This window comes from Actinoplanes sp. NPDC049599 (assembly GCF_044465625.1).
Lineage (GTDB): Bacteria > Actinomycetota > Actinomycetes > Mycobacteriales > Micromonosporaceae > Actinoplanes.
In genome coordinates, this window is record NZ_JBITLX010000008.1 from 113033 (window position 1) to 169964 (window position 56932).

The 56932-nt window shown below is 72.2% G+C and carries 49 protein-coding genes (2 of these 49 cut by a window edge); 18 read left to right on the top strand and 31 right to left on the bottom strand.

Annotated elements, in window-relative coordinates; all coding sequences use genetic code 11:
- The 4 genes from ACIBQZ_RS17165 to ACIBQZ_RS17180 all read right to left on the bottom strand — a co-directional run.
- Window positions 1-473, bottom strand: the 5' portion of a protein-coding gene (locus ACIBQZ_RS17165) for a hypothetical protein (protein WP_396089609.1). 1048 nt of this gene lie to the left of the window's left edge; the window shows 473 of its 1521 coding nt (coding positions 1-473); the start codon lies at window positions 471-473; its stop codon lies beyond the left edge, outside the window.
- Between the two features lie 99 nt (window positions 474-572).
- The gene (locus ACIBQZ_RS17170) at window positions 573-1571 is read right to left on the bottom strand and encodes a glycine betaine ABC transporter substrate-binding protein (protein ID WP_396089610.1); all 999 of its coding nucleotides are present in this window, start codon (window positions 1569-1571) and stop codon (window positions 573-575) included.
- A gap of 175 nt (window positions 1572-1746) precedes the next feature.
- Window positions 1747-2463: an ABC transporter permease gene (locus tag ACIBQZ_RS17175; RefSeq protein ID WP_396089611.1), complete on the bottom strand. Its 717-nt coding sequence runs from the start codon at window positions 2461-2463 to the stop codon at window positions 1747-1749.
- Window positions 2460-3182 carry an ABC transporter permease gene (locus ACIBQZ_RS17180; RefSeq protein WP_396089612.1) on the bottom strand — a complete coding sequence of 241 codons (723 nt, stop codon included), beginning with the start codon at window positions 3180-3182 and terminating at the stop codon, window positions 2460-2462. Before ACIBQZ_RS17180 ends, ACIBQZ_RS17175 begins: the two co-directional genes overlap by 4 nt.
- A 2-nt stretch (window positions 3183-3184) precedes the next feature.
- Between ACIBQZ_RS17180 and ACIBQZ_RS17185 the strand changes: the two genes are divergently transcribed.
- Window positions 3185-4198 (top strand): ABC transporter ATP-binding protein, encoded by a 1014-nt coding sequence (locus ACIBQZ_RS17185; protein ID WP_396089613.1) that lies wholly within the window; start codon window positions 3185-3187, stop codon window positions 4196-4198.
- Between the two features lie 114 nt (window positions 4199-4312).
- Here the strand turns inward: ACIBQZ_RS17185 and ACIBQZ_RS17190 are convergent, their stop codons facing one another.
- The 7 genes from ACIBQZ_RS17190 to folP all read right to left on the bottom strand — a co-directional run bounded on the left by ACIBQZ_RS17190 (window position 4313) and on the right by folP (window position 8766).
- Window positions 4313-4804 carry a hypothetical protein gene (locus ACIBQZ_RS17190; RefSeq protein ID WP_396089614.1) on the bottom strand — a complete coding sequence of 164 codons (492 nt, stop codon included), beginning with the start codon at window positions 4802-4804 and terminating at the stop codon, window positions 4313-4315.
- A 79-nt stretch (window positions 4805-4883) separates the two neighbouring features.
- Window positions 4884-5168, bottom strand: coding sequence for a hypothetical protein (locus ACIBQZ_RS17195; RefSeq protein ID WP_396089615.1), 285 nt, complete (start codon window positions 5166-5168; stop codon window positions 4884-4886).
- A gap of 29 nt (window positions 5169-5197) precedes the next feature.
- Complete coding sequence (locus tag ACIBQZ_RS17200; RefSeq protein ID WP_396089616.1) at window positions 5198-6466, bottom strand: ABC transporter permease; 1269 nt, start codon at window positions 6464-6466, stop codon at window positions 5198-5200.
- Window positions 6467-6543: 77 nt separating this feature from the next.
- Window positions 6544-7023, bottom strand: a complete 480-nt coding sequence (locus tag ACIBQZ_RS17205) for a DUF3180 domain-containing protein (RefSeq protein WP_396089813.1) — start codon at window positions 7021-7023, stop codon at window positions 6544-6546.
- 35 nt (window positions 7024-7058) lie between these two features.
- Window positions 7059-7586 carry a 2-amino-4-hydroxy-6-hydroxymethyldihydropteridine diphosphokinase gene (gene folK, locus ACIBQZ_RS17210; protein WP_396089617.1) on the bottom strand — a complete coding sequence of 176 codons (528 nt, stop codon included), beginning with the start codon at window positions 7584-7586 and terminating at the stop codon, window positions 7059-7061.
- The gene (gene folB / locus ACIBQZ_RS17215) at window positions 7583-7942 is read right to left on the bottom strand and encodes a dihydroneopterin aldolase (RefSeq protein ID WP_396089618.1); all 360 of its coding nucleotides are present in this window, start codon (window positions 7940-7942) and stop codon (window positions 7583-7585) included. Before folB ends, folK begins: the two co-directional genes overlap by 4 nt.
- Window positions 7939-8766 (bottom strand): dihydropteroate synthase, encoded by an 828-nt coding sequence (gene folP / locus ACIBQZ_RS17220; RefSeq protein WP_396089814.1) that lies wholly within the window; start codon window positions 8764-8766, stop codon window positions 7939-7941. The genes folB and folP overlap by 4 nt, the downstream gene beginning before the upstream one ends.
- A gap of 390 nt (window positions 8767-9156) precedes the next feature.
- Between folP and ACIBQZ_RS17225 the strand changes: the two genes are divergently transcribed.
- Genes ACIBQZ_RS17225 through ACIBQZ_RS17255 form a run of 7 tightly spaced genes read left to right on the top strand, consistent with a single transcriptional unit; the run spans window position 9157 to window position 17578 of the window.
- Entirely contained in the window at window positions 9157-9450 is a 294-nt protein-coding gene (locus tag ACIBQZ_RS17225) for a hypothetical protein (protein ID WP_396089619.1), read from the top strand.
- A 16-nt stretch (window positions 9451-9466) separates the two neighbouring features.
- Window positions 9467-9829, top strand: coding sequence for a hypothetical protein (locus ACIBQZ_RS17230; RefSeq protein ID WP_396089620.1), 363 nt, complete (start codon window positions 9467-9469; stop codon window positions 9827-9829).
- Between the two features lie 43 nt (window positions 9830-9872).
- The gene (locus tag ACIBQZ_RS17235; RefSeq protein ID WP_396089621.1) at window positions 9873-13310 is read left to right on the top strand and encodes an ATP-binding protein; all 3438 of its coding nucleotides are present in this window, start codon (window positions 9873-9875) and stop codon (window positions 13308-13310) included.
- 1 nt (window position 13311) lies between these two features.
- Complete coding sequence (locus ACIBQZ_RS17240; RefSeq protein ID WP_396089622.1) at window positions 13312-15276, top strand: MFS transporter; 1965 nt, start codon at window positions 13312-13314, stop codon at window positions 15274-15276.
- Window positions 15277-15282: 6 nt separating this feature from the next.
- Window positions 15283-15834, top strand: coding sequence for a hypothetical protein (locus tag ACIBQZ_RS17245; RefSeq protein ID WP_396089624.1), 552 nt, complete (start codon window positions 15283-15285; stop codon window positions 15832-15834).
- On the top strand, window positions 15831-16979 hold the full coding sequence (locus ACIBQZ_RS17250) for a M23 family metallopeptidase (RefSeq protein WP_396089626.1): 1149 nt from the start codon (window positions 15831-15833) through the stop codon (window positions 16977-16979). Before ACIBQZ_RS17245 ends, ACIBQZ_RS17250 begins: the two co-directional genes overlap by 4 nt.
- A gap of 11 nt (window positions 16980-16990) precedes the next feature.
- Complete coding sequence (locus ACIBQZ_RS17255; protein WP_396089627.1) at window positions 16991-17578, top strand: hypothetical protein; 588 nt, start codon at window positions 16991-16993, stop codon at window positions 17576-17578.
- A gap of 4 nt (window positions 17579-17582) precedes the next feature.
- Here the strand turns inward: ACIBQZ_RS17255 and ACIBQZ_RS17260 are convergent, their stop codons facing one another.
- Entirely contained in the window at window positions 17583-18002 is a 420-nt protein-coding gene (locus ACIBQZ_RS17260) for a hypothetical protein (protein WP_396089628.1), read from the bottom strand.
- Window positions 18003-18274: 272 nt separating this feature from the next.
- Here ACIBQZ_RS17260 and ACIBQZ_RS17265 point away from each other — a divergent pair, with 272 nt between their 5' ends.
- From ACIBQZ_RS17265 to ACIBQZ_RS17275, 3 genes are read left to right on the top strand one after another with little or no spacing between them, the layout of a single operon-like run.
- Window positions 18275-20860 (top strand): FtsK/SpoIIIE domain-containing protein, encoded by a 2586-nt coding sequence (locus ACIBQZ_RS17265; protein WP_396089629.1) that lies wholly within the window; start codon window positions 18275-18277, stop codon window positions 20858-20860.
- Entirely contained in the window at window positions 20857-21510 is a 654-nt protein-coding gene (locus ACIBQZ_RS17270) for a hypothetical protein (protein WP_396089630.1), read from the top strand. Before ACIBQZ_RS17265 ends, ACIBQZ_RS17270 begins: the two co-directional genes overlap by 4 nt.
- 11 nt (window positions 21511-21521) lie before the next feature.
- Window positions 21522-21782, top strand: coding sequence for a hypothetical protein (locus tag ACIBQZ_RS17275; RefSeq protein ID WP_396089631.1), 261 nt, complete (start codon window positions 21522-21524; stop codon window positions 21780-21782).
- A 36-nt stretch (window positions 21783-21818) separates the two neighbouring features.
- Here ACIBQZ_RS17275 and ACIBQZ_RS17280 read toward each other — a convergent pair whose 3' ends face one another.
- From ACIBQZ_RS17280 to dacB, 7 genes are all read right to left on the bottom strand, one after another.
- Window positions 21819-22220: a RidA family protein gene (locus ACIBQZ_RS17280; protein WP_396089632.1), complete on the bottom strand. Its 402-nt coding sequence runs from the start codon at window positions 22218-22220 to the stop codon at window positions 21819-21821.
- A gap of 5 nt (window positions 22221-22225) precedes the next feature.
- Complete coding sequence (gene folE, locus ACIBQZ_RS17285; RefSeq protein ID WP_396089816.1) at window positions 22226-22897, bottom strand: GTP cyclohydrolase I FolE; 672 nt, start codon at window positions 22895-22897, stop codon at window positions 22226-22228.
- Complete coding sequence (ftsH, locus tag ACIBQZ_RS17290; protein ID WP_396089633.1) at window positions 22894-24912, bottom strand: ATP-dependent zinc metalloprotease FtsH; 2019 nt, start codon at window positions 24910-24912, stop codon at window positions 22894-22896. The genes folE and ftsH overlap by 4 nt, the downstream gene beginning before the upstream one ends.
- 381 nt (window positions 24913-25293) lie before the next feature.
- Entirely contained in the window at window positions 25294-25869 is a 576-nt protein-coding gene (gene hpt, locus ACIBQZ_RS17295; protein WP_396089634.1) for a hypoxanthine phosphoribosyltransferase, read from the bottom strand.
- Between the two features lie 127 nt (window positions 25870-25996).
- Window positions 25997-26935: a tRNA lysidine(34) synthetase TilS gene (gene tilS / locus ACIBQZ_RS17300; protein ID WP_396089817.1), complete on the bottom strand. Its 939-nt coding sequence runs from the start codon at window positions 26933-26935 to the stop codon at window positions 25997-25999.
- Between the two features lie 170 nt (window positions 26936-27105).
- Window positions 27106-28164: a zinc-dependent metalloprotease gene (locus ACIBQZ_RS17305; RefSeq protein WP_396089635.1), complete on the bottom strand. Its 1059-nt coding sequence runs from the start codon at window positions 28162-28164 to the stop codon at window positions 27106-27108.
- Window positions 28165-28213: 49 nt separating this feature from the next.
- Window positions 28214-29989, bottom strand: coding sequence for a D-alanyl-D-alanine carboxypeptidase/D-alanyl-D-alanine-endopeptidase (gene dacB / locus ACIBQZ_RS17310; RefSeq protein WP_396089636.1), 1776 nt, complete (start codon window positions 29987-29989; stop codon window positions 28214-28216).
- 152 nt (window positions 29990-30141) lie between these two features.
- On the opposite strand from dacB, the gene ACIBQZ_RS17315 reads away from it, so the two are divergent.
- A complete protein-coding gene (locus ACIBQZ_RS17315; RefSeq protein ID WP_396089637.1) occupies window positions 30142-30645 on the top strand; it encodes an inorganic diphosphatase in 504 nt (167 codons plus the stop codon).
- Between the two features lie 2092 nt (window positions 30646-32737).
- Here ACIBQZ_RS17315 and eccD read toward each other — a convergent pair.
- Window positions 32738-34174, bottom strand: coding sequence for a type VII secretion integral membrane protein EccD (eccD, locus tag ACIBQZ_RS17320; RefSeq protein ID WP_396089638.1), 1437 nt, complete (start codon window positions 34172-34174; stop codon window positions 32738-32740).
- 235 nt (window positions 34175-34409) lie between these two features.
- Between eccD and eccCa the strand changes: the two genes are divergently transcribed.
- Both eccCa and mycP read left to right on the top strand, forming a co-directional pair.
- A complete protein-coding gene (gene eccCa / locus ACIBQZ_RS17325) occupies window positions 34410-38390 on the top strand; it encodes a type VII secretion protein EccCa (RefSeq protein WP_396089639.1) in 3981 nt (1326 codons plus the stop codon).
- 226 nt (window positions 38391-38616) lie between these two features.
- Window positions 38617-39924, top strand: a complete 1308-nt coding sequence (gene mycP, locus ACIBQZ_RS17330) for a type VII secretion-associated serine protease mycosin (protein ID WP_396089640.1) — start codon at window positions 38617-38619, stop codon at window positions 39922-39924.
- Window positions 39925-39949: 25 nt separating this feature from the next.
- On the opposite strand, the gene ACIBQZ_RS17335 is transcribed toward mycP, so the two are convergent.
- From ACIBQZ_RS17335 to ACIBQZ_RS17360, 6 genes are all read right to left on the bottom strand, one after another.
- A complete protein-coding gene (locus tag ACIBQZ_RS17335) occupies window positions 39950-40309 on the bottom strand; it encodes a hypothetical protein (RefSeq protein WP_396089641.1) in 360 nt (119 codons plus the stop codon).
- Between the two features lie 16 nt (window positions 40310-40325).
- On the bottom strand, window positions 40326-41504 hold the full coding sequence (locus ACIBQZ_RS17340) for a MarP family serine protease (RefSeq protein ID WP_396089642.1): 1179 nt from the start codon (window positions 41502-41504) through the stop codon (window positions 40326-40328).
- Between the two features lie 22 nt (window positions 41505-41526).
- On the bottom strand, window positions 41527-42210 hold the full coding sequence (locus ACIBQZ_RS17345) for an NUDIX hydrolase (protein WP_396089643.1): 684 nt from the start codon (window positions 42208-42210) through the stop codon (window positions 41527-41529).
- On the bottom strand, window positions 42207-42968 hold the full coding sequence (locus tag ACIBQZ_RS17350; RefSeq protein WP_396089644.1) for a TlpA family protein disulfide reductase: 762 nt from the start codon (window positions 42966-42968) through the stop codon (window positions 42207-42209). Before ACIBQZ_RS17350 ends, ACIBQZ_RS17345 begins: the two co-directional genes overlap by 4 nt.
- Window positions 42965-43762 carry an endonuclease III gene (nth, locus tag ACIBQZ_RS17355; RefSeq protein ID WP_396089818.1) on the bottom strand — a complete coding sequence of 266 codons (798 nt, stop codon included), beginning with the start codon at window positions 43760-43762 and terminating at the stop codon, window positions 42965-42967. Before nth ends, ACIBQZ_RS17350 begins: the two co-directional genes overlap by 4 nt.
- 87 nt (window positions 43763-43849) lie before the next feature.
- Entirely contained in the window at window positions 43850-45043 is a 1194-nt protein-coding gene (locus tag ACIBQZ_RS17360) for a CapA family protein (RefSeq protein WP_396089645.1), read from the bottom strand.
- A gap of 203 nt (window positions 45044-45246) precedes the next feature.
- Between ACIBQZ_RS17360 and ACIBQZ_RS17365 the strand changes: the two genes are divergently transcribed.
- The 3 genes from ACIBQZ_RS17365 (at window position 45247) to ACIBQZ_RS17375 (ending at window position 49629) form a co-directional block, all read left to right on the top strand.
- Window positions 45247-45924, top strand: coding sequence for a Crp/Fnr family transcriptional regulator (locus tag ACIBQZ_RS17365; protein ID WP_023562908.1), 678 nt, complete (start codon window positions 45247-45249; stop codon window positions 45922-45924).
- Window positions 45925-46150: 226 nt separating this feature from the next.
- On the top strand, window positions 46151-47602 hold the full coding sequence (locus ACIBQZ_RS17370) for a carboxyl transferase domain-containing protein (RefSeq protein ID WP_396089646.1): 1452 nt from the start codon (window positions 46151-46153) through the stop codon (window positions 47600-47602).
- A gap of 20 nt (window positions 47603-47622) precedes the next feature.
- A complete protein-coding gene (locus ACIBQZ_RS17375; RefSeq protein ID WP_396089647.1) occupies window positions 47623-49629 on the top strand; it encodes a biotin carboxylase N-terminal domain-containing protein in 2007 nt (668 codons plus the stop codon).
- Window positions 49630-49632: 3 nt separating this feature from the next.
- Here ACIBQZ_RS17375 and ACIBQZ_RS17380 read toward each other — a convergent pair whose 3' ends face one another.
- From ACIBQZ_RS17380 to ACIBQZ_RS17400, 5 genes are all read right to left on the bottom strand, one after another.
- Window positions 49633-51099 (bottom strand): serine/threonine-protein kinase, encoded by a 1467-nt coding sequence (locus tag ACIBQZ_RS17380; RefSeq protein ID WP_396089648.1) that lies wholly within the window; start codon window positions 51097-51099, stop codon window positions 49633-49635.
- A gap of 79 nt (window positions 51100-51178) precedes the next feature.
- Window positions 51179-54823, bottom strand: a complete 3645-nt coding sequence (locus ACIBQZ_RS17385) for an adenylate/guanylate cyclase domain-containing protein (RefSeq protein WP_396089650.1) — start codon at window positions 54821-54823, stop codon at window positions 51179-51181.
- On the bottom strand, window positions 54820-55611 hold the full coding sequence (locus tag ACIBQZ_RS17390) for an MBL fold metallo-hydrolase (protein WP_396089651.1): 792 nt from the start codon (window positions 55609-55611) through the stop codon (window positions 54820-54822). The genes ACIBQZ_RS17385 and ACIBQZ_RS17390 overlap by 4 nt, the downstream gene beginning before the upstream one ends.
- Before the next feature lie 105 nt (window positions 55612-55716).
- The gene (locus ACIBQZ_RS17395) at window positions 55717-56202 is read right to left on the bottom strand and encodes a RidA family protein (protein WP_396089652.1); all 486 of its coding nucleotides are present in this window, start codon (window positions 56200-56202) and stop codon (window positions 55717-55719) included.
- Window positions 56199-56354 (bottom strand): DUF4177 domain-containing protein, encoded by a 156-nt coding sequence (locus tag ACIBQZ_RS17400; RefSeq protein ID WP_396089653.1) that lies wholly within the window; start codon window positions 56352-56354, stop codon window positions 56199-56201. Before ACIBQZ_RS17400 ends, ACIBQZ_RS17395 begins: the two co-directional genes overlap by 4 nt.
- A gap of 167 nt (window positions 56355-56521) precedes the next feature.
- Between ACIBQZ_RS17400 and ACIBQZ_RS17405 the strand changes: the two genes are divergently transcribed.
- Window positions 56522-56932, top strand: partial view of a hypothetical protein gene (locus tag ACIBQZ_RS17405; RefSeq protein ID WP_396089654.1) — the start only. The gene runs 531 nt beyond the window's last position; 411 of the gene's 942 nt are visible here — the first part of the coding sequence; its start codon is at window positions 56522-56524; its stop codon lies beyond the right edge, outside the window.

The window sequence follows — 56932 nt, forward strand, 5'->3', positions numbered from 1 at the left end:
CGCACACCTGCCGAAGCCCGGCCGCCGGTCAGGTGTCCGGGCTCGTTCATCACCGGCGCGGCCACCCCCGCGCGGCCACCCACCGGGGGTGCACCCACCGGAGCCGCCGCCCGGGCCCCAGCCGGCGGGAGTCCCATCGCCGGGGAGCCCGCCGCCCGCATCCGGGTCATCTCGTCCTGCAGCGCCCGGACCCGGTTCCCGGTGGCGTGGGCGCTCGCCGTGACCTCCTCGCGCAGCGCCTCGAGCTGGTTCTCGACCTCCATGCTGAGCAGCACCGGGTCGTGGCGGACCAGCAGCGCCGCGCCGATCAGGACCACGCTGACCGCGATGAGCAGCACCGCGAAGCGGATGGAGCTGTCGCTGCCGCCGAGCAGCACGACGAGCGCGGCCACCGGGGCCAGGCCGACTCCGGCCCAGATGAGCGCGGTGAGGAGGCGGGCGTTGTGCGGCGCCTCGGGGTCCCGGTCAGGCATGGTCGCAGATGCTACCGAGAGTGGTGGCCGTCACGAAACGGCCGGACGCCGGGTACCACTCGTGCGGCACCCGGCGTCCGGGACGGATCAACGGCTGGGTCAGCCGGCGGCGAGCGCACCGTCCGAGCTGAAGACCAGGCCGACGCTGATCGTGCCCTGCTTGAGGCCCGTCTTGGTCAGCGGGCCGCCGGCGTCGAGCGAGCTGAACTTGCCCGCCTGGAAGCTGTAGGTCTCGACCAGGCCCTGCTGGCACTTGGGCCGCTGCGGGCACTCCGGCGGACCACCCAGGACGGTGGCGGCACCCGAGCACTTGGCGGCCAGCTCGGACAGCGTCTTGACGCCGTACTTGGTGGCGAAGGCCTCCGTGGTGGCGAAGGCGTTCTGGTCCTGTGCCGTGGACGGCTTGCCGAAGACCAGGCCGGTCTTCGCACCGAGGGCGGTCAGGTTGGTCATCGTGGTGTCGAGCTCCGGCGAGGACGGGTCCTTGGCGTCCTTGCCGTCGACCTTGCCCGCGAGGAACGTCGCCAGCGTGGCGGCATACTCCGGGACCACGTCGATGTCGCCCTTCTCCAGGGCGGGCTCGTACAGCTCGCGGTTGCCGATCTGCTGGACCTTGACCTGGTAACCGGCGGCCGTCAGGGCGATGTTGTAGAGCTCGCCCAGGGTCGCGTTCTCGCTGAAGTTCGCGGCGCCGACGGTCAGGTTGCCGCCGGGGCCCTTGGCGATGCCCGCGGTGAGGTTGTTCGCCGTGGCGAACTCCTCGGCCGCGGCCTTCGACGACTTGCGGTCGATGTCGACGGCCTTGTTCAGCTCGATCAGCTTGGCCGTGTCGAGCGCCGCGGAGACCTTGTCGAGCGCCGCGATGAGCTGCGGCGACGAGGCCTTCTTGTTGATCGCCGGGACGATGTTGTCGGTGTTCTGCAGGTTTTTGTCATCGGTGAGCACGACGAGGGTGTCGCCGGCCACCGGGGCGCAGCCGTTGCCGGCGGCGGAGCTCGCGGGGGCCTCCGTGCCGGAGGATCCGGACTCACCGCAGCCGGCGAGAATGACGGCGGCGGTCATGAGGGTGCCAGCCGTCAGGAGCAGGTGTCGACGCATACTGCCGCCTTCTGTGTCCCGGCGCGGCCAGTGGCCGCGCCGCGTGTCCGACGGGCAGTCGGTGTTCGATGCCCGTGTGATGTCCGTGTGATGTCCGTGGGTCAGCCGCGGGGTCGGCGGCTCACCCACATTCCTACCCGCAGGGTGTGACAAGTTTCGTAACGATGCGAGACCATTACCCGGCCGGGGCTGCCGCGGTCGGCCGGCGGCGCCGGTCCGTCCGCAGCGCGGCCGGTGTCACCCAACGTTGTACGCCCGCGAGCAGCCCTTCCACCAGCAATGCGAGCAGCGCCACAACGATGCCGCCGGCCACGATCTGCCCGCCGCCGCCGGCGCTCATGCCGATCCCGAAGCCCGCCGAGATGATCTCGCCCAGCCCGCCGCCGTTGACGAACGCGGCCAGCGCGGCCGTCGCCACCACCTGCACCGCCGCGGTCCGCAGCCCCGCCGCCAGGTACGGCACCGACAGCGGCAACTCGACCTGCCGGAGCAGCTGCCCGCCGGAGAGCCCCATGCCACGCGCCGCGTCCCGGGTCTCCGGATCGATCTGCCGCAGCCCGGTGTACGCGTTCGCCAGCAGCGGCGGCACCGCGAAGACCGCCAGCGCCACCACCACCGGCGGCTGGCCGAACCCGAGCGGGGTCAGCGGCAGGATGGTGAGCAGGGCCAGCGTGGGGATGGCCAGGGTGAGGTTGGCGATGGTGACCACCACGCCGCCGCCCCGCCCCCGGTGCCCGAGCCAGATGCCGAGCGGCCAGCCGATGACACAGCCCAGCAGCACCGCCCACAGGCTGATCAGCAAGTGCTCCTCCAGCCGGTCCAGCAGCCCGCCGGGGTTGGTCCAGTTCAGCGGGTCGTTGAGCCAGACGACGCCCTCTTGGAAGTAGTTCACGAGCTGCGCTCCCTCGCCCAGGGGGTGAGCAGCCGGCCGAGCCCGGCCAGCACCAGGTCGAGCACCAGCGCCAGGGCGACGCAGAGGATCGTCCCGGTCATGATCTCGGCCTTGTAGAAGTTGTTCCGGAAGCCGCCGAGGATCATCTCGCCGAGGCCGCCCTTGCCGATCAGCGAGCCGACCGTGACCAGCGCGACCGTCGAGACGGTGGCCAGCCGCAGCCCGGTCAGGATGCCGGGCAGAGCCAGCGGCAGCTCGATGCGCCACAGCCGGCCCAGCCGCCCGTACCCCATGCCGGCCGCGGCGTCGCGGACCTCGGCGGGCACCTGGCTCAGCCCGGCCAGCGAGTTGCGGACCAGCACCAGCAGCGCGTACAGCACCAGGGCGATCAGCACGGAGGTGTCGCTGGTGGTGCCGACGGCCGGGGCGATGAGAGCGAGCAGCGCCAGCGACGGGATCGTGTAGAGGACGCCGGAGAGTGCAAGAATCGGGCCGGTCAGTGGTCGCCACCAGTAGGAGACGACCGCGAGCGGCAGTGCGACGATCAACGCGATGATCACCGCACGGGCGGTGAGACCGGCGTGGAACTGCAGCGCGGTGAGGATCTCGTCGGCGTTGTCGTGCACGTAGCGCCAGGAAAACCACGGATTTCCCGGCCCGTCGTCAGCGGGGGCGGCCAGGGGCCACGCAGGCGCCGGGGCCCTCGACAGGAAGGACATACGTGGACGCTACCGCGATCAAGGAGTCCGGCGCTGGCCGGACCGCGGCGTCTATCACGCTCGAGAACGTCGGGAAGGTCTATCCGGACGGGACCGTGGCGGTCGGCGACATCAGCCTGGAGGTGCGGGCGGGCGAGCTCGCGGTGCTGATCGGACCCTCCGGCTGTGGCAAGTCCACGGTGCTGCGGATGATCAATCGGTTGATCGAGCCGTCCAAGGGCCGGATCCTGATCGACGGCGCGGACGTCTCGGCGCAGGACCCGGTTGAGCTGCGGCGGCAGATCGGCTACGTCATCCAGAACGTCGGACTGTTCCCGCACCAGACGATCCGCACCAACATCGGCACCGTGCCGCGGCTGCTGGGCTGGGACCGCAAGCGGATCAAGGAGCGCGCGGACGAGCTGCTGGAGCTGGTCGGCCTCGACCCGAAGCGGTACGGCGGCCGCTATCCGCACGAGCTCTCCGGCGGTCAGCGCCAGCGGGTCGGCGTGGCCCGGGCCCTCGCGGCGGACCCGCTCGTGCTGCTCATGGACGAGCCGTTCTCGGCGGTGGACCCGATCGTGCGAGGCCGGTTGCAGGAGGAGTTCCTGCGCCTGCAGGAGGCGGTCCGCAAGACGATCGTGCTGGTCACCCACGACATCGACGAGGCGGTCCGGCTGGGCGACCGGATCGCGGTGCTGGCCGAGGGCGGCCGGCTGATGCAGTACGCGACCCCGGCCGAGCTGCTCAGCCGGCCCGCGTCGGCGGCGGTCAGCGAGTTCGTCGGCACCGACCGGGGCATCCGGCGGCTGGCGGTCACGCCGGTGCGCGAGGCGATGCGCCCGCTCGGCCAGGTCGAGGAGCTCGAACGGCTGCCCACGGTCGAGGTGACGGGCACGCTCTACGACGCGCTCGCGGTGATGCTGACCGGCGACTCGCTCAACGTCGTGGTGATGGAGAACGGCGAGCCGATCGGTGCGGTGTCGCGCTCGGCGCTGTTCGACGCGCCCGCCTCGGAAGCCGCCGCACCGGCCTGACGCGGGACCGCGGCGCGACCGGCGAGGGGAGTCGTCGGTCGCGCCGCGGGTGACGCGGCGGGGGCGGTGCCGGCGGGGGCTGCGGTCACCGGTGCGCCGCGGCGCGGGGAAGGTCTAGCGGGTGCCCCGGCGGGCGCCCAGGGTGGCGAGTCCGATGATCCAGCCGACGAAGAGGCCGTACGTGGCGCCCTCGCCGGCGGTCCGGAACGCGCCGAGCAGCGACGGGTTGGCCAGGAACAGCGTGGTCAGCAGCGCGGCGAAGCCACCGGCGAAGATGTACGCGGCCCAGCCGGCGAAGAACTGGCTGATCGTGCCGCGGGCCCGGGCCAGCTGGGAGCCGGGCAGCAGGTAGCAGAAGACCAGCGTCAGCACGACCACCAGGATCGCCTTGAGGTCGCCGACCACGATCGAACGCAGCGAGTCGTCGGAGTCGAAGCTCCAGTGCGGCCACGCCAGCAGGCGCAGCCACCAGCCCCCGGCGGTCTCCGGGTTGGTGTTGTCGGTGACCCAGTCGGCGTACCAGGGGCTGCCGAACACGAGAACGAGGACCAGCGCGGTTATCGTGCCGGCGCTGGGCGCGCTTTTGTAGCGGTTGGTGAGAGCCATGAACCCGTTAGTTCCCAACGGATTCCGGTCACCAAACGCGCCGGAACTGATATCCGTGAATGTGTACCTTGCGGCGGTATCAGTGCTTTTGCAGGTAATCGATGAAGGCGGCCCGGAGCAGCGGCTCCTGCTCGCCCAACCCGTGGCCGGTCAGCTCACGCCAGAGCGCGATCGCTTCGTCGATCGTCGGACCGACCGAGTGCGGCGCACCGTCGAGCGACGCCGCCTCGTCCGCATCGGGCAGGTGCTTGAACACCGACCAGAAGAAGCTCAGGTCCCGCCGCTCCCGCGCCCTCGCGAAGGCCCGCTCACGCAGTTCCTCGGTGGGCAGGGCGTCGAGTTCGGCGAAGGTCGAGTCGGTCATGTCTGCCAGCATAGGCGGCGGCCCGGCGGTCAGCGGCCGCTGCCCCAGGGCCCCTCGTCCCAGCGGATCGGGCGGTTCTCCGGCGGCTCGGCGGAGGTGGACCACTGCTCCGGCATGTCGGGGGTCCAGGTGGTGCCGCCCGAGGCCGCGGCGTTCCAGTCGGTCATCGCGGGCACCGGCAGCGGGCGCCCGTACGTCTCGACCAGCCGGGTGACGATCAGGCCGCCGCCGACCGCGCAGGCCGCGATCGCGAACAGCGCGATGTCGAAGTCGCGCCGGGCCGCGTAGTCCAGGAAGAGGGTCAGCCCGGCGACCGCGAGCAGGGTGCCGAAGATGCCGCCGCGCCGGCCGTAGGCGCTGGTGCCGGCGAGCAGCGCCGCACCGAAGGCCAGGCCGGTCCATTCCAGGCCGGTGCCGGGCTCGATCGGCGCGGTGGACTGGGCCGCCATCAGCACGCCCGCGCCGACGGCGAACACCGAGGAGAGCACCAGGGCGGTGATCACCGGGAGGGCCGCAGCCGCACCCCGCCGCCGGGCCGGGTCGCCGGCCGGGCGCAGCCGCCCGACCAGCCGCCGGATCGGCATGACGGTGCCCAGCGCGCCGCCGATGACCGCAAGCAGCGCAAAACCGCCGAACAGGTAGAACGCGTGGTTGGCCGGGTCGTAACCGGCCTGCACGGTGACCGGCGCGGTGCGCAGCTGGTCGTAGACGATGACGCCCATGGCGCCGCCGAGCGTCGCGGCCCAGCCGGGCACGTGCAGCACAAGCACCAGGACGGCCACGACCAGACCGCCCGCGGCGGCCACGATCAGCGCCGGCACGGCTGCCTGCACCAGGCCGTCGTCGCCGTTCTCGGCGAAGTGCAACGCGGCGGCCAGGGCGATCGGGCCGACCGCGAGATTGGGTACGCCGGCCCGCAGCGTCAGCCCGGCGCCGAGGGTGAGCAGGCCGATCGAGGCACCGGTGATGAGCAGGGTGTCCAGGGCCGGCCGGCGCAGGCTGGCCGGGTCGAGGCGGTAGAGCAGGTAGGCGATGGCGGCGACCGCCAGCAGCAGGACGATCTCCCAGCCGATGTGGATGCCGAGCCGATCGCGCCCGTCGTCGCCGTCGGCGCCCGCCCGGCCGACCTCCGTCGCGGGCTCCACGAGCTGCATGCCGTCGCCGTCGCCGGCGTCCGGATCCAGGTCGCGCCGCCGGGCTCGGAAGTCGGTGGCCGCGAGGCCGGCCCGGTACGCCGCCGGGTCACTCTCCACCTGGTCGACGGTATTACGCCGATATGTGGTCTCGTCGTAGGCCATCCCGCACACCTCCTTCGCCGCCGGCACAGCATACGGAAATGAGGGGCCCTCGGTTCAAGTGCTGAACGGGGGGTCGATCAGGACCGTCCGGCCTGCCGGCCGTGCTCGCCGTTGTCCTTCTTCTCCGGCTGGTCCGGCACCCGGCAGGAGCGTTCCAGCCAGAGCGCGGCGCCGACCAGCGCGAGCGCGGCGGCCACCCCGGCGATGGCGGCCGGCACGTCGTCGCGGGCGGCCTTGGTCGGCTCCAGCGCCAGCCACGCGAGCAGCCCGGCCGAGAAGCCGCCGAACAGCGCGCCGGCCAGCGACGACGCCTTCGCGAGCACCGCGAACCGGGCCACCGCGAGCGCGTCGACCCGGCCCGCACCCGGCTTGCGCTGGATCCGGGCGGCGGTGTTCTGCGCCAGGGTGGCCTCGACGACGGCCAGCGTGCCGAGCACGATGATCGGCAGCCAGGGCAGCCGGGGCATCTGCGCGTAGAACGCGCTCAGCAGCAGCCAGCCCACCGCGGCCGCGGCCAGCGCGGCGACCACCAGGACGGACAGGCTGGTCGGCCGCATCGACGGATCGGTCGCGTCACCGCCGGGGTTGCTGCTCACCCTTGTGACTCTAACGGCAGATCGGGCCGCGGGGTCAGGGCGTTCGCGTCGGCGGTGAGCTCCGGGTCGTTCAGCAGGTCGGTCACCCAGCCGCGGCCGGGCAGCTGGGCGTACGGCTGCAGGTCGAGCCAGGGCTTGAGCACGAAGGCCCGCTGCCACGCCCGCGGGTGCGGCAGGGTGACCTCCGGGTCGTCGCTGAGCACCGGGGTGCCGTCCTCCTGCCACACCGCGATCACGTCCACGTCCAGCGTGCGCGGCCCGAACCGGCGTTCCGGATCCCGCACCCGGCCGGCGGCCTGCTCGAGCGCCCGCACCCGGTCCAGCCAGCCGGTGACCGCAGCCGCCGGGTCCACGGCCAGGACCACGGCGTTCAGGTACGCAGGCTGGTCGGCGTCACCCCACGGCGGCGTCTCGTAGACCCCGGAGACCAGCACGACGCTCTCGCCGAGCTGCTCCACCGCGCCCCTGAGGTACGCGTACCGGTCGCCGAGGTTGCTGCCCAGCGAGAGGATCGCCCGGGTCATCGGGCCCGCCGGACGGTGACCGCCACGTCGGCGAACTCGTGCGAGATCGGCGCCTGCGGCTTGTGCACGGTGACCGTGGCGGCGGCGACCCGGGCGTCCGCCAGGCAGACCGCCGCGAGCCGCTCGGCCAGCGTCTCGATGAGGTTGACCGGCTCACCGGCGATGATCCCGGCCAGCCGCCCGGCCAGCTCGCCGTAGTGCACGGTGTCGGCGACGTCGTCGCTGGCGGCCGCCTGGGCGAGGTCGAGCTCCAGCACCACGTCGACGACGAAGTCCTGGCCGTCGCGGCGCTCGAAGTCGAAGACCCCGTGGTGGCCCCGGACGCGCAGGCCGGACAGGGTGATGCGGTCGCTCACGGCGTACTCCAGGTTTTTGATCTTGAAATTCGCGGGCTGCCGGTGGCGCGCCACACGGCCAGCGCGTCGACGGTCGCGCGCACGTCGTGCACCCGGACGCCCCACGCCCCCGCGGCCACCGCCAGCACCGAGGTGGCAATAGTGGCCGCTTCCCGGCCGTCCACCGGCCGCGGCTCGCCGTCCGGCCCGGCGAGCAACCGGCCGAGGTACGTCTTGCGGCTGGCCCCGAACAGCACCGGATGGCCGAGGGCGAGCAACTCGTCCAGGTGCGCGCTCAGCGCCCAGTTGTGCTCGGCCTGCTTGGCGAAGCCGAGGCCGGGGTCGAGGATCAGCCGGCCGGGGTCGACGCCGGCAGCGACCGCGTCGTCCACCCGCTGCCGCAGTTCGGCCCGGACCTCGGCGACGACGTCGTCGTAGCGGGCGAGGTCGAGCATCCGGCGGGAGTGCCCGCGCCAGTGCATGAGGATCCAGGGACAGCCGGACTCGGCCACCACGGCGGCCATGCCCGGGTCCGCGAGCCCGCCCGAGACGTCGTTGACCACCAGGGCGCCCGCCGCGAGGGCGGCCGCGGCCACCTCGGCGCGGGTGGTATCGATGCTCAGCGGCACCCCGGCGGCGGCCAGCTCCTTGATCACCGGCAGCACCCGGGCGGTCTCGGTCGGGCCGTCCACCCGCTCGGCGCCGGGCCGGGTGGACTCCCCGCCGATGTCGACCAGATCGGCGCCGGCGCGGTGCAGCTCGATGCCGTGCGCGACGGCCGCGCCGACATTGGCATACCGGCCGCCGTCGGAGAAGGAATCGGGGGTGACGTTGAGGACGCCCATCACGACCGGGTGATCTTGTCGGAGCAGCACATCGCCGCTGACCTGCACGGTCGTCGCGGAGCGGGTCGGATCGGTCACGGGAAGACGGTACCGGGCCTCCACGTTTAGCACATGTGTACGATGCACCGTGACTCATCTTCAGTCATGTGTTTACCTTGGGTAACGAATCAGTCAGCTTGTAGGTAAGAAGTACGGCCCGTACTCTTTGGAACTGGGCATCATTGAAGGACCGAAGAGAGCAGACGGGCTTTGGGTAGGACAGGAGCGCCCTGAACGGCTCACTCGACGCGGTGGGCCGGAAGTAGCACCATATGGGCGTTGCCGTCAGCGAGGCTTCACAACTGCAGTTGTGCTCGGCGCCCTCACGCCGGGCACTCGGGAGGTTTACCGATGATCGCCACAGAGTTCGTCACGCAGGTTGCCACGGTCCTGCAGCAAGGCACCCTGGCGGCCCCCGAACCCAAGGGCATCAACACCGAGGGCGTCGTCACCTTCTTCGCCAGCAACGTCGCACCGATCCTGCTGGCCGTGCTCGGCGTCATCTTCATCGGCCGGGCCAGCCGCGGCGAGATCTCGAAGGTGCTGACCAGCTCCGCGATCGCCATCGTCGGCCTCGCGTTCATCGCCGGCGCCGCGACGCTGTTCTTCGTCGGCGACTTCCTCATCAGCCTCATCTTCACCTGAGGCCGCGGGCGGACATATGCGGCTGCGCACCGACGACGACATCTACCGGGCACGCCTTGTCTATCTGGGCCCGCCCGGCTACACGCTGCCCATGCACCTGCCGTACGCGCAGTATGGGATGTTCGTCCTACTAGTGCCTTTGTTCGTTTTTCTGCACTACCTCATCACCTTCGAGATCGACGCCTTCCCCGCCTGGGAGATCGCGCTGGCCATGGTCACGACCTCGTACGTGTTCCGGCACGTCGACCCCGACCGGCCGGCCCGGATGGTCATCCGCACCGCGCTCACCGACTGGCGCCGCACCCGCGAGCCGGCCGTCGAACGGCGTGACCCGAGACTTGTCGCCACGCGCATCAGGGTTCGGGAGGAGTTGGTATGACCAGTTTCGCCGCTCTCGTCGCATGCCCGAACGGGGCCCGTTCATGACCGCTACCCCACCGCCCGGGCATTCCCGCGCGGAACCGTCCCTTCCGGGCAAGCTGAGTAACGCTGTGCGATCAGACACTCACTCTCCGGATGAGAGCGCCGAACAGGTGCCCGGCCCCGGCCACGGCGCTGTCGCGGTCTTTCAGGCACCGCAGCCAGTGCGGCCGCGCACCAACGGCGGCCCGCCGGTCGACCCGATGGACATCGACTCGCCGTTCCTCGACCTGTTCGGCGGCGCCGCTGCGCCGGCCGAGCCGGCGCTGCCGCCGGACGACCCGGACGCGGACTTCGACTTCGGGTTCGACTTCGACGGCGCGGACGCGAGCCGGCAGACCTCCGCCCCGCCGGTTGCGCCGCCGGTTGCGGCGCCCACGAGCCCGGCTCCGGCGCCGGCTTCGGCCCCCGCTTCGGCTCCCGTCGAGTCCACATCGGACCTTTCGGGTCCGGCCGACGCGCCCGTCTCGCCGTTCATGCGGGCGCCGGCCGGGCCACAGGCCGACTTCTACGACGAGCGCGAGGCGCCGGAGTCCGACTTCGAGGACTGGCCCGACGAGGCCCGCCCCGGCGCGCTCCCGACGGTCGCCGCGGCACCCGTGCTGACGCAGCCCGCGCCCGCCCGGCCGGTGCAGACCCCGCCGCTCTGGCAGACCGTCGGCGCGCCCGGCGTCACCCCGGTGGCCGCGGTCGAGGCGTACCACCCGGCCGCGCCGGCTCAGCCCGACGCCCGGATCGACCTGCCCGAGCAGCCGCCGGCGGCCCGGCCCGAGCAGGCGCCGGCCAAGCGCCGCGGTCGCCGCAAGCGCGAGGAGCCGGCCAACCTGCCCGCGGTCCGGCCGAAGAAGAACGAGGTCAAGGCGGCGCCGCTGCGCCCGCACAAGCTCAAGTTCAGCGACCGCGACCCGGCCATCGAGCTGGAGATCAGCGAGATCGCCGGGCACCTGACCTTCACCCAGAGCACGGTCACGGCGTGGTATTCGCTGCCCGAGGTGCGCTGGGCGTTCCGCCCCGACGCCGAACGCGAGGCCCTGCTCTCGGCCATCTCCGAGCAGTACGCGGGCCTGGCCGGCTTCCGGCTGCACCTGCGCCGCACCAACCGGCCGTTCCCGGCCGACGAGTGGGCCCGGACCGTCGACTCCCACACGGCCAAGCCGCTGCCCGACGTCTCCGGCGCCACGTCCTGGTCCGACCACCTGGTCGCGGCCCAGCGCCACCTGCTCTCGGTCAACCACGCCGAGGGCCAGACCTACCTGGGCGTGACCTTCGCGCGGCGCTCGCTGGGCGACACGTTCTCCGAGCGCATCCTGCGGATGTTCGGCAAGGGCACCTCCGACGGGGAGCGACGCAAGCTCGGCCGCACCGTCGAGCAGTTCGACGAGGTGCTCAACGCGTTCGGCATGCGCGGCCGGCGGGTCACCCCGCAGGAGCTGGAATGGCTGCTGTTCCGCTCCGTCGCGCTCTGCATGTCCCCGCCCGGCCCGCTCTCCCCGATCTCCAACGGCCACTGGGAACGCGGTGACCTGCTCGCGCTGACCGAGCAGGTGGAGCGCTACCGCACCCCGTACGGCTCGACGGTGAAGCTGGTCAACCGGATGACCGGCGAGGAACGGCACGTCGCCGTGCTGTCGGTGGGCCGGATGGAGCCGCTGGAGATCCCGGAGAAGCACGAGCCGTGGATGCACTTCCACGAGCGGCTGCCCTGGCCGATGGAGCTCTCCTCGCGGATCGACATCCTCGGCTCGAACAGCTCGTTCAAGAACCTCGAGCACCGGCTCCGGATGATCCGCTCGCAGCAGCTCGACTACGCCGAGCACGGCATCGACGCCCCGCCGGAGCTGGAACGCCTGGCCAAGCGCGCCCTGGTGATCGGCGACGAGATGACCACCGGCCTGCCGGTCGAGTCGGCCCGCGCGCACGGCTGGCACCGGATCGCGGTCGGCGGCCGCACCCGCGACGAGTGCCTGGAACGGGCCCGGCGGCTGATTCAGCTCTACTCCCGCGAGCTGCGCATCTCGCTGCAGCACCCGAAGAACCAGGACCAGCTGGCCCGCGAGTTCATCCCCGGCGAGCCGATCGCCAACACCGGCTACGTGCGCCGGATGCCGGTGAAGCTGCTGGCCGCGGCGCTGCCCCAGGCCGCGTCCACGGTGGGCGACCGGCGGGGAGACCTGATCGGCCGTACGGCGGGCACGTGCCGCCGGCCGGTGTTCCTGGACCTGCACTTCCCGATGGAGGTCCGGGAACGTTCCGGCCTCGGGGTGCTGGTGGCCGAGCCCGGCGGTGGCAAGTCGACGCTGATGGGCGCGCTGGGCTACCTGAACGCGCGGCGTGGCGTCCAGGTGACTCTGCTCGACCCGTCCGGGCCGCTGGCTCGGCTGTGCGCGATGCCGGAGCTGCGGCCGTACTCCCGGGTGCTGAACCTGACCGGGTCGGAACAGGGGACGCTGGCGCCGTACGCGCTGATCCCCACCCCGATGCGCAGCGAGTTCCCGACCGGCGCCGGCGGCGACCGCGAGTACGAGATCGCCGTCTCCAACGCCCGCGCGGAACGCCGCATGCTGGTCCAGGACATCTGCTCGATGCTGGTGCCACCCCAGGTCGCCAAGGAGGCCTCAACGGCGACCCTGCTGCGGCACGCCGTCCGCCAGGTGCCCGCCGAGGAGACCTCCACCCTCGACGACGTGGTGGCCACCCTGCAAGGCCTGGACGACGACGGCAAGGAGCTGGCCAACCTGCTCCTGGACACCGCCGAAATGCCCCTGGCGCTGCTCTTCTTCGGCCGCCCCCCGGCCCACCTGCTCGGCGCCGACTCGGCCCTGACCGTGATCACCATGGCCGGCCTGCGCCTGCCCGACATCAAGATCGAACGCGAGTACTGGTCGGCCGAGGAATCCCTGGCCCTGCCGATGCTGCACACGGCCCACCGCCTGGCGGTCCGGCGCTGCTACGGCGGCTCGATGGGCTCCCGCAAGATGGTCGGCCTGGACGAGGCCCACTTCATGGAGGGCTGGCGCTCCGGCCGCTCGTTCCTGGTCCGCCTCGCCCGCGACTCCCGCAAGTGGAACCTGGCGGCCTTCGTCGCCTCCCAGAACCCCCGCGACATCCTCGGCCTCGACGTACAGAACCTGGTGTCAACGGTCTTCGTCGGCCGGATCGCCGAGGACCAGGAAATCGCCTCCGAAGCCCTCCGCCTGCTCCGGGTGCCGGTACACGACGGCTACGAGGCAACCCTGGCCTCGCTGTCACAGGCAGACACGTCCTCGTCGGCCCGCCTGGGCTTCCGCGAGTTCGTGATGCGCGACGTGGACGGCCGGGTGCAGAAGGTCCGGGTCGACGTGTCATACGTGGACGGTCTACTGGACTACCTCGACACGACACCGGCGGCGGCCAAGGCAGCGCCCTCGGCCATCGCGTCGCTGCCCGACCGGGAGGTCTGAGATGGTACGGCGGGCGTGCGCACTGGTGCTGACGATGCTGGTGGCCGCGGCGGCAAGCATCGCCTGGGCGGTCGCCGCCCCGTCACCGGCCTCGGCCGGACCATTGCAGGCCCCCGGCGGCGCCTGCAGCGCCGAGGAGTGGGGGAACGACATCCCCGGCTGCGTCAAGCGGCTCAAGGAAGTGTCCGGGGACCGGGTGACCTGCCTGAAGCCGCCCACGCCCAGCGCGCCGGACTCCGGTCTGGCGGGCTGGTTCGCCGAGCGTCCCGCCTCCTCCAAGCTCAATGGCCCCCAAGGCATCTACAGCCAGTACGGCTACGCCGGCTACAGCTTCTCGACCTACGACCTCGACGGCGGCTGCGCGGGCACCCTGACCGAGCCGGAGAGCAAGTTCGAGACCACCGTCGCGAACGGTGAGTTCATGATCGCCACTGCCGTCATCGGCGCCTCCAACGCCCTGCGGGAGCGCGCCTGGGACCCCCAGGCCCTGTGGGGCTGGGCCGATCCGCTGGTCGACCAGGCCACCAAGGCGGTCTATGAGAAGGTCTTCAGCGTCTTCGGCGTCATCACCCTCGCCGTGGTCGGCCTCTACCTGATCTGGCGGTCACAGCAGGCCGACATGGGTGCGGCCACCACGACCGCCGGATGGGCAATCCTGATCATGGTCGCCGTCACCGCCATCGCAGCGTGGCCGGTCAAATCGGCAAACATCGCGGACCAGACCTTGGTCACCACGCTGGGCGTAGTGCACGACGCGGTTGGACCGCGGGCTCAGGAAGCTCCTCCCGGCCAATGCGACAACCCCACTCCGGGCGCCTGCGATGACAACCGGCCGCCGGCTGTCCGCGCCAGCGACACCGTGACCGAGACCATGCTCTACCGCAACTGGCTCCGCGGGGTGCTCGGCTCGGCGGACAGCGTCACGGCGCAGAAGTACGGCCGGGCCCTGTACGACGCCCGCTCCTTCAGCTGGGACGAGTCGCAGAAGATGCGCAACAACCCGGACACCCGGCCGTCCACCATCACCGCGAAGCAGGACCAGTGGAAGCGAGTCGCCGAGACGATCAGGGTCGAAGATCCTGAGGCCTACGACTACCTCCGCGGTGTCAACGGGATGGACCGGATCGGCGCGGGCTTCATCGCCGTGCTGGCGGCCCTCATGTTCGCGATGTTCGATCTGACCGCGTCGCTGCTGGTGCTGCTCGGCTTCCTGATCTTCCGATGGGCGGTCATCGCCGCACCCATCCTGGGCACCGTCGGCCTGCTACGGCCGGCCAGCTCGGGCATCCGCCGACTCGGCAACGCCGTGGTGGCGGCCATCTTCAACATCGCCATCTTCGGCACCGGCGCCGCCATCTACCTCTTCGCCGTCGACCTGATCATGAATACCGCCAGCCTGGCGGGTTGGTTGCAGGTCGTGCTGGTCTGGCTGGTCGGGGTGGTGGGCTGGCTGCTGCTGCGGCCCTACCGGCGGATCACCCAGCTCGGCGGCAAGGACGGCACCGCGGCGATCACCTCGGCCGGGTCCTGGCACCGCAGGTTCTTCCGGGACATGCGCGAGGCCGCCAAGCTCGACGTGGCGGATGCCGGCGGGACGAACGAGCCCCTGATCGGCAAGGGCCGCACGGTCTACGTCGACCAGAGCAATCTGCGGCCCGAAGCGCGCCTGGAAGATCCCGCGCACGGTTCAGCGGGACGTGGCGGCCAGACCTTGGCCCCCGCGCCGGGCCGCGGGGGCGCTCCGGCGGTGCGTCCGGACGGCAACGAGTCGACCCGGGAGAACGCCGAGCCGGGCGACCGTGCCCCGGTTCCGGTCACCGCAGCGGCCGCGCGGCAGCGCCGGCCGTCGACCTGGACCGAACCGGACGTGACCGAGCGACCCGCCTCCTTCGCCATCTATCGACCGGAGACCGGCAGCACGACCCGCGAACCGGCGTCGCCGCGGGTGCGCACCGAGGCGAAGTGACCGCGGATGCCGAGACTTCTGGAACGCAGCCTCACCGGACTCTTCCGGTCCCGCTGGGGGGTTGCCCTGGTGATCGCCGTGCTGGTGCTGGCGATCGTCGGGGTCGGCCGGATCTTCTCCGATGGCAACACCGCGGCCCCGATCACCGACCGAGTCTCGCCCGGCCCGACGGTCTCCATCGACCCGAGCATCGACAACGACGGCGTCATCGTCGACGATGACCCGCCGCCGTCGCCGACCGCCAGCCCGGGCACCGCGGAACCGGAGGCCGTTGCCTACGCCTTCGCGGCGGCCTGGATCGACCACAAGAACGTCTCGGCGAAGGCCTGGCACAACGGCCTCGTGCCGAACGCGACCGAGGACCTCGCCGACGAGCTGAACGGGGTCGACCCGGCCGATGTGCCCGCCGACCGGATCGTCGGGCGGCCCACCCTGGTGCCGATCGGTGACGGCCTGGTCAACGCGGTCGTTACGGTGGACACCGGAAAGCTGACTCTGCAACTGGTGGCCCCGGACGGGCGCTGGCTGGTGGACGACGTCGACTGGGAGGGCCCGTGAACGTGCCACGACCGCGCGGGGTGGCCCTGATCGTCGCCCTGACCGCCACCCTGGCTTTGCTCTGCTGCGGCGGCGCCATCAGCGCGCTGCTGGTGGACGAGTTCGACAAGAAGGAGCAGAACCTCAACCTGCTCAGCGCCAACTGCGGGGCCGGTGGGCCGATCGACCCGGAAGGCAAGCTGCCCAAGGTCGGGCCGTACAACTCGGAGCAGATCAAGAACGCGGCCATCATCATCAACGTCGGCAAGCAGCTGAAACTCCCGCCGCGCGCCTGGGTGATCGCGGTGGCGACGGCCATGCAGGAATCGAATCTGCGTAACCTCGGCAACCTCGGCAAGCGCAACGATCACGACTCGCTGGGCCTGTTCCAGCAGCGGCCGAGCACCGGCTGGGGCTCGCCGGAGCAGGTGACGAATCCGGTCTACGCCGCGACCAAGTTCTACGGGAAGCTGCGGAGGGTCAAGAACTGGGACAGCCTGCCGTTGACGCGGGCCGCCCAGCGGGTGCAGATCAGCGCCTACCCGGGCGCCTACGCCAAGCACGAACCCATCGCGACACAGATCGTCAACCTGCTCGCGGACGGTGCGGCGAACGCCGTCGGGAACTCCCTCGCCATGGTCTGCCCCTCGCTCGGTCAGGTGTCCGCCGCCGGCTGGACCAGCCCGCTCGCGGCCAGCGGCAAGGGCTTGAAGCGGAAGGACAAGATGGTCGTGGGGTCGGGCTTCCGCACCGCGAGCCGGCCGACCCACCAGGGCGTCGACTTGATCATCGACAGCGGCAACCCGGTCCGCTCGGTGGCGAGCGGGGTCGTATCCCGGATCAAGTGTGACGAGACGTTCAGCGGCAGGAAGGACTGTGACGTGCCCGGCTACCCCGGCAAGGGCGGCTGCGGCTGGATGCTGGAGATCCGGCATGCTGGCAAGATCATGACCCGCTACTGCCACCTGGTCCAGCGGCCTGACCTGCAAGTGGGCCAGAAGGTCGCCGCCGGTCAGGTGGTGGCGCTCAGCGGCACCAGCGGCAACTCGTCGGGTCCGCACCTGCACTTCGAGGTGCACCTCAACAACGACCGCTCCAGCGCCAGCGCGGTGGACCCGGTGCAGTTCATGGCGGAGCGCGGATCACCGCTGGGTGCTTCACAGTGACCGGTAGTTCGATGCCCGATCCGTTTGCCGGCTCCGAGTGGACCCCGGATCCGCCGCGCCCGGTGGTGCCCACAGCGGCGATCATGGCGGGCCAGTTGCGCGGCCGCCGGGTGCTCATCGGGCTGCCCGGACACGGCTGGCGGGGCGACCTGCGGGCCGATGAGAAGGTCGTGCAGGGCAGCCGGACCTATGTGCCCGTGATGCCGGAGGCCGAGTGGTACCGCGCCGAGGCGGAGCAGACCGAGGTGTTCGCGCCGTTGGTGCCGGTTGAGCGCGTTTGGGTCGAGGAGCTGGGGATGGCGGCGCTCACCACCGCTCCCGGCGACGTGGTCTCCCGGCTGGTGTCCCTGGACGAGCCGCCACGCCGCAATCCGGTCGCCGCGCTGGACGCGGCTGCGCTGACCGGTCGACGCGTCGTGCAGCTACTGGAGGACGGTGGTGAGCGTCGTGACCTGCGCGCCGTCACCGAGCTGCACACCAGCGATGAGGGTGACATCTGCGCGCGGGTGACAACCGAGCTGGATTGGTACCGATGGGGGTGGAGCGGCGCAGTGCCCCGCACGCTGGAGGTGCCGGTCCACCTGCTCTGGGTGGAGTAGTCCCCTAGGGGATTTTGGCGGTGCTACACACTCGCCAACCGTCAGCGTCAGCCAGCGCAAAGGACCACGGCTCCGAACTCTTGCTCAATGCCGCTCCGTCCTTGGATCCGGTGATGAGCAGGTCGGTGGTGACAGTCCGACGGTTCTCCTCGGTGCCCGAGACAGTCAGAGTGCTCCAACTGACGTTGACGGTCACGTCGAATTCCTTCTCCCGTGCGATCAGCTCCGTGCGCAGCGCGGTGATCGCCGATAGGTCGAGGCCGTTCTTGCAGGTGAAGAGCTCTGCTTCCTTGTCGTCCCTGTTGACGAGATATGCCCGCAGGAACTGATCCACGACCGCGTCCGGTGCGGTTCTTTCGATTTTTGTGGCCTCGTCGTAGAACGAGATGAATACCCCGATTCCGCCCAGGCACAGCAGCGCCAATATCCCCGCCCCCATAGCCAGAAAAAGCCGAAGTCGCCGGTTTCGTGGCTTTCCCGCCGCGGCTGGCGGTGCCTGCGGGGGGACCGCGGGTGGCGGGACAGGGTTCGAGGGCTGCACCCCTAGCAGATTAGTGCGTTCTGCTGTGGACCGGCGGTGGGCAGCCCGCCGGGTGGGGCGCTGTGCCCGTACTGGGAAGATTGAGCATCGGCTGCGCAACGTCGTTCCGCGGCCGGTGCAAGGTACGGTTTGAGCGCACACACGGAGGTGAGGCGGTGGAGTCGACGCGGCGCATCGATCAGGCCGCTGCCCTGCACCGTCAGGCGGAGGCCACCGTTGAGGCGGCCGCCGCGGCGCTGGAGTCGCAGGGGCCGTCCGCCATCGACCCGCTCGAGCAGCATCATCTTGCCGAGGAGTTGCGGGCCGCCGCCGGTGAGCTGGCGCCAGGCTGGCTTGGCGCGCCGCTTGATGCCCAGTCGGCCAACACGCCGCTCGGTGGCACGTATCCTCCGCAGTTTGTGCGGCTCGGGATGGCGCAGCCGCTTGATGACGCGCGCTTTCCCGCCGTGATTCCGTTGCTCGGCACCGGGCATCTGACCGTTGACGCCGATGCGCGCGATCCGCGGGTGGCCGGGCTGCTGCGGTGTCTGCTGCTGCGGCTGCTGGCGGCCGCGCCCGCCGGGTCGTTGCTGGTGCGTGCCGTGGACGGGATCGGCGGCGGCACCGTCTTCTCCCCTTTTGCGGCGTTGGCCGATGCCGGCCTGCTGTCGCCGACCGCCACGGATCGGGCGCAGTTGCGTGATGTGCTCACCGAGGCCGAGAAGTGGCTGCGGCCCGTTCGGGGTGGTGCGGTTCGGCGGGGGCGGCGTGATCGGATGATGTTGCTGGTCATCGCCAGTCTGCCGGAGCTGACCGAGGGCGCCGATCTGGTGCGGATCGCCGCGCTGGCGCAGCAGGGGCCCGAGTCGGGGTTGCACCTGATCGTGGCCGGCTGGCCGCCGCCGCCGTTGACCCCCGAGACCACCCAGGCGCCGCTGCCGCGCACCACGCAGATCTCCGTGCGCAACCCGTACGCGGTGATCGGCGACCCGCCCGGGGTGACCTTCGGGTCCATCCCGGAGGCGAAGTGGCTGAACGCCCCCGTTTTCCTCGACGACGACCCGCCGCCGCACCTGGTCGACTCGGTGTGCCGGGAGTTGGCCGCGCACTCGGCCGCGGCGTCCCAGGTGACGCTTGCCGACCTGCTGCCGGACCCGGCGGAGGAGATCTGGTCCGGGGACGCCGCCGACGGGCTGGGCACCACGGTCGGTCACGACGGTGACATCCCGCTGGTGCTGCGGTTCAACGACCTGACCCCACACTGGATGGTCGGCGGGCGGTCCGGCGCCGGCAAGACCGCCTTCCTCATCAACGTCCTGTACGGGCTCGGCACCCGGTACGGCCCCGACGAGCTCAACCTCTACCTGCTCGACTTCAAGGAGGGCGTGTCGTTCGCCGAGTTCGTGCCGACCCAGCGGGACCGGACCTGGCTGCCGCACGCGCGCGCCGTCGGCGTCGAGTCCGACCGGGAGTACGGGCTGGCAGTGCTGCGTGAGCTCGACGCCGAGATGACCCGCCGCTCGGTCGCGTACAAGCGCGCCGGGGTGACCCGGTTCGCGGACCTGCGCGCGGTCGCCGCCGACGAGGGCCGGGGCCGGCCGATGCCACGGATCCTCTGTGTCATCGACGAGTTCCAGGTGCTGCTGGCCGGCAACGACCCGATGGCCGGCGAGGCGGTGCAGCTGCTGGAGTCGCTGGCCCGCAAGGGTCGCTCGTACGGCATCCACCTGATCCTGGCCAGCCAGACCGTGCTCGGCGTCGAGGCCCTGTACGCCAAGCGGGACTCGATCTTCGGCCAGTTCCCGGTGCGGATCGCGTTGCCGGGCGGCGGGGACGTCCTGGAGCCCACCAACGACTCGGCGGCCGGCCTGCCGCTGGGCACCGCGGTCGTCAACACGGCCGGCGGCCTGGGCGGGCCGCGGGGCGCCACCCGCGGCCACGAGCGCATCGTCCGCTTCCCCGACCCGCACGCCGACCGCGCGGTGCTCAGCGACCTGCGGCACAAGCTGTGGGGCGCCCGCGACCCGGAGGCCACCCCGCCGCGCATCTTCGCCGGGTACGCCCGCCAGCACCTCGCCGACGACCCCACCTACCGGTCCGCGCTGGCCGGCCGGGGTGGGCGCCCGGCGGCGCTGCTCGGCCGGGTCATCGACGTGAACCTGTCCACCGCCGCGTTCCCGCTGGACTCCTCACCGGGGCGGCATCTGGCTGTCTTCGGCTCGCGGCCGGACGGCGCCGAGGTGCTGGAGGCTGCGGCCCGCAGCGTGGCGGCGTTCCACTCACCGCGTACCACAAGGTTTGTCATCTGCTCGCTGGTCGCCGAGGGCGACGAGATCGCCAAGGCCCTCGCCGCCGAGATCGGTCACCGCCAGGAGGTTGTCGTGGTGGACGCGGCCGGCCTGTCGGCGGAGCTGGATCTGGACCGGCCCGCCTACCGGGTGGTGTTCGGGATGGACGCGATGAGCCCGGGCACGCTGCCGTCGCTGCGGCGGGTGCTGCGCGAGGGACCCGGCCGGGGCGTGCACCTGTTGTCGTGGTGGCGCGGGCTGCGCCGGTTCAGCGAGGAGACCGGCGGCAGCGCGGGCCGGGAGGACGTCGCCGGCCTGGTCTTCCTGAACGTGCCGCAGCAGGACGTCTGCATGATGCTGGGCAAGTCGCTGGACTGGCAGCCGCGGGAGAACCGGGCCCTGATGCACGACCGGCACGCCGACCGCACGGTGACGATCGTGCCGTTCGTCGAACCCGAGAGCGACGCGTTATGACCGAGCACACCGAGGGCCAGGACCTCGGGCCGTGGGCTGCCTACGTGGCGGCTGCGCAGCGGCTCGACGCGGTCCGCCGGGCCGCGAGTTCGGCCGCCGGGGAGCAGGCGGCGGCCGTGCAGGCCGCGCAGCAGGAGCTGGCGTCGGTGCGGGCCCGGCTGGCGCCCCAGCGGGCCCGGCTGGTGCAGGACCTGGGCGTGCCGGTGGCCGCGCTGACCGCGCAGCCCGCCGACCGGGCGATGGCGGCGCAGACCGTCGCGACCGGCCCGGAGGCGATCCTCGCGGCGCTGCGGATGGCCAGGGGTACGGCGGACGCCGCCGACGCCGCCATGATCGGCCCCGGACCAGCGGCGCCGTGGCGGCCGTGGGCCCGCAACCTGCTGGTGTACGGGCCGTTCGCCGCGGCCGTGCTGATCGTCCAGATCGTGCTGTACCTGATTGCCCCGTCCGGTTCCCTGCCCACGTACGCGCTGCTGTGCGGGCTCAGCATGCCGCTGCTGGCGTTCGGGCTGGGCTGGCTGACGATCGGCTTCGTCTACGGCGGCGGACCGGCGAAGGTGGACCGGACGCCGATCGTCGGCGCCATCGCCTGCCTGACCCCGGTGCTGCTGACCTGCATGGGTGTCGGTTTGCTCGCGTTCATCCGGTGAGAGGTGCTGACATGGCCAGCGTCGAAGAGGTCAAGGCGAACGTCGCCGCGTCCGTGGACGGCACGCAGCGGGCGGTGGCCGGCATCCAGCAGGTCACGGACCAGCTGGAGGACGCGCTGGCGCTGCTGCGGATGACGGCGATCGGCTCGTTCCATCCGTCGGTGGCGTCGGCGATCGCGCAGCTGGAGCAGGCCCGGACCCGGCTCGACGAGGCGCAGACGCTGGCTCGGGCCGCGATGGACAGCGCCGACGCCTACCGCATGATCGTCTGAGCGGTCACGCGGGTGAAGCCGCGGTGCCGGCCGGCGTCAGCCCGGCAGCGCCGCGGTGAGGTCAACCTCGACCAGCTGGCCGGTGAAGCCGAGCACGGTCACTCCCAGCAGCGTGCTGGCCGTGCTGAAGGCGGGTGCCAGCTCCGAGTCCAGCAGCCGGCTCCACACCCCCGCGAGTACGGCGGAGTCCGCGCTGACCACGTAGATCACCGAGCGGACCACGTCCGCGGGCTTGGCGCCGGCCGCGGCCAGCACGGCGAGGCAGTTGGCGATCACCTGGTCGGTCTGCGCGTCGTAGTCGTCCGTGCCGACCACCGTGCCGGAGGCGTCGAGCGGGCACTGACCGGCCAGGTGGGCCAGGCGGCCGGCCGGGGAGATGGTGACGTGACTGTAGCCGGGCGGTTCGTGCACACCGGCGGGGTTGAGCCGTTCGAGCATGGAGTTCACCTCGCGTTTATCAGCGCCATCGCCTCGGCGCGGACCTTGCCGTCGCTCTGGAACGCGCCGCGGACGGCCGAGGTGACCGTGCGGGCGCCGACCTTGCGGATGCCGCGCATCTCCATGCACATGTGCTCGCACTCCAGCACCACGATGACGCCACGCGGGGTGAGCTTCTCCATCAGCAGGTCGGCGATCTGCGAGGTCAGCCGCTCCTGCACCTGCGGGCGCCGGGCGAAGACCTCCACGAGCCGGGCGAGCTTGGACAGGCCGGTGATCCGGCCGTCGACGCCCGGGATGTAGCCGATGTGGGCGACACCCTTGAACGGCAGCAGGTGGTGCTCGCAGAGGCTCATCAGCTCGATGTCGCGGACGAGCACGAGCTCCTCGTGGTTCGCCTCGAAGGTCGTGGTGAGCACCTTGGCGGGGTCGACCCGCAGGCCGGCGAAGAGCTCCGCGTACGCGCGCGCGACCCGGGCGGGCGTGCGCACCAGACCGTCGCGGTCCGGGTCCTCACCGATGGCGATGAGGATCTCCCGGACCGCTTTCTCGATGCGGGCCAGGTCGACGGCCTGCTCGACCGGTGTGCCGGTGAGCTTGCCGTCGACCAGACGCGCGGCGAGGTAGTCAGGCTCATCGGAGTCGTTCGGCTCCGTCGAGCTGCCGTCGGTGATCAGAGGTTGCCTTCCACCGAGCCGTTCGAGGAACTGCTGCCACCCACCGCGATCTGACCGTCAGCCTCAGCCTGTGCCTTGAGCTTGTCGCGCTCGGCGGGGGTGAGGACCGGCGGCGCCTCGGACGGGAGCCGCTTGCCGAAGCCGTTGAACGGGGCCATCGGCGGCCGCTTCTGCACCCGCTCGCAGATCCGGTTCATGTCGTCCTGGGTGATGGTCTCCTTCTCGATGAGCTCGAGGACCATGTTGTCCAGCACGTCGCGGTATTCGACCAGGATCTCCCAGGCCTCGTCGTGGGCCAGCTCGATCAGGGCCCGGACCTCGGAGTCGATGTCGGCGGCGACCGAGTCCGAGTAGTCCTTCTCGTGACCCATGTTGCGGCCCATGAACGGCTCGTCGCCGCTGGTGCCGTACTTGACGGCGCCGAGCTTGGAGCTCATGCCGTACTGGGTCACCATGGCGCGGGCCAGGCCGGAGGCCTTCTCGATGTCGTTGCCGGCCCCGGTGGTGGGCTCGTGGAAGACGAGTTCCTCCGCGGCGCGGCCACCCAGCGCGTACGCCAGGGTGTCGATCATCTCGGCCCGGGTCTGGGTGTACTTGTCCTCGGTCGGCAGGACCAGGGTGTGCCCCAGCGAACGGCCACGCGGCAGGATCGTCACCTTGTGCACCGGCGCGGAGTGCGGCAGCGCGTACGCCACCAGCGCGTGCCCGCCCTCGTGGTACGCGGTGATCTTCTTCTCGTTGTCGCTCATCGCGCGGGAGCGCCGCTCCGGGCCGGCGATGACCCGGTCGATCGCTTCCTCGAGGAAGAAGTTCGAGATCGCGCGCTTCTCGTTACGGGCGGTCAGCAGCGCGGCCTCGTTGATCACGTTGGCCAGGTCGGCGCCCGAGAAGCCGGGCGTGCGGCGGGCCACCGAGTCGAGGTCGACGTCGGGCGTGAACGGCTTGCCCTTGGCGTGCACCCGCAGGATGGCCTTGCGACCCTCCATGTCCGGGTTGTCCACCGGGATCTGCCGGTCGAAGCGCCCCGGGCGCAGCAGCGCCGGGTCGAGGATGTCCGGCCGGTTGGTGGCGGCGATGAGGATGACGCCACCCTTGGTGTCGAAGCCGTCCATCTCGACAAGCAGCTGGTTGAGCGTCTGCTCACGCTCGTCGTGACCGCCGCCCATGCCGGCGCCGCGGTGCCGGCCGACCGCGTCGATCTCGTCGACGAAGACGATCGCCGGCGCGTTGGTCTTGGCCTGCTCGAAGAGGTCGCGGACCCGGCTCGCGCCGACACCGACGAACATCTCGACGAAGTCGGAGCCGGAGATCGAGTAGAACGGCACCCCGGCTTCACCCGCGACGGCCCGCGCCAGCAGCGTCTTGCCCGTGCCGGGCTGGCCGAAGAGCAGCACGCCCTTGGGGATCTTGGCACCCAGCGCCTGGTATTTCGCCGGGTTCTGCAGGAAGTCCTTGATCTCCTGGAGCTCCTCGACGGCCTCGTCGGCGCCCGCCACGTCGGCGAACGTCGTCTTGGGCATGTCCTTGGTCAGCATCTTGGCCTTGGACTTGCCGAAGTTGAGCACGCGGGAGCCGCCGCCCTGCATCTGCGACATGAACAGCAGCAGCAGGATGACGAGGATCGCGATCGGCAGCAGGTTGACCAACAGGCTCAACAGGATGTTGTCGCCGGAGACCGTGGCGTTGACCGTGCCGGTGATCCGGCCCGCGGCCTTCGCCTCCTGGACGTCGGCCCAGACCTCATCCGTGAGTTCGTACGGATACTGGGTCTCGATCTTGTCCGTGGTCTTGCCGTCGAACCGTTCCGGTGTCGCCAGTTCGAGCTGGAGCGTCTGCTCCTTGTCCTCCTGGATGACCTTCTTGATGCCGGGCTGGTTGAGTCGCTCGAGGACGACCGAAGTATCAACTCGCTGGTAGCTCGGACCACTGGTGAAGAATGAGCTCAGCGCAATCGCACCGATGATCACCAGAATGATCCAGACCACCGGGCGGCGGAAGAAACGCGTACGTTCCATACTGTTGTCGGGCGCCTGATGCGCCCGGACCCTCCTGATCGGCGTCCTGGTCACCTGGGTTGACAATCTTCGCCCGCGGCGGCGCCCGTGAGGGTTTCCCCGCGATGAAGATCTGCCGCATCGGTAACCTGACGACGCTCCGGCAAACCCCCACCGGTGCGACCGCTACCGATCCGACCCCTCCGGCGCTCGTCACACTGCGCCATCGGTCACTCGACCGTACACCGTGGCCGCCTCTTACGACTGGTCCAGCCCGGCCCCCGGGACCCCTGCGGTCACTACGCGTTCACGTCAGTGCCCTTGGTAAAACGGGGCAGAACCGGACAATACAGCCCGGTTCTGCATCAGGCATCCGATTCCTGGGAGTCGGCTGGGAGTCGTTCAGCTACGGGCGTACACCTCGGGCTTGAGCACTCCGACGTACGGCACCTCGCGGTAACGCTCCGCGAAATCGAGCCCGTAGCCGACCACGAACTCGCTGGGGATGTCGAAGCCCACGTACTTGGTCGGCACCGGCACCTTGATCGCGTCGGGCTTGCGGAACAGCGCCACCACCTCGACGCTCGCCGGCTGCCGGGACTGCAGGTACTTCATCAGCCAGGACAGGGTCAGGCCGGAGTCGACGATGTCCTCGACGATCACCACGTGCCGGCCGGTGATGTCACGGTCCAGGTCCTTGAGGATGCGCACCACCCCGGAGGAGGCGGTGCCGGAGCCGTAGGACGAGACGGCCATGAACTCCATCTCGGAGGAGGGGCCCTGCCGGCCCAGCGCGCGGGCGAAATCCGCCATGAACATGACCGCGCCCTTGAGCACGCAGACCAGCAGGATGCCGTCCTCGGCGTCCGCGTAGTCCGCGGCGACCTGTTTGGCCAGCTCTTCGGTCTTCTCGCGGATCTGCTCCTCGGAGATGATCACGCGGTCGATGTCGGCGTCGTACCAGGAGCCGTCTGCCATGCGCCTAGCGTGCCGCATGAACGTTGCCGGCCGTGGCCGGGGGCAGCGGTACGTGCCTGGCCAAGCGCAGGTTAAGGGACGAATCAGCCCGAGCCGCCCCGATCAGAACCACAGACAGTGACAACTGTCACAAGTCTCCCGGCACCAGGTCACCCGCTCGGCGCCCCACGACAACGCCGCCGGGCAGCGCCGCCGGGCCCTGGCCGTGCCAGTCGGTGACCAGGGCGTCCAGCGCGACGACGTGCCGGTGCGACAGCGCGGCGCCGGGCGCGCCCAGCTCGCGGGCCCAGGCGTGCAGCACCCGGCTCCGGATCGCCGGCGCCAGCCCGGCCAGCGTCCGCACGCAGAGCCCGCCCGGGGTGCGGCTGCCGGCGAGCGCCTCGGCGGCCACCCGGTCGAGGAAGGCGGCATCGGCGGCGGTCAGCGCGGCGGTCCGGGCCAGGTTCGCGACCACCCCGGGCCCGAGCGCGGCGATCAGCGCCGGCAGGACGTCGGCCCGGACCCGGGCGCGGGCGTACGCGGGGTCGGTGTTGTGCGGGTCCGCCCAGGCCGCGAGGCCGAGGGCGGCGCAGGCCTTGCGGGTGTCCTCCCGCGAGACGTCCAGCAGCGGCCGCACCAGCAGACCCCGCCGGTACGGCATCCCGGACAGCCCGCGCGGCCCGGCACCGCGGGCCAGCGCCAGCAGCACGGTCTCGGCCTGGTCGTCCCGGGTGTGCCCGAGCAGCACGGCGGTGGCGCCGTTTCGCTCCGCGGCCGAGGAAATTGCCTGGTAGCGGGCGTCCCGGGCGGCCGCCTCGGGACCACCCGGCCGGCCGGTGACGTCCACGGTGGCGACCTCTACCGGTTCGAGCCCGACGGACCGGCCCCACTCGGCCACGGCGGCGGCCCGGGCGGCCGAGCCGTCCTGCAAACCGTGGTCGACGGTGACGAGCCCGGCGCGGACGCCCAGCCGCGGCGCGACAAAGGCGGTGGCTGCGGCAAGAGCGAGCGAATCAGCCCCACCCGAGCAGGCAACCAGCACCAACCGACCAGCGGCGGGGGCCCCCGGCCCGCCCGGCCCGCGCACGGAACCCGGCCCGCGCACGGAACCCGGCCCGTCCACGGAACCCGGCCCGAGCGCAGAGCCGGACCCGGCCGATGAGCCCGGCCCGGCCGAGGAGATCTGTCGCAGGGCGGAGCGGACCGCGTTTCTGATGGCCGCGACCGGCGGCGCGATCCGGGCCACCTGTGGCTCCGCTACGAGGCCAGGCCGACCGGGCCGTGCACCCGGGCCACCCACGCGTCCGGGTCGCCCAGCTCGTCCAGCCGGGGCAGGGTCAGCGGGGAGCTGAAGATCTTGTTGAAGCCTGCCATGCCGACCCGCTCGACCACCCCGTGCACGAACTTGTGGCCCTCCGCATACTGCCGCATCTTGACCTCGATGCCGAGCAGCCGGCGCAGCGCCTTCTCCAGCGGGTTGCCGCTCGCCCGGCGCTGGTTGAACTTGGCCCGGATCGACTCCACCGACGGGATGACCTCGGGGCCGACGCCGTCCATGACGAACTCGGCGTGCCCCTCCAGCAGCGTCATCAGCGCGGTCAGCCGGTCCAGGACCGCCTTCTGCGCGGGGGTCTGGACGATGTCGATGACCGAGGACCGGCTCTCCGGGTCGCGCAGCGCGTCGGCGAGCGTGGCCACCCCCCGGCGCATCCGCTCGAGGATGTGCTCGCCGCTCTGCGAGGCATCGACGAAGGCCTGCACCTCGCCGAGGAAGTAGCCGCGCATCCACGGCACGGCCGTGAACTGGGTGCGGTGGGTGACCTCGTGCAGGCAGACCCAGAGCCGGAAGTCCCGCGGGTCGGCGCCGATCTTGCGCTCGACCTCGACGATGTTCGGCGCGTTGAGCAGCAGCTGGCCCGGCTCGGCGGAGAACACCTCGTACTGGCCGAGGACCCGGCCGGACAGGTAGGCCAGCACCGTGCCGGCCTGCACGCCGGTGACCCGGGAGCCGATCGCGTCCGCGACCGCACCCGGCTGCTTGTCACCGGAGAGCCGGGTGACCAGCGGGATGATCACTTCCTTGAGGCCGGCGATGTTGACCGCCGCCCAGTCCTTGCGGTCGACGACGCGCACCGGCGCGACCTCGACCTGGGCGGTCAGCCCGGTGTAGGCCGCGACGTGTCCCGCGGCCTCTTCGGTCAGATCACGCAGCTGCGCCACCACCTGAGTGGCTTCCTCGTAGGACACCGCGGGTCCGGATTTCGACAGCGCGCCCGCGGTGGCGGCGGCCAGATCCCAGTCAACGAACTGCGCCATGCCCACCACCGTACCCGCGTCCGACCAGCCACCGGCCCGGAGAAAACCCCTACGGGCAGCCGCAGGTCACCAGCTCGGCCGCGATCCGGTCGAGCGCCTGACGGGCCAGCACCGAGTCGCCGGTGGCGTCGGCCATGATCGCGAAGACCAGCAGCCGGCCGTCCGCGGTGATCAGCTGGCCGGAGATCGTGTTGACCCCGGTCAGCGTGCCGGTCTTGGCCCGGACCAGGCCCTGACCGACCCGGTTCGGGGCCGGCGTGACGAACCGGGACTTGAGCGTGCCCGACCAGCCGGCCACCGGCAGCCCGCCGAACAGGCCGGTCAGCTCGGGTTTTGTGCCACTGGCGGCGAGCGTCAGCACGTCGGTGAGCAGCCTCGGGCTGATCTTGTTGCGCCGGGACAGGCCGCTGGCGTCGGAGAGGCTGGCCTGCTCGGCCGGCAGCCCCAGCTCGGTGAGCTCGGCCTTCATCGCCTCGGCCGCACCGGCGAACGAGGCCTCCGCCCCCGCGGCCAGCGCAACCTCGCGAGCGAGCGTCTCGGCCAGCACGTTGTCGCTCTGCTCCAGCATCCAGTCGACCACGTGCACCAGCGGCGGCGACTCGACCTTGCCCAGCTCGGCGCCGGGTGTGAGCGCCGCTGCCGCCGCCGAGGGTGCGGCCGAGGGCGCCTCGGGCCCGGCCGCGTCCGGCGCCGAACCCTTGCGCACGGTCCCCGGCGCCACGCCCAGCTGCTTGGCGAAGGCCCGGCCGGCCGCGAGCGCCGGGTCGACGAAGCGCGGATCGCCGCCGAACTCGTTGTGCACCGGCTTGATCCGGCCGGCGTTGGTCATCAGCGACTGGATCCGGGCCACCTGGCCGCCGCCGATCACGTCGCCGTCCCAGCCGCCCGCGGTCTCCGGCCCCGAGTACCGCGAGGTGTCGACGAAGACGCTGGTCGGCCGCTGCCCGCCCAGCGCCTTCTTGACCTGCCCGGCCAGCTTGTCCAGCCGGGCCGCGCCGGGGAACTGGCCCTTGGCGTTCACCGACAGGGTGGGATCGCCGCCGCCGACCAGCACAACCTCGCCGGGCCGCGCGCCGGCCACCGCGCGGGTGGTCAGCCGGTGCGCCGGTCCCCGCGCCGCGAGCACGGCAGCCGCGGTCAGCAGCTTGGTGGTGGAGGCGGGCGTGGTCTTGGTGTCGGCGTTCCGGTCGAACAGGGACTCGCCGGTGGCGGCGTCGACGATCGAGACGTTGACCCTCGGGCCCAGCGGGCCGGCCTTGAGCAGGGGCGTGATCGCGGCCGCCACCCCGGCGGCGGTGGGGGCGGTGCCGGTGGCGTCCGCCGCGGCCAGCACGGGGGTCGGCGTCGGGTCGGGCGTCGGGGAGGCCGTGGGGCTCGCCGCCGGCTCCGCGGCCAGCCAGCCGGCCACCGGCCCGGGCCGGACCACGAGAATCCCGGCCGCCGCGACCACGACCAGCACAAGGGCCGCAAGAACCGACAAGACGACGGTACGCCGCGACTCACCCGTACCCGGCTCCGCCGCTGCCGGCACCCCGGCTGCGGGGGTGGGCGCGGCCGGTGCGGGTCCGCCGGGCTGACCCGGCGGGTCGGCCGGGGGCGTGACGGGCGGCGACGGCTGGGCCTCCTGGGCAGGCAGGGGCGCTGGCGGGGTGCCGTTGAGCGGCACCGACGCCCGCCCGTACGTGGTGCCGGCCGGGCGTGGCGCAGCCGGCGGCGCCGGCGATCCGGGCGGCGGCACACTGGCCCGCCCTACCGGCGAAGGGCCGCTTTCTCCTCCGGACACGCCGTCGTACTCAGGAGTGTTCTGTGAATCTTGCCTCCCCACGAGCCCCTCCTCCGTACGTGGCGTCAGACTTAGGGGAGACTACAAACATCCGGCACACCGGTGCGCGCGGATCCTGGGGGGGCCAGTTCACGCTCCCGCTCCGTCGCTGCGCCCGGCCGGGTCCGACTGCGGGGCTAACAAGGGAGCGAACGATGGATTTCGACGTTTTGGTTGAGATCCCCAAGGGCCAGCGGAACAAGTACGAGGTCGACCACAAGACCGGCCGGATCCGACTGGACCGGACGCTCTTCACCGCGACGCAGTATCCGGCTGACTACGGGTTCATCGAGGGCACTCTGGGGCAGGACGGCGACCCGCTGGACGCCCTGGTGCTGATCCAGGAGCCGACGTTCCCCGGCTGCCTCGTGCGGGCCCGGGCGATCGGCATGTACCGGATGACCGACGAGAAGGGCCGCGACGACAAGGTCCTCTGCGTGCCCTACGAGGACCCGCGCCAGGAGCACCTGCGCGACATCCACCACCTGGGCGAGTTCGACCGGATGGAGATCCAGCACTTCTTCACGGTCTACAAGGACCTCGAGCCGGGCAAGTCGGTCGAGGGCGCGACCTGGACCGGCCGGGTCGAGGCCGAGGAGGAGATCCGGGCGTCGTTCAAGCGCGCGGAGGCCGCCGAGCACCACGACGAGGCGCACTGACCTGACAGCGAAACGCGGCGGCCGGGCTCTTGCCGGACCGCCGCGTTTCCTTTCCGACCGGCTGGCTGATCTGTCGCCAGGGGCGCGGAGGGCGGGGTGTCGCATGACTGGTCCGCCCTCGACAGCACGGCCGGCGCCGACATCTCGCGTAGCGGCCCACTCCTCGACGAGGTGGCTTGGGGCGGCACTGAGGACTGCTCACCGTCGTCCGCGGCGCAACGACCTCGCCGGCGCAGAGATCCTGCCGCACCTGCGCGCCCCGCCCCTGTGGGCTGCCACGCCCCAGGCCGCCACGCCTCCGGGCCGCGCCTCGGCCGCCACGGCTCCCATGTCTCCGGGCTCCCATGTCTCCGGGCTCCCGTGCCTCCGGGCTCCCGTGCCTCCGGGCCGCCATACCTGCCGGCCCCCCCCACGCCCTCACGGGCCCCACGCCCTCCCGGGCCGCACCTCGGCCGCCACGGCTCCCGTGCCTCCGGGCTCCCTGCCTCCGGGCCGCCATGCCTGCCGGCCCCCGCGCCCTCACGGCCCCCGCGCCCTCACGGCCCCCACGCCCTCCCGGGCCCCACGCCCTCCCGGCCCTCACGAGTCCGGGGCTCCCGCGTGGCCCGACGCGCTCCGCCGACAACGACGCTTGCCTTCCGCGCCGGTCGTTCGCGGCACGGTCGCGGTGCAGGTGACTTCAGCTCGTTTCGCTGGCCGGAGCCTCGTCGGCATGGATCTTGTAGCACCGTGGTCAGCTCCGCACCCCCGAATTTGCCATTTCTGGATCACGGTCCCGCGGGATCCAGCCCGTTGCCGGATTCATCCGTTATGCGGGATTAGCCCCTTGGAGGTTGAGGGGTTCATCTCAGGAGGAAAGGGGCGCGAGTGGTGGACCTTGTAGCGGTGTGGTTCGGCTGGAGAGTCTTTTGCGTGGTTGGTGTATCGGGCGATGGCAATAGCCCGCCGGAGTGACGTGGGCCGCGCGCCGACCGCCACCGACGCGCAAGATTTCGATCTTGTTGATGTGGGGTGAGCTCCGAACCTTAAGTCCACAAGATCGACAGTTCGCTGCTCGCTTCGTGACTTTTACGCCCTTTGTTCCCCTAGGATTCCTGCGATGTGAGAATCCTGCTCAATATGTGGGCCAGTGCTGCGGGTCCGGCGGTGGGCAGGCCTCCGGCAATGCTTGGCGCGGCCGTTTCGGCGCGGCAGAAGCGTGTCGCCCCTCCGGGGGATGGCGATCGATCATCACACCAGCCATGCAAAAGACTCTGGAACGTTTTAGCTCACCAAGATCTGCGGGAAGGCTGCCACTGAGGCCGCGACGGCACTGAGGTGCAGGTGACTTCAGCTCGTTTCGCCGACCGGAGCCTCGTTGGCGTGGATCTTGTAGCACCGTGGTCAGCCCCGAGTCTTCTTCTTGGCTGCTCAACGTCTCGTTGTCGAGCGCCCGCGGTGGGGACGCTGTCGGGACCTCTGGAACTGAATTCCCGTTTTGTCAGGTTGGCCGGATCACTCGGCTGGGCTATTGCGGAACGTCCACCAACCACCCAAGAAGAAGACCCCCCGAATTTTGCCATTTCTGGATCACGGTCCCCCGTGATCAGCTCATTGCCGGGTTCGTCCGGTATGCGGGATTTGCCCTTAGAGGTTGAGGGGTTCATCTCACGAGGAAAGGGGCGCGAGTGGTGGACCTTGTAGCGGTGTGGTTCAGCTGGAACGTTTTAGCTCACCAAGATCTACGGGAAAGCTGCCACTGAGGCCGCGACGGCACCGAGTGGCGAAAGTCGACCGCGCCTTGCCGCTACAAGATCGCCGCGTGAGCCCAGCAGGAGTGTCCTTATAGGGCGAAGTGCGATTTTTGCCTTGATTGATGGAGGGACCGTTTGCCCGGATATTGGGACCAAGGTCCGGAGGCGGGACAGCTGACCACGATGCGAGCATGGCGCCTGAAATCGGGACGCCACCCGCAACCTCCTACCGCGCGGGAGTCCGACCGGACGCCACCCGGCCCACCACTCCAGGCCGGACACCCCGGTCACCCCGCGACCTGTCAGCGGTCCGGGCCGCACAGGACCGCCGTGCGGGCCCTGTCGTTACGCCGGCTCGGCTAGATGCTGATCGTGCTGGCCATGCCGTAGAGGCCGATGACCGCGCACGCCACCGGGATGACCGCGACCACCGCCAGGGTGTCCAGCAGGTCGGCGGCGCGGCCGAGGTAGGGCGAGGGCGGCCGGCGGGTCCAGGTCGCCCCGGCCGCCACGGTCGCCAGCGCGAGCAGCAGCACGGTCACGGCGACGCCGAGCAGCATTGCCTCGCCCGCGCCCCAGAGCAGGTCGACGCCGAGCGCGAACAGGCCGAACAGCCCCGCCGTGATCAGCGGGAGCCGCTGGCGCAGGGTGACGAACAGCCGGCAGCGCAGCAGCAGCGCCGCCACCGCGAGGCCCATCAGGATCTGCGCGGACAGGTCGCCGGCGGAGGCCAGCACCACGAATGCGCCCGCGCAGAGCAGCGCGTGCCCGATCAGCAGCCCGGTGAGCAGTTCCTCGGTGCGGCTGACCGCGGCGAAGACCCGGGCCCGGTCCGGCCGTTCGCGGGCCGCGTCCAGGCTCGAGTTGCGGGTCGGTGCGCCGGTGAAGCTCTGCTCGGCCTCACTGCCGATCGGCAACGTCACCGGCGGCGTCGGCATCTTGCCCAGCCGGATCGCCAGCAGCGGCAGCACGCCGATGCCGCAGATCAGGGCGGACAGCAGGACGGCCGCGGCGCCGGCCGCCGAGGTGACCAGGGCGACGAGCGCGGTGAGCGCCCCGAACAGGCCGGCCATGATGCCCGCGGCGAAGACCCGCAGGGCCGCGGCCACCCCGACCGCGCCCAGGGCGGCCACCAGCAGCAGCGCCACCGAGCCGGTGAGCAGCTCCGGCCCGCCCAGCCAGGGCAGCAGCGCGAACACCCCGATCCGGTCACCCGAGGCGATGAGCACGGCGCCACCGGCGAACGCGTACGGCAACGCCCCGCCGCCGAGCACCGCGCCGGCGCGCGCGTCCCCGTACGCCCGGGAGGCCGTGATGCCCGCGAGCGCGAGCAGCAGGCCGACGCCGAGCGCGAAGAAGGCCGCGCCGTCCCAGGCCGGACCGGCCGCGAGCACCGCGAGCAGGCCGACGGCCAGCAGCACCACGCAGCCGGCCAGCGTGGCCGTCCGGGTGGACTCCGGCGACCAGACCGTCCCGCGGCGCCGGGCGCCCTCGGCGATCGCCTCGACGACGTCGTCGTACTCCAGCTCGGGCCAGTTGTCCCGGGCCGGCACCAGGTGCAGCACCTCGCCGTCGCGTACACCCTGCGGGAACAGGCCCTGCCCGGTCGCCAGCGCGACGCCGTCGGTGCGGCGCAGCAGCCAGCCGCCGTGCTTCTCGCCGTCGTCGGCCAGCCCTTCGCCGGCGTGCCGCAGGACCTCGGGGAGCAGCTCGGCCAGCGGCACGTGCTCGGGCAGCGCCACGTCGACGCGGCGCTGCGGCGCGCTGATCGTGACGCGGGCGAGCCCGACGGTCATAACCGCGTCTCCGGTTTCATGCCGTTATTCCCATCGATCATGGTGAGTCTTCAGTCGACTTTTAGGGTGGTGGGTGGGGCGGTCGGACGGGAGGCTGCGGAACTGAGGGGACTTTACCTACCATGAGGCCTGCGTGGTGACCGGTCGCCGGCGCTGCGGACGGGGCAGCCACCACGCGCCAATGTGGATCAATTGCACAAAGGCGCGTGGTTGCGGATGAAAGGGAATACTCGGTATGAGCACGGTGGTGATCAAGCGGGCTGCCCGGCGGCCGGCGCCGGAGATCCCGACCGGTGAGCTCGCCGTCGATCCGCCGCCCGAGATCCCGCAGGCCGTCGGTGGGCGCTGGCAGCAGGCGCTGATGGTGCTGCCGATGCTCGGCGGCTCGGTCGCGATGGCCATGATGATGGGCCGCGGTGGCGGCGGCGCGTTCTCCTATGTGGTCGGCGGCCTGTTCGGCGTCTCCTCGCTGGCCATGCTCGCCACCTCGTTCGGCGGCAGCGGCGGGCCCAAGAAGGCCGAGATGATGGCCGCCCGCCGGGAGTATCTGCGGCATCTGTCCGGTCTGCGCCGCCGGGTCCGCGACACCGCCGGCCGCCAGCGGATGGGCCTGTTCTACCGCCACCCCGACCCGCAGCAGCTCTGGTCGACCGCGGAGAGCCACCGGGTCTGGGAGCGCCGCTCGGCCGACCCCGACTTCGGCGTCGTGCGGCTGGCCCTCGGCCCGCAGACCCTGGCCACGCCGCTCATCCCGCCGGTCACCCGGCCGCTGGAGGACCTCGAGCCGATGACCGCCGGCGCGCTGCGCCGGTTCCTGGACGCGTACTCGGTGGTGCCGGACCTGCCGGTGGCGGTCTCGCTGCGCGGTTTCGCCCGGGTCTTCATGCGCGGGCAGGGCCCGACCGGCGAGGCCGACGCGCGCGCCCTGACCCGGGCCGTGCTGGCCCAGCTCGCGGTCTTCCACGCCCCGGACGACCTGATCATCGCGGTCTGCGCCGGCCCCGAGCGCCGGGCGATGTGGGAATGGGTCAAGTGGCTGCCGCACAACCTGCACCCGTCCCGCACCGACCGGCTGGGCCAGGTGCGGCTGGTCGCCAGTGCCGGGCCCGACCTGGAGAAGCTGCTCGAGGACGTGATCGGCAACCGGCCGCGGTTCAACCCGGCGGGCAGCGGCGGCGCCGGCCCGCACGTGGTGATCGTGCTGGACGGCGCCGACCTCAAGGGTGCGACCCAGCTCGACGACGGCATCGACGGCGTCACGGTGCTCGATCTCGACGAGGTGCCGCCGCGGCTGCTGGACCGCTCACTGCTGGTGCTGGAGGTCAGGCCGGGCGGCGCGGGGCGGCACGAGCTGCACACGTACGCGATGGACCACGCCGCCGACGTCGGCACGCCGGACCGGCTCAGCGAGGCCGAGGCCGAGGCCGTCGCGCGGCGGCTCGCGCCGCTGCGGCTGGCCGCGATGTCGCGGACCTCCGACACCCCGCTGGCCACCGAGATGGGCCTGGCCGAGCTGCTCAACCTCGGCGACCCGGACTCGTTCAGCATCGCCCGGGCCTGGCTGCCCCGGCCCAACCGGGACAAGCTGCGGGTGCCGATCGGCCTCGGCGCCGACGGCGGCGCGATCGAGCTGGACCTCAAGGAGTCCGCGCAGGACGGCATGGGCCCGCACGGCCTGCTCATCGGCGCCACCGGCTCCGGCAAGTCCGAGCTGCTGCGCACGCTGGTGCTCGCGCTGGCCGCCACCCACTCCTCCGAGACGCTGAACTTCGTGCTGGTCGACTTCAAGGGCGGCGCGACCTTCTCCTCGCTGGACCGGCTGCCGCACACCGCCGCCGTGATCACCAACCTGGCCGACGAGCTGCCGCTGGTCGACCGCATGGTGGACGCCATCGACGGCGAGCTGCTGCGGCGCCAGGAGCTGCTGCGCAAGGCCGGCAACTTCGCCAGCCTGCGCGACTACGAGAAGGCCCGGGCCGGCGGCGCGGCGCTGTCACCGCTGCCGTCGCTGCTGGTCATCTGCGACGAGTTCTCCGAGCTGCTCTCCGCCAAGCCCGACTTCATCGACCTGTTCGTCCAGATCGGACGGCTGGGCCGCTCGCTGGGCGTGCACCTGCTGCTGGCCAGCCAGCGGCTCGAGGAGGGCCGGCTGCGCGGGCTCGACACCCACCTGTCGTACCGGATCGGCCTGCGGACGTTCTCGGCGCTGGAGTCACGGGCGGTGCTCGGCGTGCCGGACGCGTACGAGCTGCCCCGCTCGCCCGGGCACGGCTACCTCAAGTTCGGCACCGAGCCGCTGGTGCGGTTCAAGGCCGCGTACGTCTCCGGGCCGTTCCGCAAGGCCGGCAGCGGCGGGCCCGGCGCCGCCCGGGACGGCGCCGCGCCGCAGGTGCTCTCCTACTCCACCCACTACGTGCCGGCGCCGAAGCCGGTCGAGCCGGCCCAGCCCAAGCCCGAGGAGATCCCGGCCGGCGAGAGCCTGCTCGACGTGATGGTGGCCCGGCTCAACGGCCAGGGACCGCCGGCCCACCAGGTGTGGCTGCCGCCGCTGAACCAGTCGGCCACCCTCGACGAGTTGCTCGGCCCGGTGACCGTCGATCCGGTCCGCGGCCTGGCCTTCGCCAACCCCGAGCTGCACGGCGCCCTGCAGGTGCCGATCGCGCTCATCGACAAGCCGCGCGAGCAGGTGCGCGACGTCATGTGGCTGCAGCTGGCCGGTGGCGCCGGCCATGTCGCTGTCGTGGGTGGCGCGCAGTCCGGCAAGTCGACCGCGCTGCGCTCGCTGATCTGCGGGCTGGCGCTCACCCACACCCCGGCCGAGGTTCAGGTCTACTGCCTGGACTTCGGCGGCGGGTCGCTGGGCACGCTCAAGGACCTGCCGCACGTCGGCGGCGTCTACGGCCGGCTCGACTCGGTGGGCGTACGGCGCACGGTCGGAGAAGTGTCCACGCTGCTCTCCGTGCGCGAGGGGCGCTTCGGTGAGCTGGGCGTCGACTCGATGGCGTCGTACCGGCGGCGCCGGGCGGCCCAGGCCGGGCTGCACAACGGCGCCGACGCCGACCCGTTCGGCGACGTGTTCCTGGTGATCGACGGCTGGACCACGCTGCGCAAGGACTACGACGAGCTCGAGGGTGTCATCACCGACATCGCCACCCGCGGCCTCTCGTACGGCATCCACGTGGTGACCAGCGCGCCCCGCTGGATGGACTTCCGGCCCGCGATCCGCGACCTGTTCGGTTCCCGGGTGGAGCTGCGGCTCGGCGACCCGACCGACTCGATGGTCAACCGGCGGGCGGCGGTCAACGTGCCGGAGAAGGCCGGCCGCGGCCTCGTCGAGCACCCCACGGACAAGAACAAGAGCCTGCACATTCTGACCGTGCGGCCCGAGCTGAGCGGGGCCGGCGAGACGGCCGAGCTGGTCAAGATGATCGCCGCCAACTGGACCGGGCCGCCGGCGCCGCGGGTGCGCCTGCTGCCGCCTTCGCTGCCGTACGCGGATATCGACCTGGACCGGTCGACCGGGCTGCGCCTGCCGATCGGCATCGCCGAGGCCGACCTGCAGCCGGTCGAGATCGACTTCGCCGGTGACCCGCACTTCCTGCTCTTCGGCGACGCCGAGTGCGGCAAGTCGTCGTTCCTGCGCGCGCTGGCCACCTCGGTGATGCGGCGGTTCCGGCCCGAGGAGGCCCGGCTGATCCTGGTCGACTACCGGCGCAGCCTGATGGACCTGCCCGAGTCCGACCACCGGATCGGCTACGGCATCCAGGCCGCGAAGACGCTGGAGCTGATGGAGTCGGTCGCCGGCTACATGGAGCGGCGTCTGCCCGGCCCGGACGTCACCGCCCAGCAGCTGCGGGAGCGGTCCTGGTGGACCGGGCCCGAGCTGTTCGTGCTGGTCGACGACTACGACCTGGTGGCGTCCGGCCCGACCAACCCGCTCCAGCCCATCGTGGAGTATCTGCCCCAGGCCCGCGACGTGGGCCTGCACCTGATCGTCACCCGGCGGGCCGGCGGCGCCAGCCGGTCCATGTACGACCCGGTCATCCAGCGGCTGCGCGAGCTGTCGTCGCCGGGCCTGGTGATGTCCGGGCCGTCCGACGAGGGCGCGCTCATCGGCCCGATCCGGCCCACGCTGATGCCACCCGGCCGTGGTCGGCTGATGACTCGACGTGAGGGAGTACGGCTGATCCAGCTTTCTCATCTGCCCCCGTACTGAGTCTTCGCGCAGATCGAGCGCACTTGTGGTGCGATCCGCATCGACAGACCCCAGCGACAACGCTCGGATTCGGAGTAATCTCCCACCATCGACCGTCCATCATCAGAATGGTCATGCCGCCAGTGAGCGCTGTGAGCGAAGCACCGCGTGCGTCCCGCCGATCGAGGCGTGACGCTCCCGTACGCCGTCCGGCCTGCGACGGTGCCCGTTGGTGAAGGACCGGCACGTGCCTGCCCGGCTCGTCACCGTCACCGCTGTCGCGGGGCTGTGCCTTGGCGTCGGCGGGGTGCCCGCGCACGCGACCGCCCCGGAGACCGCCACCCCGCCGGCCGCCCTCGCTACGCCGCCGGCCGCCTTCGCTACGCCGCTGGCCGAGCCGGAGCCGTTGCTGGGTGACTCGGTGCGCGCGGAGCAGTGGCACGTCAAGACGCTGAACCTGGCCGGCGCGTGGACCTACTCGCTGGGCGCGGGCATCACGGTCGCCGTGATCGACTCCGGCGTCGACGCCGGCCACAAGGACCTCCAGGGCCAGGTGCTGCCCGGCCTCGACCTGGTCGACTCCGGCGGCGACGGCGACACCGACCTGGTCGGCCACGGCACCACGGTCTCGGCGATCATCGCGGGCCGCAACGACGACAACGTCGGCGTGGTCGGCATCGCCCCCAAAGCCAAGATCCTTCCGGTACGCGTCCTGGACCGGGAGAACAGATACGACGACGCGCTGATAGTGGCCAAGGGCGTGCGCTGGGCCGTCGACCACGGCGCCCGGGTCATCAACCTCTCCCTCGGTGGCAACGGCAGCAGCCCGGCCCTGGCCGCGGCCCTCGACTACGCGTTCGCCAAGGACGTGGTCGTGGTGGCCTGCACCGGCAACGCCAGCGCCTCCGCCTCGTCGTCGTCCGGGGTCTGGTATCCGGCCCGCGAGCCCGGCGTGATCGCGGTGGCCGGCATGGAGAAGGACGGCGACGTGCTGTGGTCGGGTTCGATCACGGGCAAGGAGACGGTGGTGACGGCCCCGGCGACCCAGCTGGTCGGCGCCCGCCCCGGCGGTTACTGGCGCGTCCAGGGCACCAGCTTCGCGGCGCCGATGGTCTCCGGCACGGCGGCGCTGATCCGCTCCCGCTGGCCCACGATGTCGGCGGCCGAGGTGGTCAACCGCATCATCAAGACGGCAAAGGACCGCGGCACGGCCGGCCGCGACGGCCAGTACGGCTACGGCCTGATCGACCCGACGGGCGCGCTGACGGCCGAGGGCGTCCCGGCGGTGCTGCGCAACCCGCTGGACACCACCGCGTCGCCGGGCATCGCGGGCTTCGGCAACGCACCGGCCTCGGGCCAGGCCCAGTCGGCCCCGAGCACCACCGGCGACGGCGTGGTCGGCGCCAGGCTCCCGGGCGCGAACGGCACGGCGGCGCGGGCCGGCGAGGCCCAGCCACCGACGTCCTCGCGCGGCTGGTGGGCGGCGGGCCTGCTGTTCTTGATCTCGGTGGTGGCGGCGGTGCTCACCTTCCGCCGCTTCGCCCGCCTCGCCTGACCTGGGGGCAGCGCTGAGCGCGGTGCTAGTCGCCCAGAGTCGGGTCGGGACGGTTGGTCAGGCTGTCGGCGCCGGGCCCGGCGAAGCCCGCGAGCGTCTGGCCGAAGAGGCCGTTCACGATCCCGCAGCCGCGGCAGACGAAGTCGTCGTCCAGCCGGCCGGTGCCGCAGTGCGCGCAGGTGCCCCGGTCCCGCGGGTCGTGATAGCCGCGCAGCGCCTCGATCAGGGCCCGGGCCACCGGCGCCCGGAGCCGCAGCTGCTCGGCGCTGCCGTCGAGGCCCAGCGTCAGCTCCCCGACGACGGGCGCCTCCGCGTCCAGCTCGTCGAGGCGGGTGACGAACTCACGGACGGCCGCCAGCACGTCGGCGGAGTGCGGTGTCGACATGCGAAGACCCTAGACCTTAGGCGCAGTCGCCGGTCCGGACGCCGCGGGTGCGTTCGGTGCCGAGCCGGGCCGTGCCGGAGGCCTCCGCCGCGGTCAGCGCGAAGCCCACCTTGTTGTCGTCCGCCGCCGCCGCGAAGATGACGCCGAGCACGTCGCCGTTCGGGGCCACCAGCGGGCCGCCCGAGTTGCCGCTGCGGACCTTCGCGTAGATCGTGTAGATCTCCCGGGTGACGTCGCCGGAGTCGTAGATGTCCGGGCCGGTGATGTTGCTGACCTCGCGGACCCGGGCCGACTGCGCGTCGTACGGGCCGTCCAGCGGGAAGCCCAGCACCACCGCGTTCGCGCCCGTGCCGGCGGGCTTCCGCACGAACGGCATCACCGGCGCCCGCAGCCCCGGCACGTAGATGACCGCCAGGTCGCGTTCCGGGTCGTAGACCACGACCTTGCCGTCCAGCTTGTCGTTCGTGGTCTCCACCTGCACGTTGCGGGTGCCCGCCACCACGTGCGCGTTCGTCATGATCCGCTCGTCGGCGTAGACGAAGCCGGAGCCCTCGATCCGGCGCGAGCAGCTCGGCGCGGTGCCCAGCACCTTGATCACCGACTTGCGCGAGTTGACCACCACCGGGGACTTGGCCAGCGCCGGGTCCGGCGCCGCCACCTCGCGGGCGTTGGTGCGGGCCAGGCCGCCGAAGACGTCCGGGAAGCCGTTGGTGTTCAGCGACTCGCGCAGCCCGGCGGAGAGCGCCTGGGCCTGGTCCGGCATCAGCGAGTTGATGCCGTTCAGCACGGCGCTGCTGCGCACCTGCTTGTTGATCCCGGGGAACGGCGTCGACCCGAGCGGCACGGCGATCAGCCAGGCGACCAGCAGCACGGCGACCAGCGAGACCACCGCACCGCCGGCGTCGTCGAGGTGCTGCAGCGGCGGGCTGCTGATCGACCGGCGCAGCCGGGTGCCCAGCCAGCCCGCCAGGGTCTGCCCGAGCACGGCCAGCGCGAAGATCGCCACCAGCGAGACGACCAGCCGGACCGTGCCGTCCTCGAACTGGTTCGCAATCAGCGGGCCGACCTGGAGGCCGATCAGCACGCCGCTGAAGAACCCGCCGAAGGACAGCGCGCCGATGACGAAACCCTGCCGGTATCCGCTGATCGCGAAGACCAGCATGAGCAGGATCAGGATTCCATCGACCACAAGCACTCGCTCAGAGTAGAAGTGACAGTCACGAGACCACCTCGTCGGAGGTGGCCGGCACCGCGACCGGGGTGTCGGGCAGATCCATGAGCCGGCCCGGCTGCCACGGGCGGCTCCAGCCGGCCATGTCCAGTAGAGCCGAGACGACCCCGGCGGTGAAACCCCAGACGAGCATCCCGCGCACCTGGAACGCCGGGCCGATCCAGCCGCTCGGATGCCGTACCCGGATCCGGTTGGCGGGGTCGATCAGCTCGGCGACCGGCAGCCGGGCCACGTGCGCGACCTCCGCGGGCTCCCGCACGTGCACCGGGTGCGGGGCGTGCCACCAGGCCAGCACCGGGGTCACCACGAACCGGCTGACCGGGATGTAGAGCTCCGGCAGCGACGTCAGCACGGTCGCGCTGGCCGGGTCGAGCCCGACCTCCTCGCTGGCCTCGCGCAGCGCGGTGGCCGCCGGGTCGGCGTCGGTGGGATCGGCCGCGCCGCCCGGGAAGGCCGCCTGACCGGCGTGGTTGCGCATGGTGGCGGCGCGCTGCAGCACCAGCAGGTCGGGCTGGTCCGGCTGCTGCTCGCCGAGCAGCACGAGCACGGCGCTGGCCCGGCCGCCGCTCGCGGGTGGCCGCAGCGGCGTGAAATCCTCGGTACGCGCGGAGCCGACCCGGGTCAGCAACGGCTCCCACCAGCCGGGCAGGCCGTCCGGGCGCCCGCTCACCCGGTCACCGTCACGCCGGTGTGTGCCCGCACGAGCCCGCCGAGGGTGGGCTTGTCCAGGGCCTTGCCGGTGTAGACGAACCGCTCGCCGTCGCCGCCGACGAAGACGGTGACCGGCAGGTTGACCTTGCCGAGCGCGGTGAGCAGCTTGGTGTCGGGGTCGAACAGGGTGGGGATGGAGACGCGCCGGTCCACGGCGAACGAGGCGCCGGCGTCCCGCGAGTCCCGGGTGTCGACGCCGACCACGTGCAGGCGGCCGGCGGTGACGTCGGCCAGCGCCTGGATGACGGGCAGTTCGTCGCGGCACGGCGCGCACCACGAGCCCCACAGATTGATCACCGCGGGCCCGCGCAGCTCGGCGAGCCGCACCGCGTCCCCACCGGTGAAACACGGCAGCGAAAGATCCGGCAGATCGGCAGCCCGCCCGCCCGGCACAGCCGGCACCGACCCGCTCGCAACAGGAGCGGCCCGAACCGACCCGGACGCCGCAGAAGCGGTCCGGCTCAGCCCGGACGCCACAGAAGCAGCCCCGCCCGCCCCGGACGGCGCAGGAGAAGCCTGACCCGGCCCGGACGGCGCGGGAGCGGACTCATCCGCCCCGGGGGCGGCGGTCAGCGCCGCGCAGGTCAGGAAAGGGGAGGCCGCGTCCTCCGCCGGCGTCGGCGGCGGCGTGTCGGTGGCCGTGCACGCGGCGAGCAGCAGCGCCAGGGGTGGCGTCAGCCACCGCGCCGGCACCGGCCCGCCCCGGACTCGGCTCACGGCGCCTCCGGCGTCACGACGGCCGCGGCCGGCACCAGGTCGGGGTCGAGGCCCGCCAGGACCGCCAATTCCTTCGCGCGCGGACCCTTCAGCAGCTTCGCCGCCGGGGCCGCCCCGGTCGGGCCGGTGCCGTAGGACGGGCACAGCGGCGCCAGGGTGCACGCGCCGCACGCGGGTTTGCGGGCGTGGCAGACCCGGCGGCCGTGGAAGATGATCCGGTGCGACAGCATGGTCCAGTCGCGCTTCTCGATCAGGTCGGCGACCAGGAACTCGATCTTGACGGCATCTTCCTCGCTGACCCAGCCGAAACGGTTCGCCAGGCGCCGGAAGTGGGTGTCGACCGTGATGCCCGGGACCCCGAAGGCGTTGCCGAGGATCACGTTCGCCGTCTTGCGGCCGATGCCCGGCAGCGCGACCAGCTGGTCGAGCTTGCCCGGCAGCTCGCCGGCGTGGCGGTCGAGCAGCGCCTGACCGAGCTTGATCAGGGAATCGGTCTTCGCCCGGAAGAAGCCGGTGGGCCGGAGGATCACCTCCAGCTCACCCCGGTCCGCGGCGGCGTAGTCGGCCGCGCTGCGGTACTTGGCGAAGACTATCGGGGTGACCTCGTTGACCTTCTTGTCCGTGCACTGCGCCGACAGGATGGTGGCTACGGCCAGCTCCAGCGGGGTGGTGAAGTCCAGCTCACAGTGCGCGTCGGGATGGATCTCCGCTAACTGCTGGGCCATCTTGCGGGCCCGGCGTTTGCGCCCGATCGGGGTCTCTTTCGCGAAGCGTTTGGCCGAGCGGGCGAGCACGGCCGCACCTGCGGTGGCGGCGACGACGGGACGACTCACGCGAGCAAGAGTACGTCGCACCTACGACCGCTCCCGGTCACATACCCGTCACCGGGGCGGCGAGATGGATCCGTCCTCACCGATGGTCGCGGCGGCATCACCGAAGTCGTCCTCCGAGAGCTCCCGGACCCGGTCCAGACCGCGCTCCTTGGCACTGTCCCGGGTGGGCTTGCCGGTGCCGTCCAGGTACGTCGACAGGAACTTCCCGCCCGCGTACGAGCCGTCCCGGTTCAGCGAGACGTGCAGGACGCCGCCGTACTTCAGGACGCCGTCGCTGCTGAGCGTCTTCCCGCCGCCGGCGAAGTTGCCCAGGCTGTACGCGATCAGCTTGCCCTTGTAGAACTGCATGCCCCGCAGCACGTGCGGCCCGTGCCCGACCACCACGTCCGCGCCCGCGTCGATGACCGCCTTGGAGAACTTGATCGGGTCACCCCGGTTCTCGCCGAAGAACAGCTCGTTGCCGGGCTTCACGTGACCCATCCCGGAGCCCTCCGCGCCCATGTGCACCTGCACCACCACGAGGTCGGCCTGCCCGGCGGCTTCCTTGATCACGTCCCGCGCGGCGTCGAGGTCGTTGAGGTTGTTCGCACCCGCGTACGGGGAGAAGCCGACCACCGCGACCTGCACCCCCTTGACCTCGACGACGGTGATCTGACCCGCGGCTCCGGTGTGCTCGAGCCCCGCGTCCTCCAGGGCCTCGACGGTGTTCTTGTAACCCTGGACCCCGAAGTCCTTGGAGTGGTTGTTCGCCGTGTTCATCAGCTCGAAGCCGGCGTCCACCAGGTGCTCGGCGTACGAGGGTGGCGAGCGGAAGGCGAAGCAGTTGGCCCGCGCCGGCGAGCCGCACTTGGAGGTGCCGGTGTCGCCGGTGAGCGGCTGTTCGAGGTTGCCCATCACCAGGTCGGACTTGAGCGCGTCGCGGACCGAGTCGAAGAAGCCCTTGCCGTTGTCGGCGGGCAGCTTGTTCGGCGCGGAGCCCATGATGATGTCGCCGGTCGCCGAGAACGTGATGGTGTCGCCGGTGGTGGCCGACTCCGTCTCGGGTTCGGTGGCGGGCGCCGACGAGGCGCCCGGGGGCGCGGCGGCGTCCGGGGTCTTCCAGACCGGGGCGGCGGTGTCGGAACCCCGATCGGCCAGGGCCACGCCGCCGAGGCCGGCGCCCACGAGCACGGCGACGGCGAGGGTGACGGTCAGGACGGGGCGGCCGAACAGGCCGGGGCGGGGTGGGGGGTGGGAATTCATCGACGAGGACGATACCGTCGGCCGACAAGCGGGGGCAGCCGTCGAACGGCCGGTCATTGCTCACCGAGAGCGACGATTCTTCCGACCTCTGGGACCCGACCGGTTACGCTGCGAGGTCTGGATCGAGGGGTGCCCGCCCGTTTACGGCCCGCGTGCGCCTAGACTGATCGTGCGCGGCGAAGCGCGTATTCGGAGGTACAGCGATGGATGAGGTACTGGCTCGCAGCGGGATCTTCCAGGGCGTTGACCCGGAAGCTGCCGAGGCACTCGCCAAGGAGATGGAGACGATCGAGTTCCGCAAGGGGGACATCGTCTTCAATGAGGGCGAGGCGGGTGACAGCCTTTACATCGTTCTCTCCGGCAAGATCAAGCTTGGTCGCCGGGCTGCGGACGGCCGGCAGAACCTCGTCTCGATCATGGGACCGTCGGACATGCTCGGTGAGCTGTCCCTGTTCGACCCCGGTCCGCGGACGGCCACGGCCACCGCGGTGACCGACACGCGCCTGGCCCGGCTGAAGAAGTCGTCGCTGCGCCCGTGGTTGAACAACCGCCCGGAGATCGCGGAGCAGCTGCTCCGGGTGCTCGCCCGCAGGCTGCGCCGGACGAACGACGCGCTGGCGGACCTGATCTTCACGGACGTGCCCGGCCGGGTGGCGAAGAACCTGCTGCAGATGGCGGGCCGCTTCGGCACCCGGGACGGCGGCGTGCTCCGGGTGACGCACGACCTCACCCAGGAGGAGCTGGCGCAACTCGTCGGCGCCTCCAGGGAGACGGTCAACAAGGCCCTCGCAGACTTCGCGTCCCGGGCCTGGCTGCGTCTCGACGGCAAGAGCGTCATCATCCTGGATCCGGAGAGGCTCGCCCGCCGCGCGCGGGTCTGATCCGGCAGATCGACAAAGCACCACGCAAGGGGCCGTCCTGATGGGCGGCCCCTTGCACGCGTGTCCACCCCCTGATCGGGGGACGGAGCCGCCTTCCCAAGATCCCGTGTCGCACCCGGTCGGCCACTCGTTACGGAGGTGGTCGAGAGGCAATACACGGGCGAGAGGCGCGGGGTCTTGAAGATGGTGGCGGGCGTGCAGCGCAGGGCCGGGCAGAGGTGATTCCGTGACCGTGCTCGAAACCGCGATCAACCCGCGCAACCCGGCCTACCTGCAGAGCCGCAGCGCGATGCTGGAACGGCTGGCCGAGCTCGAGACGGCGCTGGAGGCGGCCCGCGCGGGCGGCGGCGAGAAGTGGGTGACCCGGCATCACGCCCGGGGCAAGCTGCTGCCCCGGGAACGGGTCGAGATGCTGCTCGACCAGGACAGCCCGTTCCTCGAGCTGTCCCCGGTCGCGGCCTGGGGCTCGGAGTTCCCGATCGGCGCCAGCGTGGTGACCGGCATCGGTGTCGTCGAGGGCGTCGAGTGCGTGGTCATCGCCAACGACCCCACGGTCGACGGGGGCGCGGTCAACCCGTACACGGTGGAGAAGATCCGCCGGGCCGCCCGGATCGCCTCGGTCAACCGCCTGCCGCTGATCAATCTTGTGGAGTCGACCGGCGCGGCCGCCCCGGCGGGCCCGCCGCCGGGCGGGGCGATCGCCCGCGACCTGAGCCAGCTCACCGCCGACCGGGTGCCGACGGTCTGCGTGGTGTTCGGGGCGACGACCGGCGACGCCGCCTACCTGCCCGCGCTCAGCGACTACACGATCATGGTGCGCGGGCACGCCAAGATGCTCACCATCCACCCGCAGCCGGTCCGCGCGGCCGGGGCCAACGGCCGGCCCGCGCCCGAGGTCCGCAGCGCGCCGACCGTGCCCGCCGGGGTGACCGGCCCGGCCGATCAGCTCGCCGAGGACGAACGGGACGGGCTGCGGCTGGCCCGGCAGTGCGTCCGCCGGTTCAACTGGCGCAAGCGCGGCCCGGGGCCGCGCTGCTGTCCGCCGAACCCGCCCAAGTACGACGCCGAGGACCTGCTGAGCATGGCCGGCGCCGACCCGGCGACGGTCTTCGAGCCGCTCGAGGTGCTGGCCCGGATCCTCGACGGCAGCGACTTCGACGAGTTCAAGCCGACCCAGGGCACCGCGCTGGTGACCGGCTGGGGCGAGCTGCACGGCTATCCGGTCGGGGTGCTGGCGAACCTGGGCGGGGCGTTCTCGCCGGCCGAGACGCAGAAGGCCGTGCACTTCATCCAGCTCGCCAACGCGACAGCCACCTCGCTGCTGTTCGTGCAGTACACCGGCGTGCCGGCCGCCGAGGCCCACGAGGCCGCGGACGTGCGGCACGGCGCCCCGCTGGTGCACGCCGTCGCCAAGTCGACCGTGCCGCACCTGACCCTGATGATCGGTGCCCGGCCCGCCGAGGAGGCGGGCGGCATCTACGGCCGCGCCTACGAGCCGCGGTTCCTGTTCAGCTGGCCGGTGGAGCGTCCCGCGGAGGGTTCATCCCCGCTCGGGAAGCTGCCGGACGACGGCGTCATCGATCCGCGCGACACCCGTACGGTGCTCGGCCTCTGCTTGTCCGCCGTGCACAGCGCGGCTGTCGAGGGCGCCGAACACGACGGCGTCTTCCGACCCTGAAGTCCCTGAAAGGTAGACCAGTGATCCGACGTCTTCTGGTGGCCAACCGCGGCGAGATCGCCCGCCGGGTCTTCGCCACCTGCCGCCTGGTCGGCATCGAGACGGTCGCCGTCTACTCCGATGCCGACGCGGACGCCCCGCACGTCACCGAGGCCGACTACGCCGTTCATCTGTCCGGCGGCACCGCGGAGTCGACGTACCTGCGGGGCGACCTGATCATCGCGGCGGCCAAGCGGGCGGGCGTGAACGCCATCCATCCGGGTGACGGCCGGCTGGCCGAGGACCCCGAGTTCGCCGCCGAGGTCGCGGACGCCGGGATGATCTGGGTGGGCCCGCCCGCCAAGACGCTGGGCGCCGTCCAGAACAAGATCGAGACCAAGGCGATGGTGGCCGAGGCCGGGGTGCCGGTGCTGCCGACGCTGACCGACCCCGAGCAGGTCACCGACTTCCCGGTGCTGATCAAGCCGGCCGGCGGCCACGGCGGTCAGGGCATGCGGGTGGTCCGCGACCCGGTCACGCTGGCCGAGGCGGTGGCCTCGACCCGGCAGGAGACCGGCGGAGCGGTCTTCTGCGAGCCGTTCGTGGAGAACGTGCGGCATATCGAGGTGCCGATCATCGCGGACGCCCACGGGGCTGTGGTGCCGTTCGGCGAGCGGGAATGCTCGGTGCAGCGGCGGTACCAGAAGATCATCGAGGAGACGCCGTCCCCGGCGGTCGACCCGGCGCTGCGCGAGGAGCTGTGCCGGGCCGCGATCATCGCGGTCCGCGCGATCGGCTTCGTCGGCGCCGGCGCGGTCGAGTTCCTGCTGGACGCCGACGGCGACTTCTGGTTCCTCGAGCTGACGCCCACCCTGCAGGTGGAGCACGCGGTCACCGAGTGCGTGTCGGGTTACGACCTGGTCCGGCTGCAACTGCTGGTGGCCGAGGGCGGCGGCCTGCCGATGCCCGGCCCGCCGCCGATCCGCGGGCACGCCATCGAGGTGCGCATCTGCGCCGAGGACCCCGCGTACGCCTGGCTGCCCGCCTCCGGCACCCTGCACCGCTTCGCCGTCCCCGACGTGGCCGGCTCGTTCCGCCCGCTGCCCCAGCCCGGCCTGCGCCTGGACGCCGGGGTGATGGACGGCACCGTGGTCGGCGTGCACCACGACTCCACGCTGGCGAAGCTCGTCGCCTGGGCGCCCACCCGGCAGGAGGCCGCGCGGATGCTCGCCTCGGCGCTGACCCGGACCCAGCTGCACGGCGTCGTGTCCAACCGCGACCTGCTGGTACGCGTACTCCGGCACCAGGCCTTCCGGGTCGGCGACGTGGACACCGGCTTCCTGGACCGGCACCCGGAGGTCTTCGCGCCGCTGCTGTCGTCCGTGGACGCCGTCCGCATCTCCTGCCTGGCCGCCGCGCTGGCCGGGGCCGCGGCCCGGCGGGCCACCGCCCCCGTGCTCCAGTCCCTGCCCTCCGGCTGGCGCAACGTCCCCTCCGGCTCGCAGACCGCGGTGTACGACGGCCCGGCCGGCCCGGTTGAGGTCGGCTACCGGATGAACCGGCACGGCGAGCTGGCCGGCTGGTGGGTCCGCGCGGTGGACCCGGAGGAGCTGGACCTGGCGGGCCTCGGTCAGGCCCCGACGCTCGACGACCACCCGCCCACGGTGGTGGTGCACGCCGACGGCGGCCGGGTCGACCTGGACGTCAACGGCATCCGGCTGAGCCTCAAGGTGCACCGGGTCGGCGACATCTCCTACGTGGACAGCCCGGAGGGGTCGGTGACGCTGCGTGAGCTGTCCCGCTTCCCGCTGCCCGCCCCGGAGACCACCGAGGGCTCGCTGATCGCCCCGTTGCCGGGCGCGGTCCGCCGGGTGCTGGTGGTGCCGGGCCAGCGGGTCAGGGCCGGTGAGCTGCTGCTGACGCTGGAGGCGATGAAGCTGGAGCACCCGGTGCACGCGCCCTCGGCGGGCGTGGTGGCGTCGCTGCCGGTGCAGCCCGGCGCGGAGGTCGACACCGGCGAGCTGCTGGCGGTGCTGGACCCGGAGTAACCGTCAGCCGCGGGCCAGCACCGGCCCGCGCAGCCGGTCCAGGCCCTGCCCGGCCAGGCAGCGGAAGGTCCGGTCGGCGCTGGTCGGCGGCAGCACCGACAGCGCCCACTCGGTGCCGTCGGTGCGGGTCGTCATCCGGCGGAAGGTGGCCGTGCTGCACACCTTGCGGACGATCGGGTCGGTGGTGACCGCGTCCCGGTCGCGCGGCTCCACACCGGACGGCAGCCGGCCGACCGCGAAGACCTCCCAGCTGTGCGGCCGGGTGCAGGCGACCTTGCGGGCGACCCGGCCGCCGTCGGCCCGCCGGGTGTAGCACTCGAGCTGGGCGGGGCAGTGCGCGTCGGTGGCCGCGCAGCCGGGCAGCCGGGAGAGCGCGACCGGCATGGCGGAGGCCGTCGGCGCGGCCAGCCGGGAGGCCAGCGAGCGCACCTTCGGACCCTGCGAGGAGGCCAGCCAGGCGCCGCCCAGCGAGGTCGCGAGCAGCATGAGCACGCCGAAGCCGCCGAACAGCCACTTGCGCTTGGCGCGCTTGCGGCCCTCGGTGTGCACGGTCGGGGTCTCGTCCGCGGCGTGCACCTCGCGGGTCGCCGACACCGGCGGGACCGGTCGCGGGTCCGGCGTCGTCGGGCGCGGGCCGGGCGGCTGGAAGGTGGACGCGCGGTAGATCGTCGGCGGCGCCTGCTGGCCGCCCGGTCCCACGTGCAGGCCGGTGAGCATCTCGCGCAGCTGCTCCGCGGTGGGCCGGGCGCGCGGGTCGTTCGCCATGCCGTACCGGAGGATCTCGGTGAGCGCGCGGGGCACCCCGGGCAGGTCCGGGATCGGCTGGTGGAACAGGTCCATCAGGGTGATCAGGCTGGGGCTGCGGTCGGACTCCCAGCGCGGCGGGCGGCCCCGCATCACCGCGTAGAGGGTGGCGCAGAGCGCGTACACGTCGACGGCGCCGGACGGCTCGGCGTGCGAGAACATCTCCGGCGGGGCGTACGCGGGGGTGAGCACCTCGAGGGTGACCGACGAGTCGCGCATCTCGCCGAGCACGGCCAGCCCGAAGTCGGCGAGCACCGCCGGGTTGAAGTGTGAGTACAGGATGTTGGCGGGCTTGACGTCGCGGTGCAGCACCCCGTTGGCGTGCGAGTGCACCAGCGCGTCCGCGATCTTCACGCCCAGGTCGCGGGTCTCGACGGCGTTGAGCGGGGAGACCCGCATCCGGTCGAGGTAGGAACCGTCGCAGAGCTCCATGATCAGGTACGGGTGCTGGTCGACCGTCACCCCGACGTCGAAGAGGTCGACCACGTGCGGGTGCGACGACATCCGCCCGGCCGCCTTCGCCTCGCGCAGGAATCTCGCCTGGTCGCGGGCGTTGTCCAGGGTCCTGTTCTCGACCTTGATGGCCACGTCACGGCCGACGGAATCCTGGGTGGCACGGTAGACGGTGGCGTACCCACCTCGGGCCATGACCGACAAGCCGGACATGCCAGGCACATACGGCGCGGGGAGGCGGCCGGGTGGGGTGTGGGTCACGGGATAGAAAATACGCGACCGGTGGCCGGCTTCATCCCGGCACGTCAGACGCGTACGCGACAGATTCCGGCGGCTCCACGATGGAATGTGCCAGGGCGTCCCGAAGTTCCTCCGCCGCGACCCGCTCGCTGAGCTGTTCCGAGGAGTACGCGAGCAGCACCGCCTCGTCCGCGGCGACCCGGGCCAGCTCCAGCGAACCGGCCGCCGCGTTCACCCGGGCGAGGACCATCGCGGCGATCACGCCGCTGCGGACATCCTCGGCCGGCACCTCCCGGGCGCGCCGGATCCAGGTCGCCGCCGCCTCCACGTGACCGTCGGCCAGCAGCGCGGACGCGTACGAGGCGAGCGCGTGCCGGCGGGAGAAGAGCAGAGAGCCACCGGTGTCGCTGGCGATCGGCGCGAGCAGCCCGACCGCCGTGGCCGCGTCGCCCGCCCGCAGCCGCGCCTCGGCGAGCAGCACCCGCGGTCCGACCTGGGCCGGGGCCAGCGGATTGTGCGGCTCGACCGCGGTCATCACCCGGCGGGCGTCCGCCTCGGCCGCCTCCACGTCACCGCGTTGCAGGGCGACGAACCCGCGCAGCGTGCCGGCCATGCCGAGCAGCAGCGGGTGGCCGGTGCGGTCGGCGTACTCCAGCGCGTCGGTGAGCAGGTCCTCGGCGTGCTCGGGCTCGTTCAGGCCACGGGCGATGGCGCCCCGGACGACCAGCGCCAGCCCGCGCCCCCAGTCGTCGGAGACCGCCGCGAAGTCCCGGTATGCCCGCCGCGCCTCGCCGTCCGCCTCGGCCAGGTCACCGAGCTCGGCCGCCGCGTACGCCTCGACCGCCCGCAGCGTGCCCACCGCCCAGCCCTCGCCGACCCGGTCGCCGAAGGGCAGGAAGATCCGGGCCAGCCGGCGGGACTCGTGCAGCCGGCCGGCCAGCAGCCGGGCGAATGCCGTGGTGCCGCGCAGCCAGGACCGGCCCACCGGGTCGCCCAGCTCGGCGAAGAGCCGCGCGGCCCGGCCGAGCACGGCGTCCGTGCCGGCGAAGTCACCGCGCGTGGTGGTCACCCAGGCCAGGTTCTGCAGCGCCCAGGCCTGCCCGTGCCGGTCCCCCGCGGCGAGCGTGACCTGGTACGCGGCCGCGAACCGGCTGCTCGCCTGGCTGAGCTTGCCGGCCAGGAAGTCCGCCATGCCCAGCCGGCGCATCGCGTTGGCGCGTTCCGGGGCCAGCTCGGCCTCGGTGGCGACGTCCAGCGCCTGCTGCCAGGCCGCGACCGCCTCCGCCGTGGCGCCCAGCGCCTCCTGCGCCCGGCCGACCACCAGCAGCGCCTCGGCCCGGCACACCGGCTCGTCGTCGGCGCTCTCGGCGATCTTCTCGCCGTAGGTCAGCGCCTCGGTGGCCCGGCCCAGGCGCAGCAACGCCCGGGCGTGCACGAGCTGGTCGGAGAGCGGCAGGCCGTCCTTGGCCAGGTTGGCGGCGCGTTCCGCGTACTGGATCGAGGCGGCCGGCTCGATGTTGGCCAGCGCCCGCCGGGCCATCCGGCTCAGCGCGGCGATGCCCAGCGGCGCCACGTCGCGGGCCGTCGCGTCGGGACGCAGCCGGACCGCGTCGGCCAGCTCGACCGCGCACTCGGCGTGGGTCGCGACGAACGCGTCCCGCTCGTGCTCGCCGAGGCTGAGCCGGCTGGCGCCGTCGTAGCCCAGCGCCGTCACGGTCTCGGGCGCGGCCCAGCGGGCCAGGTACGCGTGCCGGTCGGCGAGGTCGGCCTTGCCCAGCCCGGCGTACGCGGCCTCGCGCATCAGCGGGGTGCTGAACGCGTACCCGCCGCGGACCCGGTGCAGCATGCGACGTTGCAGCAGCTCGTCGACGGCCCGTTCGAGCTCGACGGCGGCCACCGCGCCCGGGCGGGCATCGGCGGGCGCCCGGCGCTCGCGGAGCGCCTCGATGACCCCGGTCGGCACGGTGTCGCCGACCACGGCCGCGTCCCGCAGCACCGAGCGCGGCTCGGTCGGCAGCGCGTCGATGCGGGCGGCGAGCACCGCGGCGAGGTCTCGGGAGAGCAGCTGGCTGCCCAGCGACCCGGCGGCCAGCTGCCACTTGCCGGCGGCGTTGGCGCCGACGGCCGGCATCAGCGCCCCGCGCTCCATCAGCAGCGTGACCAGCTCGGCCAGGTAGAACGGGTTGCCCTGGGCGGTGGCCAGCAGCCGGTCGGCGTCGGCCTGCGGCAGCTTGCCGCCGTTGAGATAGGAGGTGAGCAGCCGGGACGCGTCCGCGCCGCGCAGCGGCGGCAGCGAGTGGATCTCGGCGTCGGCCAGCCGGGTCAGCGCGCCCGCGGTCCGGACCAGTTCCGGGCGGCCGAGCAGCATCAGGATGACCGGGCCCTCCAGCCGGGAGAGCACCGCGCCGAGCGCGTCGATCGTCTCGGCGGTGGCGTCGTGCAGGTCGTCGACGATCACGACCAGCGGCGCCTCCCGGGCCAGCGCGCTGAGCAGCCCCGCGACCGCGATCGGGATGGTCTCGGTCTCGGCGCGGGCGCCGCCGGTGGGCTGGTACTCCGCGACCGCGGCCGGCCCGACCGGGTTGGCCGGGGCCTCGCCGTAGCCGAGCAGCGCGAGCAGCCGGTCCAGGTTCAGATCCGGCGCACCGCCGTCGCGGCTGAGCCGGGCGACGAGCTTGCGCAGCCGTTCCTCGACCACCGTCCGGTTCATCGTCGCGGCCACGTCCTTGGGCAGGCCGACGGACTTGCGGACCAGGTCGGCCAGCGGGGCGAAGCGGCGGCGCTCGCCGAACGCGCGGCACCGGGCCCGCAGCACCCGGGCGCCGGTGTGGGTGGCGAACCGGCCCGCGCCGACGTCGTAGCCGGCGGCCAGTCGCTTGACCTCGCCGGCGAACCGGGTCTTGCCGATGCCGGCCTCGGCGGTCATCACCATCACCCGGGGCGTGCCCGAGTCGATGACCTCGGCCAGCCGGCCGGCGACCCGGCCCAGCTCGGTCTCCCGGCCCACGAACGGGGCCTCGTCGCCGAGACCCGAGCGGGTGCCCGGGGCGTCGTGCAGGCCGAGCAGCTCGTACGCCGGCACCGGCTCGCGCTTGCCCTTGAGCCGCAGCGCCCGCAGCTGCCGCCAGGAGGCGACGTGCCGGGTGCCCGCGGAGGTTCGGGTGCCCGCGTAGACCGCGCCCACGGCGGCGGCGTCGGCCAGCCGGGCGGCGGTGTTCACCGTGTCGCCGATGACCGTGTACTCGATCGAGGCCTGGATGCCCGCGACCACCTCGCCGGTGTTCAGCCCGACCCGCAGGCCCAGCGGCGCCCCGCCGCCGCGCTCGTCGTCCAGCACCCGGCGGACGGCCCGCTGCATGCTCAGGGCGGCCCGGACCGCGCGTTCGGCGTCGTCCTCGTGCGCGACCGGCGCGCCGAAGACGGCCATGATGCCGTCGCCGGTGAGCTTGTCGACGTGCCCGCCGAAGGTCTTGACGGCGCCGGCCAGGGCGGCCAGCACCCGGTCGGTGACCGCGCCGACCCGTTCCGGGTCGAGGTCCTCCGACCAGGAGGTGAAATCGGAGAGGTCACCGAAGAGCACGGTGACGATGCGCCGCTCCGCCGCCGGCAGCGTCGCCGCTGCGGGCAGGGCGGCACCGCAATTGTGGCAGAAACGGGCACCGGGCACGGCGACGGTTCCACACACAGGACAGGTCACAGGGGGTCCAACTGTTCCGGGGCGGGCTGTGATTCCCGCCTCAGGTACTCGAGTTGCGCCCGGGCCGACCAAACGGCGGCGAAACGGACGTCAGGTGCGATGTCCGGGTACACGGCTTCGACAATCGTCTCCGCGGAGTCGGCCCCGGCGGCCAGCGCGGCCCGGACCTGGGCGAGCCGGTCCTGGCGGTGGGTGAGATAGGCATGGGCGACCGCGGCGCAGTCGGAACGTGCCGGGCCGTGCCCGGGCAACATCAAGACCCGCTCGTACGCCGTCAGCAACCGCAGACTCGCCAGGTACGCCCCGAGGTCACCGTCCGGCCAGGCCACCACTGTCGTGCCCCGCCCCAGCACGGTGTCGCCGGTGAACACGACCCGCTCGCCGGCGCATTCAGCCAGGAAGCAGACCGAGTCGGCGGTGTGCCCGGGGGTGTCCAGTACCTGGATCTTCAGGCCGCCGTCGGCAGGCTGGTCCCGGCGCAGCGGCCGGCCGTGCTGCGGATCGGCGGCCAGCACGGGTGTGCCGCCGAGGATCTCGGAGAGCCGCGCGGCGCCCTCGACGTGGTCATGATGACCGTGAGTGATGAGGATGGAGCGGAACGGTCCGTGTTCGGCGATCCGGCCGAGATGTTCCTCGTCCAGCGGGCCGGGATCGATGACAACCGTGTGCTCCGCACCGGGCGCGCGCAGCACCCAGGTGTTGGTGCCGTCCAGCGTCATCGGACCGGGGTTGGGCGCACGCAGCAGCGTCACCCAGCTCGGCAACTCCACGACCTCGGCGGCCCCCATGCACCGAATCGTACGTCGCGCGGTGCCGGCCGCGCGGGGACCGGATGTGCGATCCGGTCACCGGCGGTCACGGCACCACGGCAAAACCACACACGGTGAGCGGGCTCAAGCGATCTCGGCGATGACCTCGACCTCGACCGGGGCGCCCAGCGGCAGTTCCGAGACCCCGACGGCGCTGCGCGCGTGCCGCCCAATCTCGCCCAGCACGTCACCGAAGAGGTTCGAGGCGCCGTTGACCACGGCGGGCTGGCCGGTGAAGCCCTCCGCCGAGGCCACGAAGCCGGTCAGCTTGACGATCTTCACGAGCCGGCCCAGGCCGACCAGCGCGTCGATCGCGGCCAGCGCGTTCAGCGCGCAGTAGCGGGCCAGCTCCGTGCCCTGCTCCACGGTCACGTCCGCGCCGACCTTGCCGACGTACGGCAGCTTGCCGTCGACCATCGGCAGCTGGCCCGAGACGTAGACGTAGTTGCCGGACTGCACGGCCGGCACGTAGGAGGCCAGCGGCGGCACCACCGACGGCAGCGTCAGCCCCAGCTCGGCCAGGCGCGCGTACGCGTCGGCGCCGCCCGCACCCGTCACCGGCGTGGTCACGACTTCGCCCGCTTCATGTACGCGATGAGCTGCTCGGAGTTCGGCCCCGGTACGACCTGCACCAGCTCCCAGCCGTCCTCGCCCCAGTTGTCGAGGATCTGCTTGGTCGCGTGGACCAGCAGCGGCACGGTCACGTACTCCCACTTCTGCATTGCTCGTCCAGCTCCCCATCGCTCGGTCGGAGTCGCCCGGGCGGCTGCCCGCTGACTTCGGCGACAGCCTAGTCAGGCGGCCGGAGCTGCCTCGCGGCTGTCCGGATTTCGTTACGCTGGGCACCCGGGGCGGTGCGGCCCCGGACTCCGCCGGCCGAGGGGGCACGATGACGCAACCGCCGAACGGCGAGGCGACCCGTACCTCATCGATCGCCGCCGCCGAGGCGCCGGAGTCGGACTTCATCAACGCCCCGCCCCCGGCCGAGCTGCCCGAGTGGCCGCCGGTCGGCGCGTATCCGGGCGAGCCGGGCCACCCGGCCGACCCCGACCCCACCTTCGACGCCGACGCCACGACCACGTTCGACGCCGACGCCACCGCCATCTTCGCGCCGAGGAGTGACGACACCGAGGTCATCGAGGGTGTGCCGGTGTGGCGCCAGCCGCCGCCGTCCGAGCCGTTCCACGCCCGGCACGAGAAGCCCGGCGAGTGGCGCACCGAGCCGCCGGAGCACCTCGCCCTGGAGCACTCGCCGCCCGCCGAGGTGCAGCCCGGCGTGCAGCACGACCTGCCGACCGAG

Bases quoted from the DNA above. Each gene is read 5' to 3' on its own strand.
- ACIBQZ_RS17205 (WP_396089813.1), bottom strand. From the start codon at position 7,023: ATGCGGCCGACCAGCCTGTCCGTCCTGGTGGTCGCCGCGCTGGCCGCG.
- ACIBQZ_RS17195 (WP_396089615.1), bottom strand. From the start codon at position 5,168: ATGACCGACTCGACCTTCGCCGAACTCGACGCCCTGCCCACCGAGGAA.
- ACIBQZ_RS17270 (WP_396089630.1), top strand. From the start codon at position 20,857: ATGACCGAGCACACCGAGGGCCAGGACCTCGGGCCGTGGGCTGCCTAC.
- ACIBQZ_RS17180 (WP_396089612.1), bottom strand. From the start codon at position 3,182: ATGTCCTTCCTGTCGAGGGCCCCGGCGCCTGCGTGGCCCCTGGCCGCC.
- ACIBQZ_RS17365 (WP_023562908.1), top strand. From the start codon at position 45,247: ATGGATGAGGTACTGGCTCGCAGCGGGATCTTCCAGGGCGTTGACCCG.
- ACIBQZ_RS17235 (WP_396089621.1), top strand. From the start codon at position 9,873: ATGACCGCTACCCCACCGCCCGGGCATTCCCGCGCGGAACCGTCCCTT.
- ACIBQZ_RS17170 (WP_396089610.1), bottom strand. From the start codon at position 1,571: ATGCGTCGACACCTGCTCCTGACGGCTGGCACCCTCATGACCGCCGCC.
- ACIBQZ_RS17315 (WP_396089637.1), top strand. From the start codon at position 30,142: ATGGATTTCGACGTTTTGGTTGAGATCCCCAAGGGCCAGCGGAACAAG.
- ACIBQZ_RS17200 (WP_396089616.1), bottom strand. From the start codon at position 6,466: ATGGCCTACGACGAGACCACATATCGGCGTAATACCGTCGACCAGGTG.
- folK (WP_396089617.1), bottom strand. From the start codon at position 7,586: ATGACCCGGGCGATCCTCTCGCTGGGCAGCAACCTCGGCGACCGGTAC.
- ACIBQZ_RS17335 (WP_396089641.1), bottom strand. From the start codon at position 40,309: ATGTCGACACCGCACTCCGCCGACGTGCTGGCGGCCGTCCGTGAGTTC.
- ACIBQZ_RS17255 (WP_396089627.1), top strand. From the start codon at position 16,991: ATGCCCGATCCGTTTGCCGGCTCCGAGTGGACCCCGGATCCGCCGCGC.
- ACIBQZ_RS17380 (WP_396089648.1), bottom strand. From the start codon at position 51,099: ATGTCCGGCTTGTCGGTCATGGCCCGAGGTGGGTACGCCACCGTCTAC.
- folP (WP_396089814.1), bottom strand. From the start codon at position 8,766: ATGGGCGTCCTCAACGTCACCCCCGATTCCTTCTCCGACGGCGGCCGG.
- ACIBQZ_RS17225 (WP_396089619.1), top strand. From the start codon at position 9,157: ATGATCGCCACAGAGTTCGTCACGCAGGTTGCCACGGTCCTGCAGCAA.
- ACIBQZ_RS17305 (WP_396089635.1), bottom strand. From the start codon at position 28,164: ATGGCGCAGTTCGTTGACTGGGATCTGGCCGCCGCCACCGCGGGCGCG.
- ACIBQZ_RS17245 (WP_396089624.1), top strand. From the start codon at position 15,283: ATGCCGAGACTTCTGGAACGCAGCCTCACCGGACTCTTCCGGTCCCGC.
- eccD (WP_396089638.1), bottom strand. From the start codon at position 34,174: ATGACCGTCGGGCTCGCCCGCGTCACGATCAGCGCGCCGCAGCGCCGC.
- ACIBQZ_RS17400 (WP_396089653.1), bottom strand. From the start codon at position 56,354: ATGCAGAAGTGGGAGTACGTGACCGTGCCGCTGCTGGTCCACGCGACC.
- ACIBQZ_RS17280 (WP_396089632.1), bottom strand. From the start codon at position 22,220: ATGCTCGAACGGCTCAACCCCGCCGGTGTGCACGAACCGCCCGGCTAC.
- hpt (WP_396089634.1), bottom strand. From the start codon at position 25,869: ATGGCAGACGGCTCCTGGTACGACGCCGACATCGACCGCGTGATCATC.
- ACIBQZ_RS17190 (WP_396089614.1), bottom strand. From the start codon at position 4,804: ATGGCTCTCACCAACCGCTACAAAAGCGCGCCCAGCGCCGGCACGATA.
- ACIBQZ_RS17230 (WP_396089620.1), top strand. From the start codon at position 9,467: ATGCGGCTGCGCACCGACGACGACATCTACCGGGCACGCCTTGTCTAT.
- ACIBQZ_RS17240 (WP_396089622.1), top strand. From the start codon at position 13,312: ATGGTACGGCGGGCGTGCGCACTGGTGCTGACGATGCTGGTGGCCGCG.
- ACIBQZ_RS17360 (WP_396089645.1), bottom strand. From the start codon at position 45,043: ATGAATTCCCACCCCCCACCCCGCCCCGGCCTGTTCGGCCGCCCCGTC.
- ACIBQZ_RS17390 (WP_396089651.1), bottom strand. From the start codon at position 55,611: ATGGGGGCCGCCGAGGTCGTGGAGTTGCCGAGCTGGGTGACGCTGCTG.
- ACIBQZ_RS17275 (WP_396089631.1), top strand. From the start codon at position 21,522: ATGGCCAGCGTCGAAGAGGTCAAGGCGAACGTCGCCGCGTCCGTGGAC.
- ftsH (WP_396089633.1), bottom strand. From the start codon at position 24,912: ATGGAACGTACGCGTTTCTTCCGCCGCCCGGTGGTCTGGATCATTCTG.
- eccCa (WP_396089639.1), top strand. From the start codon at position 34,410: ATGAGCACGGTGGTGATCAAGCGGGCTGCCCGGCGGCCGGCGCCGGAG.